Consider the following 57,671-nt stretch of genomic DNA (forward strand, 5'->3'; position numbering starts at 1 on the left):
GCGCATTGACTGCATGATAATTACCTGTGCCCAAATGCGCATAACGCTGCATTGTTTTCCCTTCGCGGCGAATAATCAATGCCATTTTGGCATGGGTTTTATAACCTACTACACCATAAACAATGACTGCGCCCGCTTCTTGCAGCCGGCTGGCTAATTGCAGATTATCCTCTTCATCAAAACGTGCACGAATTTCTATGACCGCAACGACTTCTTTACCATTACGTGCAGCATCAACCATGGCACTGACAATTTCTGAATTAGCACCAGTACGATATAAGGTTTGTTTTATTGCTAATACATTAGGATCTTTTGCTGCTTGACGTAAAACATCAACAACGGGGGTGAAGGACTCAAAAGGGTGTAAAAGTAAAATGTCATTTTTTTTGATAGCGCCCAGTAAATCCTCATTTTTAACCAGTGCTTTCGGAAAACCCGGGCTAAAAGGATCATATTGTAAGCTTGAGTGGTCTTCACTATTGCAAACACTCATTAAGCGGCCTGGGTTGACGGGACCATCAACTTGATAAAGCTCTTGCTCAGTCAGATTGAATTGCTTTAATAGAAAGTTCGTCAAAGGTTGCGGGCAATTGGCAACTACTTCTAAACGAACTGCATCACCATAGCGTCTAGACCAAAGCTCCCCTTGGAGTGCTCTTGCGAGGTCTTCGACTTCTTCTGAGTCGAGGGTGAGGTCACTGTTACGTGTTAAGCGAAACTGATAGCAGCCTTTAACGGTCATGCCAGGGAAGAGATCTTCTACATGGCTGTGAATCATTGAAGATAAAAAGACGTAGCACACTTTTCCGTTACTGAGTTCTTCTGGGAGCTTGATGAGTCGAGGCAGTGAACGGGGGGCCGGGATAATGGCCATACCAGTTTCACGCCCAAAGGCATCTTTGCCTTCTAAAGAAACAATAAAGTTGAGAATTTTATTGGCTAATCGAGGGAATGGGTGTGCTGGGTCTAGCCCGATAGGGCTGATAACAGGCAGAATTTGCTGGTTGAAGTAATCCTGTATCCAGGCTGCTTGTTTTGGCGTAAATTGAGTACGCCGCAGGAAACAGATATTTTGCTCTTCTAACTTAGGGAGTAGTACATCATTTAAAATTTGATATTGTTTATTGACCAACTCATGAGTTTTTTGGGCTATTTCAGCTAATACCTGTTGCGGTTGTTTACCATCTAGCCCCGATTTTTCTCGGGCAAAATTAATTTGTTGTTTTAGTCCGGCAACACGAATTTCAAAAAATTCGTCCATATTACTGCCAAAAATCAGCAGAAATCTTAAACGTTCAAGCAAAGGGTATGATTCATTTAAGGACTGTTCCAGAACCCGGGCATTAAATTCAAGATGGCTAAGTTCTCGATTAATGTAATAGTCGGGGTTTGATAAGTCAGTGATTTTGCTTGGCTCTTCAACAGGTTCGCTAGCAACCTCTTGAATGTCTTGACTGGCAGACAAGTTCATAATACTCCTTGCTAAGCAGTACGGACCAAATAGTCGATGGTCTGATTAATATTCATTATAGCGTCTGAAAACTTGTGTCGTTAAGTGATTCAACAACCACCACCGTGCTGGGTATCCCTACATAAAACATGATTAATGGGTAGCTGTTGTATAAGTGCTTCATGATGCTGATTACTATACCCTTGGCGCGAATTACTTTATAGCACGAAGTTCTTGGCGTTTACCGGTTTGGCTTATAATACTGTTTCATAAAGGTTGGCCAAGGGTATAGCTAAGTAAAAAAATTATGATAATTAGGCTGAGTGAATGAGTTCAGCTGCTTCTTTGGCGAAGTAGGTGAAAATTGCATCTGCACCCGCGCGCTTCATCGCGATTAAGCTTTCTAGCATGACACTATTATTATCCAACCATCCATTTGCTGCGGCAGCTTTGTGCATTGCGTACTCTCCACTCACCTGGTAGACAAAAACAGGGACCTGAAGTTCCTTTTTAACGCGATAAACAATATCTAAGTAAGGCATACCAGGCTTGACCATTACCACATCTGCACCTTCTTGCAAATCTAGCGCTACCTCTTGTAGTGCTTCATCACTGTTTGCTGGGTCCATTTGATAGGTATATTTGTTACTTTTGCCTAACGTAGCACTGGAGCCTACCGCATCTCGAAAAGGACCGTAGTAGGCTGATGCATATTTAGCAGAATAAGCCATAATACGTGTATTAATTAATCCTTCAGTTTCCAATGCTTGTCGTATGGTGCCAATACGTCCATCCATCATATCAGAGGGAGCAACCATATCAGCTCCAGCTTGAGCCTGGGCAAGAGCCTGCTTTACTAAAACCTCTACCGTGATGTCATTTAATACATAACCTGATTCGTCGATGATGCCGTCTTGGCCGTGTGTTGTATAAGGATCGAGTGCTACATCTGTAATAATGCCTAAATCAGGAAAGGCATTTTTGACTGAACGAATAGCACGTTGCATTAATCCATCAGGGTCATAGGCTGCTTTTGCATCTTCTGATTTTACAGAGGCATCTGGTGCCGGAAATAGGGCAATTGCAGGAATACCTAACGCAACAAGTGTCTTACATTCGATGATGAGTTGATCAATACTCAGACGCTCAATATTAGGCATGGAGGGAATAGGCTCTCGCTGCTGATCACCCTCTATAACAAAAATAGGATACACCAAGTCATTCGTGGATAAGCTATGTTCACGCATTAAGCGACGAGAAAAAGAATCGTAGCGCATTCTACGCATGCGTGTTCCAGGAAACTGGCGAACAACAAACTGCTTGGACATATGCAAGCTCTCCCTTTCACGGTGTATGAAATTAGCGCTCAAGTATATACCTATTTTGCAGTAGACCCCAGTGGCAGGTTTTTGCTGACGAGAAAATGGGAAAGGTTGATGCGCGTTATCTCAAGCTTTTAAATGCTGAGCTTGATAAGCAATAATTTCTTTAAATTTACATAAAAATGTCATTTTTAATTTCCCTAGTCTAGCTGGGTGAAAATAGGCTATGATCTGCCTGTAAATTAATTATTAACCAGTAGAAGTTACTATTTATTAGCCGTGGATTAGCCTATGAGGAATTTTATGTCGGTGTTTATTAGGAAGTTTTTTTTAGTATTATTTTTACCCTTCTTTAGTATGAGTGCCATGTATGTCAGTGCAGCTGGAGATGTTGAAGCCGGTAAGAATAAAGCAAAAATATGTAATGCCTGTCATGGTGAAGATGGTTATGCCAAAATACCTATTTATCCTCACTTGGCAGGCCAGAATGCTGCCTATTTGGAAAGCTCTCTAAAAGCATATCGAGCAAAACAGCGGCAAGGGGGGCAGGCGGTTGTTATGCATGCTCAAGCAGCTAACTTAAGTGATCAGGATATTGCCGATTTAGCTGCATTTTATAGTAGTCTAAAATAAATATTTATCGTCTCAGTTGTTAATTCTCCTAAAGCCTCAGAAATTCCTAAAAAGTGGCTGAGGCTTTTGTATACTCTTCGCGAATGATTTTTAGGCTTTGTTACCATCGCTCTTGACCACCAAGGATGGAGGGAATGCAGTTTATGCAGGAGCATTTAACTGCCACCCCAGTCATTTAGTTTATCTAATCTCCTGGTGCTTCATCGCTCGGTGGCCTCGCCTAAATAACCCTTCGCTGTGAGTATATACTACTTTATTTTGACACCTAAGAATGATTCGTGAGGGGTATATATTATCCTTTAGCCAAATACTTGTTTTTGGGTTTGTTGGTAGTGAATAACCCGAGGATCCATTATCTGCCGCCAAAGAGGAGGAATTAAAGCAAGTAACATCATGGCGCCATAACTTGAAGGTAATTGCGGACTTTCATCAAAGTGACGCAATATTTGGTAGCGTCTGGCGGGATGAGCATGGTGATCTGAGTGACGTTGTAAATTAAAAAGTCCTGCATTTGAGAAAATTTCACTGGCATTCCATGAATGTATTGGACTGACACGCTCATATCGACCATCAGGTAGTTGCTTGCGAACCAAGCCGTAATGCTCTACATAATTGACTATTTCTAGTGAAATGATTGCGCAGATCGAACTTACCCATATAAACATCAAACCTTGCCAACCAGCCCATAGTGCAAAGCTTGTCCATAGCAACAATGTTCCCGCACTCCACCAAAGTAATTCATTTTGCCAATGCCAGAAAGGTAACTTTTTCCTTGCTAAACGAGTGGCTTCTAATTTAAATCCTTGGATAATATTTCTGATAATTGCTTGGGGAAGAAATAAATAAATTGACTGACCAAGTTTTGCGGTTGAAGCATCATGCGGTGTTGCGACATTAACATGATGACCTCTCACATGTTCTACTTTAAAGGTTGCATAACCCACGAGCATTAGCATAAAGCCACCCAGCATACGTTCATGCTTAGTATTGCGATGTATGAGTTCATGAGAAATGTTGATAGCACCAGCAAATACCAGAAATCCTGTACTCAATGACAGTGCTAATGTGGTGCTCCAAACTTCGAACTTTGCACTATAAAGTCCTAACATCAGATAGCCAAGCTGGACACAACAAAATCCACAAATAATCACTTTATAACGATAGTCATTGAGAAGCTGTTGCTCTTGTTGCGGTGTAGGGTTTTGTTTACTACGACCAAGAACAAGGTCTACTGCGGGAAAAAGTAGATAAAAAAGTAAAAATAATAAATTCCAGGAACCACCAAGGTACCAGCCAATAAATGGAATCATAGAAACCAGGTAGGCTAAAAGAAAGTAATAGGGGGGTAACATGTAAACTGTCCTTGTTATACAGTGTTATTAAGAAAATTATTTAATTTTATTAATATTTCCTCATTGTGCGACTGAGCAGATGCTGAAGACTCTATTCAGTCATACGTCATAAAATTGTCAGACAATATAAAGTTTAGCAGGTAATTATATAAAGAGGATGTTAAGGCAGGGCCAAAGTTACTTCAGGTCTTTGTAAAAAACTTAGTCTTTAACGTTTGCTCTGTTTAGTGAAAATGTTATAAGGCAGTTAATAGGTATTTTTTTATAAAAAAGTGTAAGAAATAGGCTACTGATGAAAACGCTTCCATTTTCTTTAGAACACTTGCAACAAGGTTTTAGGCCTTTGTCATTAGAATCTCCCCTGCAACCAACAGCACAGGAGCTAGCTTACTTTAGCTATTATGGAATTGATTTTGCGAAGCAATTGCCTGATGTAGCACATTATTTTGGCTGGCTGGAATCACCTCCTTACATGGTTGCTTGTCATGTTTATAAACAGCCTAACCCGAAAGGCTGTTTTTTCTTGTTACATGGGTATTATGACCATATAGGTTTATATAAGCATGTCATTCGCTTTTTACTTGAGCAGGGGTTTGATGTATTTGCTTTTGATCTGCCTGGGCATGGATTGTCTTCAGGTTCAAGAGCATCTATTCAAATGTTCTCAGAATATGAAAGTGCGCTTTCGCGCTGTTTGCAATTTTCAGAGAATCAGTTACCTAAGCCATGGCACATAATAGGGCAAAGCACGGGAGGAGCGGTAACGATTGATTACCTGCAGCGCAATCAGTTTGATCTTAGGACGAGTCCATTTCAACATGTTGTATTATTAGCTCCCCTTGTAAGACCAAGAGCATGGCGCCAGTCGTTGTTTGCATATTTTTTACTAAAGCCTTTTATTCGACGTCTCAATAGACGTTATACTGCTAACTCTACAGATAGCTCATTTGTGGAGTTTATTCGTCATGCTGATCCCTTGCAGCCAGCTAATTTATCTGTCGAGTGGGTAGGTGCACTTCATCATTGGATTAAAGAAATTGAAAACAGCCGTAAAAGTCCTCTTACCCCTATTATTATTCAAGGAGAACAGGACTTGACAGTAGACTGGCAGCATAATTTAAAAGTACTGGATAAAATTTTTACTCAACCCAAAAAACTCATTCTGCCATCAGCTAAACATCATTTAGCTAATGAAAGTGAAACAATTCGGAAACGATACTTCAAGTTCTTGCAAGAGTGCGTAGGGGATAATCTTTGCTAAACTACTGTAATTAAATAAGGTTACTTAAAGGGATTAGTAGTAGAGTTAATCCTCGGACTGCCCATTAGAGAGTGAATATGACAGGAATAAGTCAATCTAATAGCAGTGATCAGCGCCACTTAGGGCAGGATTTGTTGCTATTCCGATTATGCGGTAAACAGCGCTATGGAATTAATGTACTAAAAATTAAAGAAATTATTCCAACGCAAAAGCTTACCCAACTTCCGCAAGCACATCCCGCCATAGTAGGTATTGCCAAGTTAAGGGGCACCCCTCTGAGTGTAATCGACTTGGCTCAGGCAATTGGGCTGACACCGCTACGTGATACTCAAGGTAAGATAAATATAATTATTGCAGAGTTTAACCGTACAATGCAGGGGTTTTTAGTGGGGGAAGTAGAGCGTATCGTCAGCTTGAGCTGGAAAGATATTTTACCGCCTCCAAAAGCTACAGGAAAAGGGAGTTATGTGACTGGGGTAACTTCTTTTGACAAAGATATGATAGAAATTATCGATGTTGAAAAAGTGTTAAATGAAGTAGTGCCAGAGCACATAGGGAGCTCACTGCTTAAATTGCAATTATTGCCGGAACAAATTGCTATCCTAAAAGATAAATTAATCATGGTTGTTGATGACTCGAGCATGGCAAGAAAGCAGATTTGTCAAACACTGGATAAACTCCCTGTTAAGTATGTTGTATCGAATGATGGGAAGGAAGCGCTGGATTTACTGCGTAACTTGCACCAACAGGGAAGGCATGTAGATATGATTATTTCTGACATTGAAATGCCTGAAATGGATGGTTACACACTTACGCGAGAGATACGCAAGGATCAAGATTTATCATCAATGTATATTTTATTACATACGTCATTATCCAGTAGCATTACTTCTGCAGCAGCTGATGCCAGTGGTGCAGATGCTGCGTTGACAAAGTTTGTCAGCGAAGAGTTATCATCGATTGTGCTGAAAGCACTCGAAGCTTCCTAAGATTCCAGTAAAAATCAAATATTTTTTCCTCACTTAAGACAGGGACTATTAATTATTTGTGATTAAGGCGTAAAAAAGAAAACAAAAAAGCCAATGTAAAATTGGCTTTAATTAAGGAGAAACGCATCATTTTTATTGTAATTGGTTAGTAGTCAGCGTCCTTACTTGTCACTAACTAGACGAGGGAGATTTAGTTTATTTAAAAATTATACTTCAATGATAGTATTGTACCGTTTTGGTAAGTTGGAGATCCTAAGTAATCATCAGCGTAGCGGTATTGAACACCGACATCAAAGTGATCAGTGATATGCCACCAACCAGAAATTGCGCCATTATAGCCTGAAGTATTAGGTGAGCCGTCATGACTTGCCATATAGTCATCATCACGCATAAAGTCGTACTCATGCCACTGAGCAACAGTGAAATTTTGACCTAATGCGGAGAAGTCTTTGCCCCAAACGACACCTAACTGATAGCCATTGTGACCATCAAAAGAACCATATTTATCACTTTGGAATGAATGGTGTATGGCTGCATGAGCTTTTAACCACAGACCATTGGAAAAGTTGAAGCTTTTACCTATACCTAAAAATGTATTGGTTTCATCGAAGTCTTTCGTGCGGAAATCAGAGACTTGACCAAATAAATGCCAGCCTTGATCGCCCAGGAAGTAACGTACATTACCTTTACCGAAAAATCGATGTTTATCTGAGTTTTTATCCCATTCTTCAAAATCGTAAAACCCGTACACTTCGCCCCAATTGAAGCCGGCACCACCTTCTATTTCAAGATAGGAGAAGTCTTCTTTTGTATTGCCTGTTTTGACTTCAGTATCGGCATCCCATTCAAGGTAGTTGATACTGACATTACCAAAGCTATAAGTCATTTCTGCATGTGCAGAGAATGTAAGGAGTGAAGCCACCACTAACGTTGTAGGAAGTATAACTTTTTGCATAACTACTACTCTTGGCATGTGTGACTGCAAGAACGCATACACTACTGGCTTTACCCTGGGTATTCAGTTGCACAGAAGGTATATGCTTTCTTTACATGTAGATATTTTTATAATGCTTACACCTATTACTTACTCCCATAGCAACACATTAATTTTTATATTCAGTATTAAGAGCCTGTTACTTTGCCAGTAGGATTAGCAAAGTAACAGGAAGTACTGCTTTATTTATACCCGTTATTATGGGTATACGTTACTTTGGGTATTATTTACTGCTTTTTATAACGTTCCACGTTACCTATAACAAGGCTTATATGTAGCCAACCATCATCCTAATTAGCTGAGTACAATAAAGCTCGATATAGGTTCTTGCTACGTAACCCCTTGGTGATGAATCTTTACCCTTCACTATGGCTATATATTCTCACTGAGGGATACGGTGTTTGGTAACACCAAACAAGTAATGAGTAATAAGTAGTTAACCTCTCTTCTGCGGGATTAATTCTAACATGAAAAAAAGATGACAATAAAACAACTAATTCGTTTTATTTTATTTTATTTGCGTGAAGTCAAAAATTCTTAGGAGACTACTCTGAAAGTGAATAAATTTGCTTGAAATAAAGGCCTGTAGACAGTTTTTGTAGAGATTAATTGATAATAAATAGCTAGTCTTATTTTGAAGGTAATATTAATTAATTTTGTATTAATTTTTAATTAAATGAAGTTATTTTTTGGTAAACTTACATAGCACAATGGATTGAGCACTTTTGTGCAGTAAAAATTGTGCTTTGACAAGCCTCCTGAAACGGAAAGCTTTTGTATGGAAACTAGGCATAATATGAGGGCAAAAAACTATTTAATATGCATTGAGCTGGTTGGTTTGTTTAATTCAGGTGATGTGTTTGTAGAAAACTAGATCTAGTTAACAGTTTGTATCACGATTATTATTAGTTATTTCTAATATATGGGCTGTCTTTTCTTAAAGGTCATTGTTGTATGATGATTGCTCTTCAGGTGGTTCGACTGATAGCGTTTAAAATTGTAAATACAAGGAGAGGAAATGAAGCGTGTTGCGGTAATTTTATCAGGATGTGGTGTCTTTGATGGGGCTGAGATTCATGAGTCGGTATTAACCTTATTACACCTTGATAAGGCTAATGTACACTATCAATGTTTTGCACCAGATATGCCTCAACAACATGTGATTAACCACGTAACAGGGGAAGTAGTTGAGGGAGAAACAAGGCATGTACTGGTTGAAGCGGCTCGAATTGCTCGAGGTGAAATAAAGTCCTTGTCAGAGCTAAGAGAAGACGACTTTGATGCATTAATTTTTCCTGGTGGGTTTGGCGCTGCAAAGAACTTGTGCTCATTTGCCGTTGATGGGCAGACCATGCAAATACAGCCTGATGTGCTTGCAGTATGTCAACGCTTTGCAAAAGCAACTAAGCCGATTGGCTTGATCTGTATTGCACCCGTCATGGCGGCTAAAATCTTTGGTGAATCAGTAAAGTGTACGATTGGTCATGATCAAGCAACTGCAGATGCTATCAATGCCATGGGGGCACAGCACGTGTCTTGCAAAGTAAACGACATTGTTATTGATGAGCAGCATAAGTTGGTAACAACACCGGCTTATATGCTTGCGCAGCGGATTGGTGAGGCATCAGCAGGTATAGAGAAGTTGGTGAGTGCTGTTTTGGAACGCTGTTAGTGGCTATTATCGATTACTGAATTTATACCATTTGCAAATAGGTATACTTCTGGGTGTGGCTTGGTAGGTTAAGGGGTATCAGATATAAAATTTTGGTATTCCTTAATCTATGCGGATATCCATGTCTACTCCATTTAACGCTTTCAAGGGTGGGAAGCAGTGAAGCAAAGTACGCAAGATGTTGAAGAGTTTTTACCTGAAATAAAAGCCGCAGTGATGTCTTTTTTTGACAAGGTTCCATTCAACAAGTTTCTGGGGATGAAGATTACTCGGGTCGAAGCAGGTTGTGTTGAAATGTATTTGCCTATGAAAGAGGAACTTATAGGTAATTACTTTATGGGAATTTTACATGGTGGAGTTATTTCTGCCATGTTGGATGTCACTGGGGGGGCGATGGCGCTGGTAGGGGCATTTCGGAAACTCGAGCACTTAAGCTTAGACGAGCGCATTAAGCGATTAGCTAAAATCAGTACAATAGATTTGCGTGTAGACTATTTGCGCCCTGGGCGAGGAAATGCTTTTTATGTCGTGGCTACTTTATTGCGTTCTGGTAATAAAGTGGCTGTAACGCGTTCAGAGTTTTATAACGACCAGCATGAGCTTTGTGCCGTGGGCACAGGTACTTACTTGTGTGGTTGATGTTTTTTAGCGCAGGATTGCCTTTATGTGCCTTCACTACAGGAGGCGCCAAAGGCAAAGCAGCTGTAACAGCGATGATGACCAAGGCGGATCTGCTTATTCATACTTTCCTGTAAGCTACTGCCTAAATCATAAACAGGATCATCATCAACTAAGGTGCAGGCATACACTCTTAGGCGACCTTTAATTTTAACCACCATTTTACTGAAGGCACACATAAATTGTCGTCGACTGGCAGAGGTGTGATAGGTCCGCATACACTGCTCTGTAATTTGAGGTGTTGTGCGCTGTACAAACGGAGGTGCAAAATCTGGAAAAGGAATTACCGGAATAGTTTGTGGTAGACCAATACTGTTTAAAAGTTTGTGATACTGATCAGTTATATCATCTGTGTTCTCCTCTCTGGGTTGCTGGCGAGCAATTGAAACATTAAAGCCCGCTTGATAAAGCTGGCGAAGACTCTTAAGCGCCATTGCAAAAGAACCTGTGCCACGATCTTTATCATGCAGTGTTGAATCGGGATAGTCGATACTTATACGAAAGCGAATGGCGTGTGGTGCGGAGCTTAACGACACAAGTTGTGAAAAGCGTTGTAAAAGAGGAGCTGTACCGTTACTTAATACTAAACAGGGGCGGTATTGGCTGGCGTACTGTAAAATCTTTATCATCTCTTTTGCAACGAAGGGTTCGCCTCCGGTAAATGAAAACTGCTGTACACCCAAGTAAAGGGCTTCATGTATAAAGGGTTTAACCTCTTTTAACTTCATGACTGCTAAACGATCATCACCCGGTTTGGAACCTTCAAGGCAAAAAGGGCAGCGGAGGTTGCAAGCCGTACCAGTATGAAACCAAAGTTCTTGCAATGAGTGGGGGGCGATATAGCCACGTGGCTGCCCATCGGCGGTTAATAGCCAGTTTGTTGAGTGTGCCTGTTTTACAGGGATATGTTGCATGTTTTTGGAGGGGGAAGGGTTCTTTAGTAAAGGTTATTATGGTTTTTAAGTTATTTCATTATTTCTTATACCCACAACAAGCCTCAAATAAATTCGTGAAGGGTATATTAATGATGTTTTTCAGTTTTTAGTATAGGCTTTATTAATGGAACTATGATAATGTAATTTATTTTAAACTTTTACGAATAATTTAAATGCACTATGACAATATCTTCTGGATTAAAAAGCATATTGAATGAACATATCTCAAACTACTTAGGTTATGCCTTTGATACAGAGTATATTGATACATTAGTAGGTGGGGATATTAATCAGGCTTTTGCCTTACGGCAAGGTGATGTCAGTTTTTTTGTAAAAATAAATCACGATGATGAAAATACTAATTTTTTAGCAGAAGCTTTAAATTTACAAGTATTAAAAGAAGCTGATTGTTTGAAAGTGCCTGCTGTTATAGCAACTGATCATGAATGTGGCTGTAATTATTTATTGCTAGAGTATATTGCGCCAGGTATCGGAAAGTGGAATGAATTTGGACGTCAGCTTGCTCAGCTACATAAAACCACGAATAAAACGCACTTTGGCTGGTCGCAAAATAACTTTATTGGTCGTACTTTACAGGTTAATCATTGGCAAGCTAACTGGTCTGAGTTTTTTGCAGAGCAAAGAATTGGGGTTCAACTTGAGTTGGCTAATCAGCAGGGGGCTGCGCTTAGTGAGGAAATAATTAACACCATTAAACTGTTATTAGCGGATCATCAGCCAGAAGCTGTGTTATTACATGGCGATCTTTGGAGTGGTAATGCAGGCTTTACAGCAGACGGTGAGCCTTATTGCTATGACCCTGCTTGTTATTATGGCGATCGCGAAACAGATATTGCTATGACTGAGTTATTTGGTGGTTTCCCCCAAGAGTTTTATACAGGTTACAATCAAGTATTCCCTTTGTCAGAAGATTATGTATTAAGGCGCCCAATTTATAACCTTTACCATTTAATGAATCATTATAATTTATTTGGTGGGCATTATTTACATCAAGTAAAGCAATCTATAAAACAGTTGATGTAGTAGCGTAGGAGTCAGTTTAGGCTTAACGGGCATCCCATGATACAGCACTGCCATCAGTACAAGCTGCTGTTGATGAGTCACTAGCTGGAAAGCGGCATCTCCGACCTGTTGATTCATATCGTAAACGGCCATCTCCCACTTGTGCCCCCCCTGCTATAGGAGAAGCAGCAATCGAATAGCTCGTGCCATCAGCAGCAAGAATAGTTAAGTTATAAAACTTAGTATCTCCATCTAGAGGAGCTTGAGTAGGAAAGTTTAGTTGACCTGCCCCTGTACCCATTGCAGTTGGGTAAGTAGAAGGTGAAGCCTCTGTATAAGCACGCTCCATGGCTTGGGACATTTGCATTAATGCGGCTTGGGCGTCTGCCCGACGAGTTCTAGTAACGTGGTCTTGATAAGAGGGGTAGGCAATAGCGGCAATAATACCAATGATGGCAATCACAATCAGCAGCTCAATCAGCGAGAAACCATTTGCTTTACTCATACATGTTTTCCTTTATTTAAAGTTATATTGTCCGGTTCGCCAAAAAGTTAGTGAGGTGGAGGGGCCATTTCTTTAGGCAGCTCCCATAGTTCATTAATTACCATTCGGTTGCTAATGCTTTTCATGCTGTAGCCAATGACCATACCAGACTTTAATGCATGAAGGGTTGCATGCTCTTGTGATAGCAAGTGTAGCTTAGCATTTTGCCAGACTGGAAAATGCTGTGCATTTAAAACCAGCTTGTTTTGTCGAGGAATATATTGATCAATAACTGCCTTATACTGAAATTCAACAGGATAATAACTAGGCAAGTCGAACGAGGGTTTGGACTCTACCTCTTCACTCTTTGATGGTGTACTTAATAGTGTTATACCACTGATTAATAAAAAAACGGTTGAAAAAAAAAGGCTTGGATACTTTTGAATCCTTGGCATGTTAATCACCTTTACTCTAGAAAAATTTGTCGCCACGATAAACGACCCGTAGCAGTTTCGCTGGTATCTGTTTTAATGATTTCAATAGACTTATCGCTTAACTGAGTCACTAGAAAATCGCCAATAAAGGATGAGTCAGAGGGGGTTGCACCTTCAAATCGTGTGCCAGAGACAACAGTATCTGTTGCAGGAACGTTATCCTTAGAGTCAAATGCACCATCATTATTAATATCAAAGATTGGCGTGAGACGGCCAACGCCACCACTGATTGGGCTGATTGCTATCTGAAAGCCACCTGGTCCTGAAGTACAGTATAAATTAGTGCTGGGAATAACGGTGTTAGTAAATAATATGCCATCTCTAATAAGTAACTGACGTACAGGGCGCTCCCCTGGAAACTCGACATCTGTTGTACTGCCTGCGGTTAACACATCAAAGTCGATATACCAACCCATGACTTTTTTCCCTGTTGTCTTATAACTGACGAGATTATCTGTGAGTGTTCGAACCACAGTTCCTTCAACCGTACCCGCAATATTGGTAAATGATTGCTCGACGAGATCACTACGTGGTACAGGATATGTGGTCTTAGAGTCTAATGTATCCCAGATACCATAAAGACTTTGTATTGCTGTTGATGAAACGTCGGAATTGAGAAACCAGCTACCGGTCCCTGCAATAATAATTAAACCAGTCCCATTTGGGTTACGGACGGCAATGGGCTGTCCTATAAAGGGCTGAACGGTACTGCTGTAAGTTGCGGTAAAAATAATTTGCTGGCTAGCACTGTCAGTCCAGTCAGTTGTCGTGGTTGACGTTAAATTAAAGCGGTAAAGGTTGCCTTGAATATCACCTACATAGATGTAGTCAACGGTACCATTGGAGTCGATATCAATAGCTCGGGGAATACCTAGACCGTTAGGCGTAGTTCCATCACTACTTTCGGCTTTCCCCTTGCCTGTTGTGATCTTGATATAGTCTGTACCGGCTGTCCAGACACCGTCCAGTCCTCCATCTAGAAAAACAACATAGAGTGCAGCATCTCCATCAGTGCTGGTGCTATTGTAGCCGTTACCAAAAATTGCAGCCCAGCGTTTTTCACCACTGCCATATTCTGTGTTTGTCATCGCAATGATGGGCCGACTAAAAGATAGGCCAAGGTCACTATCATCAGCACTGGTAAACTCCCACATCACTTGGTTGACTGCCGACAACTCGGTGCTGAAACTACTTGGGTCAGTGACATTTAAGGCAAAAAAGCCTTTACCTCCTGCACCAAGTGCACCTACCAGTACCGAAGCCCAGGCAGGAGTGCCACCATCGGTTACGGCCGTAAAGGCATCGTTAACGCTGACCTTTTCATCAACGTACATCTGGTGCACATAGTTTGGGTTGGTTAGCTCACCTAACTTGCTGAATAAAATATCTGGAATGTAGGCAAATACTTCGTCGCCAGTATTGGCATTGAAAGCATGGAGCATACCGTCGTTAGCGCCTACATATACCATCTCTGTGCGCGTAGCTTTAGCTTCGGCGAATTCAGAATATAGGCTACCTGAAGCAGTAGGGTATGGCTCTGAGTCACGACGAATAAAGTTAGGAGCGCCTACAAATGTTGGGGTTGAGTGAATGATGTCGCCCAATCTACCTGATGATGCAAGGCGCTCGCGGAATTGACCCGTATCGAAGTTTTCACCTTCTAACGCCTGGCTTCCTCGTAAATAACTGACTCGCTCATCGCCAATTACACTATCACCATCACCATAACCACTGGGAAGAGAGGTTGGTGCTGGTGACTCTAACGCTGTTTTTTGAGCAGTGGTCAGGCCACTATCATAATTAAAGGGCACACCTGTTGTATTGGCCTTATCATAGGTAAACATGATGCGTGCATTTGCGGCAATTTTTTCATCCAGCTTTGCTGCTGCAGACCAGGTAATAATGTCGCTGATGGTACCATCTGAATTAATTTTCTGAGCGACTACATCGCCATTATCAAAGCGTGGATTGTAAAAGGCTCGAAAGAGGAGGGTATTTGATTCTACGTTTTGCGTGTTAAAAGCTACAGCACTGGCCGCCCCTGATTCTGATTGTATTTTTTTAAAAACCTCACTTAAACCAGTGGCTAGTTTTTCTGGATCACCAGCACTCAAATATTCACCACGCCCGTTGTATGCTGCATGGAGTAAGTCGTCAACTTTACCTTCATTGGTGCTGGTTGATGGCCAGGTAAATGGCGTTGTAAAGTCTGATGGCATACTGGTGACGGAACCTGTTACCCCAAAGCCAACGGTATACAGATTCATGCGTTGATGCATGCTATCACCTTCAGCTAAGGTGGAGCGATCAGCATCATTGGTTGTTGCAGGAACATTATTGTCTAATGTAGTTGACAGGTCCCTTTTATAGTAATGCATCGCAACATCGGCTAATGTATTTGAGGCTGAGTCTGCAAAGGCGCCGCCATCAAATGCGTTCGTGGTATTGGCATCAGCATTACCGACTGAGGGTGCTCCTCCATTATAAAAACCATCCGTCATGAGTAAGGCATAGTTCTGCTGGCAGGTACCTATGGGGGCGGCTTGTAGGGGGCAGGCAAAAGAACCATCGGCATCAAACATATTGCCACTTAAACACTCAAAATATTTTCCAACCAACTCTAGATTTCGGCGAAGTGGCGTACCACGAGCAGGTACTGGAGAACCATATATTTTATCCAGCAAGGCCTTTTTGTTCCCAGAGCTGGAAGAGGCATTCATGGAAGCAACTTCAATACTATTACTGTCGTTATTTATAGTGGCAAAACCCACTCGGGCATTGCTTAGCTGATCAATCACAAAGCCTAACGCACCTTTAGCAACTAGGTCTCTGGAGCGGTAATAGCTAAACCAGTTGGCAAAGTTTTGCTTGGTGGCGGCATCTGCATCCTGAATGTAAAACTCCGTTTGTTCACCGTTATCAAAAAGTCCATTACTGTTACTGTCTGTCCAGGTGTAATAGCGAAAACCATCAGCCTTGCCATCACTATTTCGGTCCGAGGTATCGCGATCTGTGCCACCTGCCCAGTTGGAATTATGCCGTGTTAAGTCAATTCGTTCAGCAGGGTTGTATGGGTTATCAGGCGCATTGGTAATATCAATGTTCGTCAGAGGGTTGCCACTGATATCCAAACCAGGCCAGGGTTTGTATTCTCGGGTTGGATCAAAGTAGAGTGCATTAAAGTTACTGTTTCTAAACCGCCAAGACTGGTCATCTGCGGTATAGCAATCATTTGAGCCATCACCATAAGTATTAGAGCCAAATTCAACACCATAAAGGTAGCCAAAAATACTTTCACTACTAAAGCTACAGTCGGCTATACCATCATCGTTAGAATCACGATGCTTCACTGGCCCAACCCCAGTATTACTGCCATCGCGCTGTTGGCCTGTAAATAAACCACCGTTGGTTTGGTCAGTAGTCATTACTTCCCAATCCATACTGCCAGAGTCGTCTAATAGAATGACAATATTGGGTTCAGCACCAATGGATATCTCTAATGCATGTTCTGCAATATCAAGAACACCAGCTGTCGCTTGACTTGATACGACAGAAGCAATACATAGGCTTAACCATTTTCTTGTAAAAGTGTGTTTGCTACTCATTGCGACCCTGCCTATTATCAAGAGCGTGTTTAGATCCGTTTAGCAAAAGTGGTTTGCAGTATGACTTGTGATGTGGCTGAGGAGCCAACACCCCAAGCGGTTATTCGAAAAACTTCAGTGCCTCCTCCCCCTGTCGATTCGCCAACATTCATTAAATTGAGCGCTTCTTCTTCTGAAACCACTGCTGTGAAATGTTCAATAATATATTTGGGCTGATCGGCTAACCCTGTAATGGTGGTGGAGAGAGTGCGAAGCTTGGTAGAGGTTTTCCAATCGATAGTTTGCCAGGGTGAATCTTTAGCTGCGGCTAAAGAGTACATGCCATCATCACCATCATTATTAAAATCACTCAGCGTGACCAGAGCACTCACTACTCCTTCTCCCTCTCTTAAGGCGGCTTCTGCGGCTTGAAAAGCGGTATTGTGATCTCTTAAATTGGCACTCATTTTTTCGTCTAACGATGTTGTCATCATGGCATTGATGCCAACGATGGATAGCAGCAATAAAATGACCAGGCTGATCACTAAAACGATGCCTTGTTGTTTATTGTAACTTTTACACATTGGCGAAAAATTCTTTCTGTCTAAGTTATGGTGCTGCTGGGGGATAATGTGATGCGGTATTTGTGAGTAAGAATGAAAAGCCTTATTAGGAGTATCCATGGCGAATTAAACTCCACGATTTCTGATTTTAATGGTGGCATTAAATGTTCGGGTAATAAGGTTATTATCCTGACTTACTTCATCAACCGTATTGACACTCAAGCTGATATTTACGGCAACAACACGATTCATATCACCCACGTTGCTTGCAGCAACATAACGATTGGGTACACCAGAACTATCGAGATCTTCTCCATATAAAACGGCTAAATCTTCTACGCCCCGAATTAATTCTTCTGCGGGGTCCAGACCTTCTCGACGCCAAAGTGATAACACCTGATTACCCTGATTATTAGCAAATGCAGAGGGCGCAATATAATAAACGGCTGTCCTGAACTTATAGACAGATGCATCTTCATCATAAGTTGAGCCGTCGTTTGTTAATTCTTTTTGAGCATTTCCGGGTGTTTCAGAAGTACCTGCGTTATGAACCACATTGTATTCTGTATCATCAACAATCGTTGTAATATTGGTAACTTGAAAAATTGTCGCTTTACTACAATCGCTGACTAAAATAACTTCACCATCTTCTATGGGGACTGTAGCTTCTGACTTTAAATCCGCAGAAGGAAAGGGCATCGCTTGTGTGAGTTTGGCGCCATTATCCGATACGCGTCTAATCACAAGAATATCTGAACCTGTCTGTGGCTTTAAATCTGTTACATAGCTTTCGGGGGTTGGCTTCCATGTTGCTCCTGAGGCTTCGTAACCTGTTAAACCTGTGCTTAAGTCGAAGATATAGTCAGAAGAAGATGGGTTAAGGGTATTTAAATAATTGACATCATTAATGCTTGAAAGGCAACCCATATAGCCAGCCATTCGAATGTCTTGAGAAATAGTGTCAAAAGCAAAGCGTGCATTATCTTGCAGGGTAGAAAGCCCATTTAACATACGAAAAGTTTGTTGGTTACTGTTAAAAATACTGATAATGCCACCCATTAAAAATAACCCTAACAGCATGGCAATCATTAATTCAATGATGGTAAAGCCTTGCTGTTGTTTCATAATTGTGCCCTCGTTACAAAGCTAGTAATAATGGGTGAACCTTCTGCATCAAGACGCTCAGTCCAATTAATAGTAATGGTATATTCGTTACCGCTAACGGCTATACTGCCTTGTCCATTATTTAATAAGCCTGCAGGCTCACCTGCACAGTTGCTATCGTCGTTATGGCTGCCTAAGGAGCATTTCCAAGTAGCCAAATCATATTGTGCTAACTGAGCATTATTACAGTTGCTTGAGCTGCCTTCACAGCTATCTGCTTTTACAGGTGGTGCTGCATCCAAGGCTATAGTGTAGGTCGCTGAAGGGTTAGCTCTTATACGGTCAATGATGCTGGAACTTAAAAAGGTTGCATAACTACGATTTAAGGAATCATTATTGTTTTTTAAACTGACAGCCTGCAATCCAGCCATGCCCAGCAGGCCAATCGATAAAATAAATACGGCCACTAAAAGCTCAATCATACCGACGCCTCGTTGCGAGGCTAACTTAGTGAAAGTTCTCATGGTGTGCATCCCGCTCCTTTTATTAGACTTGTACTCCCTGAACGTAATAATTGAATCTGACGGCTGCCATCCCCTGAGCTGTGACATAAGTTAAGTGTATCTCCGGCGGTAGTAATGAAACCCCGGGAATTAAATGTGTAAGCACCATTGTCACCAACACTATTGAGCGTTGCATTATTGTCCAAGGCCTCATACTCTCGGATTAACTCACTGCTTGTTACAACAACAATACGCCAACCTGGTCCCCATTCATTGCTATTATCCGAAGCATCGAGTGCTTCTAACCTGACCGCTTGACCTCGTTTTATGGCCTCACTACGCGCAACAGCAATACTACCGACAAAGCTGTTTGAGCCTGCGGCAAGTTGGTTTTCGACAATCAATGATATAAAGCTAGGGTATGCGACGGTTGTTAAAATAACGGCAATAGCTAATCCAATCATTACTTCTATGATGGTAAATCCCTTATTGTGCATGGATCTTTGCCCTGTATTTATTATTTATTTTAAAGTTAGACCATATGAGTTCAGCTATTGGCAATTCTGATAAAGTCAAAAAATGTTTTGATAAGTGGGAAAGGGTATAAATAAAGTAATTAATAAGTGTTCGTTCAATAAGCTATCATTATATCTTTTGGCGTTTCTTTTGCATCCTTATGTCTTGCCGGGTTTAAATTGAACGAAGTGTAAATTTTTATTAAAAAGCAGCAAAAGAATAATCCTTAAACTATATGTAATAAATAAGACAGGTTGGTGTAATGAGACAATATTCTTGAGCTGTTACTTATTCGTTGTCTTCATTGTACTCAGGGCTGATGTTTTTCCAGATAAGCGTGGTCTGGATTTTTCCCGCTAAGGTCATATTCATGAAAAAGCGTTTAATAATTTTTTGTGATGGTACATGGAATAGTCCTGATCAAATTGACGAGAAAACGAAACGAATTTGTACAACAAACGTTGTTAAGCTAATGCGAGCTGTTCAGCCCATCGCTTATTCTGGGCCTGACTTTTGTATCCAAACTCCCCAAATATCCTATTATGACCCAGGCATTGGTACAGAAGGAATTGTGGAAAAATACGTTGGGGGGGCAACTGGATACGGTATTTCAGCAAATATTCTGCAAGCCTATCGCTTTTTGGCCAATAACTATCAGTCAGGGGATGAGATATTTTGCTTTGGTTTTAGCCGAGGTGCCTATACGGTGAGAGCACTATGTGGCTTTATGGGGCTTGTGGGTCTCATTTCACCAAAAGACCTTGACTTATTACCGCGTGCTTATCGTTATTACCGAATGTCTCCTGAACAGCGCTATTTATCCCCAGAGCATGAGTTTTATTTATCACTAAAAGAAAGCAGCATTGAAAACTTTTGTATACGTTTTTTAGGTGTGTGGGATAGTGTAGGTGCAATGGGAGTACCTACCCCAATGTTACAAAAGCTATCTCAGCGTTGGGTGGGTTTTTTTGATGTAAAGCTTGGCCATTATATTCAGACCGCACGACAAGCACTGGCAATAGATGAGCGACGAGGTGCATTTGCACCAGATTTATGGGTAAACACCAGTGCAGAGCTCGCACAGTATCAAGATATTCAGCAAGTATGGTTTTCTGGTGTGCACAGCAATATTGGTGGGGGCTACGAAAAAAATTATTTATCAGACCAAACATTATTATGGATGATGGGAGAAGCTGGGGACTGTGGTTTACAGTTTAACGCTGAATATGTTGCGCAAATTCTTGCTTACACACAACAAATTGAACTTCAAAGTGAGAGTGAGCAGATTATTATCCCGAATAACTATTCTCTTCCCTATAAAATGATCGATGCTCTGAGTCACCGGCGCGGGGAACGTGCTATTGGTGAGCGTCAGCGAGTTGCCAATGATTTATTGCCCGCCGTTAATGAGTCTGTTCACCCAAGTGTTGCAGAGGTGATGCGGATTAATGAGAGCTATCGCCCTGAAAACTTGTTAAAAGCGCTAGATGTAGGTGACTTAGAGTATTTATCTCATGAGCGTCGCCACTCACCTCGCATTGCCTGTTATGAGCCTGCAGAGTTGGATGTGGGTCAAGAAAAAACACAGTGCTTGATTGTTAATCAAAGCACAGGTGGTGCAGGTGTTAGTTGTAAACAGCCACTGCGTATGGGGCAGTTAATTCACCTTAGTCAAAAGTGGAAAACAATTACTGGACAGGTGGTGTGGGCAAAAGATGACTATATCGGTATTAAGTATGCGGCATAGTGAATTTGGCTACCTCTGAAAATGAGAGGCCAGAGAATTGATATAGCGTTTGCATGGCAAAAGGTTTCACCAGAAAACAGTATTTCGGAAAAGTGATTTCATCAATAACTGTATAGTTGGTGGAGTTTTGTTTGGATCAGTTCAGTGATTCAGCAAAGCTATTACTTATCAGCGAGTTGTCAGTTGTTGTGTGATGTGGCAATCAACGTTTTATCCCTCCATTGCTATTAAGGACGTAGCTGCTTGTTTGGAGCTTACGTTGGTCCTTTTTATAGCGAAAATTCGCTAAAACATTTTGTTTAATGTGATCCTTTGATGAAAAAGAAGGGGGAGAAATGGGCAGACCCATCGAATTTGACCGCAATGAAGTGTTAGAGCAGGCTTTGCAGTTATTCTGGAATACAGGATACAGCGCTACGTCTGTTGCTAACTTAGTGGAAGCAACCAAACTTAAGCCTGGCAGCTTATATGCAGCCTTTAAAAGCAAGCGAGGGTTATTTATCGCAACGCTAGATCGATATGCAGAGCGATGTATATCTGAGCTACAACGTTGTCTTTCTGCAGACCAGTCACCCTTAAATACAATTCGATATTATTTTTCGCAGTTAATATTAAAAATTGTTGAGGATGAGGAGAGTAAAGGCTGCTTCCTGATTAATACAATGTTAGAAGTTGCACCTCATGATCATGAAATACATCAGCGTGTCATGGATTATTTTAGTGATATGGAAGGCCGTTTTGCTGATAAAATTAAGCAGGCTCAAAGCTGTGGTGAAATACCAGAGAACCAGCCTGATGAAATGGCGAAATTTTTAATGACGGGTTCATGGGGGTTACGGATTATGGGTAGTACCCGACAGCCCGAATGGCAGTTACAAAAAATGGCGGATCATATGCTGTCAGTGCTAACACAGACCGCCGCTAAGCCAATGATTCATAATGATAGTCAAGGAATAATGTCTATTTGAGCTGTAAATAAGCTACATATGATATACACCTCTGACCAGGGATGGTTTTTACTCCCAAAACATTCTTCTTTTTCTTACCTTGATATTATCACTATTATTATGCTTTTCACTCATCAGCCAGTGTATCGTTAAGGGCCTCTTCCAGCGTTTCTAGTTCAGCCATATTTATCAATAACTGCTCTTCAATTTCTTCTTGCTGTTTTTTTATTGCGTGCTGTTCAGTAAGAAGCTGTTTGAGTTGTTCCTTTTTGTTATCACTATAAATATCGTTATCGTTTAGTTGAATTGTTATTGCGTCTAGTTTAGTTAATAACTGTTCTAATGCGTGCTCTTGCTGTTTAATTTTTGAAGTCAGGGGACGCAGCTGTTGGCGAATCTCTGCCTTTTTACGTCGTTGGTCTTTTTTTGATTGAGAGGCTTGCGTTGTTTGGCTGGTTCCTGAGCTTTCGGGCTGTTGAGAGGTTGGCTGCTTTTCTTGGCTTAGCCATTGAGCATAATCGTCTAGATCTCCGTCGTATTCTTTAACTTGGTTATTCGCAACAAGTAACAGTTGATCAACACAATTACGTAATAAATGTCGGTCATGAGAAACGACGACTAATGCTCCAGCAAAAGCCTGAAGAGCGACGGTTAAGGCTTGGCGCATTTCTAAATCAAGGTGGTTTGTTGGTTCATCAAGCAGCAAGAGGTTAGGTTTCTGCCAGGCAATAATCGCTAAAGCCAAACGGGCTTTCTCTCCACCAGAAAAGTGAGTAATGGGGTCAAATGCTAAGTCGCCACGAAAATCAAAGGAACCCAAAAAATTTCGTATGCTTTGCTCTGAGGCATTTGGCGACAGTCGTTGTAGGTGTAGTGCTGGACTGGCGTTATTATCTAAATACTCTAATTGGTGTTGGGCAAAATAACCTATTTTTAGGTGTTCTCCGCATATTCTTTCACCACTTGGTATGCTGAGCATTCCTGCCAAACTTTTGAGTAGCGTCGATTTTCCTGCGCCATTTGGTCCCAGTAGCCCAATAGTATCTCCAGGATGAATATTAAGCTTTACATTTTGCAAAATAGCCTGGTCAGCGTAGCCTAAAGCACAGTCATGCAACTGTAGCAGTGGGTCTGACATTTTTTCTGACGAAGGAAAAGTAAATGTAAAGGGAGAGTCCGCATGAGCAGGTGCAATGTTTTCAAGGCGCTCTAGAGCTTTAATGCGACTCTGTACTTGCTTTGCTTTTGTGGCTTTTGCGCGAAAACGGGCAATAAAGCTCTCAATATGGGCTCGTTGTGTTTGTTGTTTTTCAAACATTGATTGTTGGTGTGCTAACTGTTCACTGCGTAATACTTCGAACTGGCTGTAGTTTCCTCGGTAAGTGTTAAGTGTTTGGTGCTCAATATGAATAATTTGATGCACCACATTATCCAGAAAATCACGGTCATGAGAGATAATAATCAGTGTTCCCCGGTAGCTTTTCAGCCATTGCTCAAGCCAAAGAATGGCATCAAGGTCAAGGTGGTTGGTTGGCTCATCTAATAATAATAAATCTGATGGTTTCATGAGCGCTTGAGCTAAGTTTAGACGTATTCGCCAGCCTCCTGAGAAATTTGTCACAGGTAATTGTTCTTGCTGAGTACTGAAGCCAAGGCCATGAAGAAGTTGTGCAGCACGATGGTGTGCAGTGTAACCGTCAATTTTTTCAAGCTCGCTGTGTAGGTGAGCAATTAGGTTATTATTATGTTGCTGCTCTGCAACGGTTAATTGATGTTGGACTGAGCGCAGGTGCTGGTCACCATCAATTACATACTCTATGGCGGCTTTATCTAACGCAGTGACTTCTTGCGCCATATGAGCAATACGAAGGTTAGGGGTTATCGTAAACTCACCACTGTCTACAGTTAACTGCTGATTAAACACCGCAAATAATGACGATTTTCCACAACCATTGGCGCCTGTTATTGCTACTTTTTGACCATCATGAATGGTTGTCGTTGCATTCGTTAATAGTATTTTACTTCCACGCTGTAAACTGATGTCATGTAATCGAATCATAAATACTTTGCTATGTGATGATTGAGTATATTGCCCAGTATACCTGTCAGTAGAGAGAATTGTAGGTAGTTAAAGACTACTAAAGGTATAATTTTGATGACAAAGAGAATTATATCCTTGATAACTTATTTTGTGAGTATTTATACGAGTGGTTTAGGTTTACATGTTGAGTTCATTGATTGATAACGAATTTTGGTCATTTGCAGTCGCTTACTATACGCCAGAAAAAGAGCAAATTTTATTAGCGTTGCAGGATGATTATGGGCTGGATTGTTGCTGGTTACTGTTTTGTGTTTGGTTATCCCAAAACAATAAAGTACTTCCTCTACCTGAGGATAACCCCGTCTATCAACACATAAAGGGATGGAATAAGCAAATAATTGAGCCAATAAGGCGTGTGAGACAGCGCTTAAAAGTGCCTGTAGTAAAATATGCAATTACTCAAGGCTATAAACTTAGACAGCAGATAAAGCATTTAGAACTATGGGCAGAAAATCGCTTTATGTACTGGTTATATTGTAGTGCAGCTTGTTACATGGAAACTTCTGAAGATAAAGCATTGCTAAGGCATAACATCGATTGTTATATCAAGCACTATGCAGGATTGAGTACGATAAATAGGAAACTAAAAAAACAATTAGAGCAATGGCTGGTGTTAGTGCATTAACTCCATGCTATAGGTGGTAGTAATGTCGTTTTAAATTAAAGAAGGACTTAAGCCCTTCTTTAGTAAAACATTATTACATGTCAGTAGCAGGATCAAAGATACTTCTTGGTGCATCAGAATCCTTGTTTTCGTTAGCTTCTGGTGCAACTGGTGTACTTTCTGGTGCTTCAGAAACAGCTTCTGGAGCTTTAGTTTCTACAGGTAGCAGTTCTTGCTGGCTGGTAGATTCTACTGCAGTATCTGCTAGAGCTGCTTCTGCCAGTAAGTCTTTTGTTGGTGCTTCTACTGGTGCTGCCGCTTTAGTTGCTTTTTTAGGTGGACGGCCACGACGACCTGTCGTTGTCTTAGCTGCAGTTGTTTTTGTTTTAGTTGCTGTAGCAGTTGCCTTTTTAGGTGGACGACCGCGCTTTTTAGGTGCTGTTTTTGTCTCTGTCGTTGTTGCTGCGGTTGCAGTAGCAGTAGCTTTTTTAGGCGGACGACCACGCTTTTTCTTAGGTGCTGCAGTAGTTGCCGCTGTTGCAGTGGTTGCTGCAGTGGCTTTTTTAGGTGGACGCCCCCGACGCTTAGGCGTTGCCGCTGTAGAAGCAGTGGCAGTTGTAGCCTTTTTAGGTGGACGACCTGGACCGCGTTTCTTCGGTGTAGCCGCAGCTTTAGCTGTTGTTGCTTTAGGTGGGCGACCTGGACCGCGCTTTTTCGCAGTAGTTTCTGTTTTAGCTTTTGCCGGACGACCACGTTTACCTGGTTTTTTAGCAGTAGTTTTCGCTGCTGTTTTAGCCGCTTTTAGCTCTTTGACTGCTTGAGTTTTAGCAATTTCCGCTTCGAATTTTGCAAGTACTTTATCGCGTTTAGCGGTGTACTTGACGTCTTCTTTAAGCTCTTTAAGCTCTTCTTTAGCGGTGTTTAGCTCGTCGCGCAGTAATGCTACTTCTTCTTTAGCGACAGCTAAGTCAACTTTTGTCTTCTCTAGCTGACGCACTGTTGCGGCAGTTTTTTTGACTTTAAGTTTTGCTGAAAGTGTTGTTTGTCTAAGTTTTACTTTCTCCTGTTTTAGTCTTGCTTTTTCCACTTTGGTTTGAAGTGAAGTAATTTGCTTCTCAAGTTGAGTAAGCTCTTTCTCTTGAGCTTGAGCTAATTGCTGCTCGAGTTTTTGAATTTGCTGTTTTATATCTGAAACAGTAACAGCTACAGCTCGTCGAGCCGTTGCCTTTTTCTTGGCTGCCATTTTAATTCCTCATCTAACAGTAGAGATCAATTTAAAAGAATTATACGAAGAGAAAAATAATTATCCATATCTTAAGGATGAAAAATTAAAAATATTTACCTTATGGTGGCAAAAATAGGAAACACTTGCAAATTTTTTGTGCGTAATATTGATGCTAATAGCATTATACTTTAAGTAATAGTTGCAATATTTCCAGGTAAACACTTAATAAGACAAAATGTGAATCAGTGTAATTTTTCCACTGAGCTGCCACTTACTGAAGTATTCATCAAGAGGAAAAATATTAATGGCAAATTGACGTAATATTATCCATTCATGCAAAGGGGCTAAATTATGAAGCGTCGAGTAGTTTTTAATCAGAAAGGAGGTGTTGGGAAGTCTACAATAGCTTGTAACCTCGCTGCTATTGCTGCCAGCCAGGGTAAGCGAACACTTCTTATTGACCTCGATGGGCAGCGTAACTCCTCTCTTTATCTACTTGGAAAAAACTATAGTACATCTCTTCCTACTATAGCTGATTTCTTTCAGGAGAGTCTGACATTTCGTCTAACAGAAGCTAATCTTCGCTCATATATTACTACTACCCAGTATGCAGGACTTTCATTATTACCCTCGTCACCGCAATTGAATGAGTTGCAGCATAAGCTGGAAACCCGCCATAAGATATATAAGTTACGTGAAGCGCTTGATCGTGTTGAGCACTTATTTGATGAGGTTTATATAGATACGCCACCCGCGTTTAATTTTTATAGTTTATCAGCATTGATAGCGGCAGATAATTGTTTGATACCCTTTGACTGTGACGATTTTTCTAGGCGTGCATTGTATGACTTAATGGCTAATATTGAGGAAACTCGAGTTGATCATAATTCGGCACTAAGCATTGAAGGAATTGTGGTTAATCAGTTTCAGCCACGGGCAAAATTACCACAGGAAATGGTTAATCAATTGTTGGATGAAGATATGCCAATATTATCCCCTTATATTTCCTCTTCAATAAAAATTAGAGAGTCTCATGAGCAAGCAATACCATTGATACACTTTGAGCCTAAACATAAAGTGACTATTGAGTTTTGTGGTCTTTATGCTGGACTGTGATAGTGAATATTTAATGGAACGAAAATGCTAAAGAATTACGTCCCTGTTTTAATTGCATTGAACCCAGCATACTCGTCATTGTGCTTTAAGTAGACAACTCATCAATGCTCTATACCTTCTTTCTGGCTGATGGGGTATGATGCGGTCAACCCTAAAATTGGTTGCCTGCCGATTGGACTGGAAGTTATGCACTTGTCGGCTGAAACAGCCACAGGCGAACTTTCTAAGGCTAAAGGGCTCAAAACTGCAGTATCCTTATGGGTGCGTAGTGCTAAGGACATAATTCAACCAACTTATATGAGAAGATCATGAAATTAAAAGTATTAACAGCCGGTTTGGTGTTGGCGACAGCTTCACAGGTATTTGCAGAACCTGTTAAATTAACCAACGACAAACAGAAGCTCAGCTACAGCCTGGGTGTTATGTTTGCTCAACGGCTGAAAGCAGACTTTAAATATGATGACCTGGACTTAAATGTCATGTCTGCAGCAATGGCTAATGTATTGAAAGAAGAAAAAACTGCGATTGATGAGCAGGAAATGATCAAAATCATTCAAAAAGCTCAGCGTGAAAGCTATGAGCGTGCTCAAAAGCGTATGGAAAAAGAAGCCAAAGAAAATTTAGCGAAAGAAAAGGCATTTTTAGAAAAAAATGCTAAAGCTGATGGGATTATCAAGACTGACTCTGGCTTACAGTACAAAGTAATTACTAAAGGCGAAGGTGAAAAACCAAAGGCTGAGAGCACAGTGGTTGTTCATTATGAAGGCCGAACTTTAGATGGAAACATTTTTGATAGCTCTTATAAGCGTGGCGAACCTGCGACATTTGGTGTGAATCAGGTTATTCCGGGCTGGACTGAAGCGCTACAGCTGATGCCTCAAGGCTCTGTTTGGGAGCTTTATATCCCCTCTGAACTTGCTTATGGACCAGGTGGTATTCCAAATAAAATCAGTCCAAACTCTACACTCATCTTTAAAGTTGAGCTGAAAGAGATCAAGCAGCCTGAAAAAGTCGAAAATGCTGAAAAGAAAGAAGAGCCTAAAAAAAGTTAGAGAATATTAAGTAACTTGTGACTTAATATTACACCTTTTCAATAAAAGGTGTTTATGAGTAGTTGGCGATGACTATTCATTATCATCGCCACTACTGATTTACTCAGTGTTTACCTTACAATGTCATAAAAGCTACTGGCTTTTTTTAAGATCAGCGTAAGACATACATGAGACCATTAGAGCCAATAGCATAAAATTGATCTTGCCCAAAAGCCAATGCCTGTATAGCAACACCTGTAGGCTTCCAGGCTTGTCTGCGACTGACCTGCCAATGCTTTATCACTTTTTTTTGTTGTAAATCATGCAGTTTTATTTCGCGATTGGTTGTTCCTGTTAATAGCTTTTGCTCATTATCCGAGAAAATTGCGCTGACAAGAGTGGGACCGCGCCCCATCCATTCTGCATGGGGGTTAACATCATAAACCAGGTTGCCTGTTTTAGTGTCGCGAACCTGAGCAATACTGTTTGCTGCTGCAATAAATGCGAAACGATGATTTGCTGAAAGTGACACGGCAACGACTTTATTTCCCATATCCCAATTATGAAGCAGTTTACCTGTTACTGTATCCCATAATTTAGCTGTGTAGTCATCCGATCCAGAAAGCACCATCACTCCATCACCAGACATAGCTACTGCATTAACTCGATCAGCATGAAGATAAGTGCGCTCAACCCCCCCATTTTTAATATTAAATAAAATGGCGCGATTATCTAACAGACCTAACAAAGCATTATTGCCATCGCTGGATAATGCGATACTGGAAACATCGCCAGGGGCACGCCAAAATGCTTGAGGTTCACCTGTTAAAGATGACCATAGCACAAGGGTTTGCAAATTATCAGCAGTAGCTGCTAACTCATTATTGCCTGAAAATGCGACTGCAACGAGATAGCTGAAAACACCTTCTTGGTGGTTCCAGTTAAACCGTCGCTCATAGGCTGGCATCCGCCAAAGGCTGCCACCGTGATTAATTGAACCAATCATGGCAAGCTGGCCATCAGGGGACAGTGCACTGGCGGTGTTGCCAACGATTGCTAACTCCCAAAACTTCTCTTCTTTTTGGGTACAGCCAATCATTAGGAAGATAAGAAGGATAATGATGGGTAGTTTGGGAAAGGGGTACATAATGATTAAACAGAAGTATTATTTAAGTCATACAATTTATAGAGTATGCTGCTCTCTGACTTATATACTTAGTTGTGGCAATAGTAGTAAAAAGTCAGGATTTAAATATCACTCATAAAGGATATAAATACAGGTTAGCAGCTTTTACTTAAGTGGTGAGTCCTGACTGAAACTATCTTATTGATAGTCTCAGTCAGGGGAGGAAAGGTGCGAAATGAACTTGATTTCTATAAACGCTAGGCAGGCAGCAGTTGTCTTCTTAAAGGTTTGATAGCCAGTAATACTAAAATAATGCTGCACGTAGCATTAAACCAAGCAGGAAATAAAGCATGTTCAGGCTGTATTTGGGCAGAAATATTTATTTGAAATAAATTAACAATCAAATCTGTCATTAATCCAAAACTAATACAGCCAACGCTGATAGCAATAATGTAGCCTAAAAACGCACGGTGCCCTAGTTCCTTGCGAATGATGCCTAAGGTTCCCAGATTTGTTGCTGGTCCCGCTAATAAAAATACAAGCACTGTTCCTGGAGAAATTCCAGCAAGCAATAATGCGGCAGCCAGTGGTGTCGATGCTGTAGCACAGATATACATGGGTATGCCTGCAACGAGCATAAATAGCATAGCAAAAACGCCATGCCCCCAGTCACTGAGTGCTGAAGATGGCAGGAACGTCATGACTAGGCCTGCTATGATTAATCCGATAAGCAGCCAACCCAGCATATCATCATAGAGTTGAGTAATTGCATAGCGTACGCCTTCCCAAGTGGTTGTTTTCGCCTGAACTTGACGTGTATTCTCACTATTTCCGCAGCAACCGCCACAAGAATAGTTTGTTGCATGCTGTGTATCTTTTTCTGTCAGTTTCTCTCCGAGAATACCCGTCAATATCGCTAAAACAATGCCATAGACTGGACGAATAATAGCCATGAAGGGACCTAGCATCCCATAGCTTAGGGTCACAGAGTCAACACCATTTTCTGGCGTTGAGACTAAAAATGATAAGGTAGCTCCTTTAGAAGCCCCTTTGCGGTGCAGTTCCATCGCAACAGGCACGACGCCACAAGAGCACAAGGGGAGTGGCGCCCCAATAATAGCTGCACGAATAGTTGCTGATAGTCCTGGCTTGCCGAGCCAGCGTTGCAAATGTTGCTGTGGTAGCCAGGTTTTCATTAATCCGGCGAGTACCAAACCAAGAAGCAGCCAGGGTGATGCAGCATTGGTAAGGGCGATTAAGTTTTCTATAAATGCTGTCATGACTACGAATCCTTGGCAAAAGGGTTAGATGCGTTAAGTATTGGGCAAGATGAATCCTGATGTGCTTTTGAGCAGCTTTTCAGGAGGGTGACTAAATCATGGCGAACGCGAAGCATATCTTTGATTCGGTGCTCAATATCTTCCAGTTTTTCTTCAGCCAGTTGATGAATTTGCTGGTGATTTTTTTCGGGTGCTGACTTAAGTAAGAGAAGTTCTCTTATCTCTTTTAGGGAAAAACCTAAGCGTTTTAAACGCAAAATAAAGCTTAAACGATCAATATCGGTTGCTTTGTAAAAGCGATAGCCTGATTCCGTTCGATGAGGCTTTGGCATCAGCCCCTGCTTTTCATAATAACGGATTGCCTCTACGGTCAGGCCGCACTCTTTGGCTAGTGTGCCAATACTAAGACTCGTTTCCATAAATTGCCTCCACGCCATAAGCATAGAGCCTAAAGTATGCTTCAGAGTCAAGGCTAGATGTTTTTCAGAATGAATGCTCTGGAGAGGGTGCGAGTGGCCCTTGAAAAAAGGGGGGGACGGAGCTTTGCTATTAAAACCCCGCTATCCAAACTAGTAAAAGTATGAGCTGTACTAAAGACTATTCAGAAAGCAGCTCTTTATGTGCGTTATGAAGGACTTCAATCAGCTGGTCTTCATAAGTAAAACGTTCTTCCATTGCTTGGCCTAGCTGTGAAAGGTCTTCACGCAATTGATCTTGCTTGGATTTACAGCTGGCTTGACTGTCATATTTATCATTAAAATGTAGACATATCTCGGTTGTCTTTTGAATGAGAGGATAGAGTTGTTTAGCAACTTCAATACCCCCATCATCAAACTCTTTTCCCTCTCTTAACAATTGTTCATAGACTTCAAAATGTCCGGCAGAGACATAGTCCATCATGAGTTGGCACAGGGCCTGGAGTTTCTCGTATTTAATTTGATTTTGAGTATTTTTTTCTTTAATACCGTTGAGCCCATTGATATCGCAATATAAAACAATGAGCTCTTGTCGCTCATTTAACCATCGATCAATGATCTCTGACACTCCACCCCAGCGTTCTTTCGCATTATGACAACCTTCAAGCATTCATTTTCCCCTTATGCATACCATTCAACTATTATTTTATGTATTACACCCTTCGCGAAAGCTATTTAGCGTGTGCGACGATGCTATGTTACTACATACTTATTTACAGGTGTGATGAAGTTTGTTTTTTAACGGTAGATTAGGCCAGTGGCAGGAAAGCAGCAAGTGCAATAATTGCTTAATGGAAAGGTCATGTACTTGTTGGCAGCAATAAGAGCGAGAAAATAACCTAAAGAAAAGCCAGATATATACCCTTCACGAATGATTTCTAGGTTTTGTTATCGTCACTCCTCACCCCAATCACCGATTAATATAGGCTCATGGGACTTCGTCACTCGATGGCCGCACCTAAAAACCATTCGTATTGGGTATACTTTATACAAAGCGTTTTTAGTGGGGCTAGTCTGGTTTATTAAGACTGGCGATAGCAGCCATTGCATGACATCCCACAAGCCGCACTCCCTCCAACTGTGGTGCTCAAGAGCGCCAACTACAAACCTAGAAATATATGACGGGTGAAGGGTAGGTAGAGTGGTGCCCTTTAATTTGGGTATAGGGTTTAACGACTATATCAACGAATACACTAAATATTGTGTTTGCTTATGAAAACATACGTTTGGGACGTTGGCGGAATAATTCGATCATCGCAAAGCAAAAGAAACCAATAAATGCAACGAGTGACCAGCCAGGAATACTTAGCCCAAGAAATGTCCATTGAACTTCAGCGCAGTCACCAGTGCCTGTGAACATGACTGTTAGCAGTTCTTGCCAAGGTAGCATATCTACTAACACATCGAGTGGAGGAGCACACTCAGGGACTTGATCTGGTGGTAAGCTCTGCAGCCAGACTTGCCTACTGGCTACACCAATACCAGTCCCTGCAATTAAAGCAGTGAGTCCAGCATAAATGCGGTAACCAACGTTACCAGGGTTGTGAATAGAGGCCAGCAAGCAAATCACACCAATTGTTATCACAATAATGCGTTGAACAATACACAGTGGACAGGGCTCAAGTCCTAAACCATGCTGAAAAAACAATGCGCCTCCAATAAGGCCAGCACAGGTCAAAAATGCCAAAAAGAACAAAGGGCGAGATTGTGGTAAGCCCATGAAGAGTCTCCTGCCGAGAAAGTTAGTCAACAATCATGTACATAATATTGAATACAGTAAGTCAGTTGCATCCACAAATATACCTGTAACGATCTATAAACTACAAACGATTGACTAACGTCACTCAAGAAAAGTAACGCTAGGGACATATTTGTGTGAGCTTTCTTTTTTTAGTCTATGAGCTGCTAAAATTGTTCACTAATAACCTAAAACAGGGACGTAAAACGGTGTTTGGGGAGGGAAGCGCGTGAGACAAAGAGCTGCTTATCAGATTAGTTTGTTGGCCTTAACGGTATTGGTTTTTAGTTTTTGTTTCGCCACACTTTTGTCTGCAGATGAGGAAGTGCCTCAAGTGGCGTATCTTGATGTTAATCCTCCCATCATAGTTAATTTATCAAGTAAGACGAAACGTATGCAGTATCTAAAAGCGGATATTGCCTTCAAAATTACCGGAGATGTAGCTAAAGCAAAAGTAAGTCAGCATATTGCTGCAGTACGTGATTTATTAGTTTTGTTGCTCAGTGCTCAAAAAGTCGATGATGTTGATACGGTTGCTGGTAAAGAAAGATTGCGGAATGATGCCTTACATCAAGTGCAAGCTTTTTTTAAAGAAGAAGAAGGTGAGCCTTTAGTTGAAGATTTGTTATTTAAGAATATTGTAGTGCAGCGTTAGTTAGCGAATAACGTGATCATAAATTGCTTGTGCAGCAAGTCATAAGCCTAATAAAAGCAAATAGCTTGCCGCACATGCAAATTATTTATGTGTAATAATTAGCTAAAAAAGTCTCAAATGCTTCCTGTGGTGCAGCTTCAATTTCAGCTTGCTGTTGAAGGGATTGTTTGACCAGTACTTCCAACATTTGCTGTGTATCAGCGGCTATTGGCGTTTGTTTAAATGTTTCAGCATGTTGCTTTGACTGGATCAGTGTGAACTCGCTGAAACTGTATTGTTTTTCTGAGAGTGTGTGTAGTAATTGTCCAGATGGTGTCAATTCTGGGTTTTCTACTTTTTGTAATTCTTGCTGTAAGCTTTCCTGATGATGGTTTGCTCCATGGGCATCATCAAGCAGTGCGGCGACAGGCATCAGTGAATCAATAATTTCTTTTGCCCAATGGGTTAATAGGATGGGGTTTCCCTGTTTTTGAAGCTGCAATCCTGGCTTTCTTCCCTCTAACACCACATGTGTAAAGTTATGAGTGATGGCTTCGCATTCTGGTGTGGTGATTGTGGGGCTTTCAGCTAAAGCACAATAGGTTAAGAATACATCCATAAATGCGGCTTGTGAGGCGTTTATACCAATAGCGTCAAATGGATTTAAATCCAGGCAGCGCACCTCAATATACTCGATACCTCTTGCCTGCAAAGCACGGGCAGGGCGTTCGCCTGATTCTATAGTACGCTTGGGGCGAATGGCATTGTAATATTCATTTTCAATTTGCAGGATATTGGTATTAAGCTGCAAATAATGGCCATCTTTAGTGAGACCTATTTTCTCATAATCAGGAAAGGGGGTGCGAATTGCGTGCTCAAGGGACTCTATATATGTTGGTAATGTGTTGTAGCAAATATTTAAGCCAGACTGGGCATTGTTCTGATAGCCTAAGTCACTCATGCGCAGCGAAGTTGCGTAAGGTAAATAAACAGTATAGTCGTCAAAGTCTTGCAGCTGGTGGTTGGTATGGCTGAAAAAGGAACGACATACCGCAGGTGACGCACCAAATAAATACATTAATAACCAGCTTAAGCGCCGAAAGTTGCGAATAAGGTTTAAATAGCTGCTTGACTGTAAATCGTGCTGATTTTTTTCGTGTAAACTTGTTTGCTCATAGTCGCTAAGTAGTGACCAGACTTCTGGGGCAAGAGAAAAATTATAATGTATTCCCGCAATGGTTTGCATTGCTTTACCGTAGCGATGAGCTAAACCTTCGCGATAAATATACTTCATTTTGCCTATGTTGGATTCACCATAATAAGCAATAGGGATATTCTCATCTCCCGTTAAAATACAGGGCATACTGTTAACCCAAAGCAACTCATCTGCTAAATGCTGTTGGGTAAATCGATGCAAATCATGCTGAAAACCAAGCGTCGTATCAATGTCCGTAAAGGCGGGCGTAATAAATTCCAGTAGTGCTTCTGAATAATCTGTTGTGATATAGGGGTGTGTTAGCTTGGAACCCAACGCCAGTGGGTGAGGGGTTTGAGCTAAGAAACCGTTAGGGGAGACTCGTAAACTTTCTTTTTCAATGCCGCGCCGTGTTGCTTTGAGCAGTTGGCGGTTTACCGGCTGGCTTAACAACTTAAGCCGGTCTGCTAAGTTAGCCAAAACAACGCTTCCTTAAGCTAATCAGATGAGTGGAGAACACTATATGGGGATGAGTCATCATCACTACAAGTTACCTTATACTAAGGTATACCATCTCTATCGGGTTATGTGCGAATGTTATCAGCATTTTTGCTTTATTAAGCGGGATGTTGAGCCGAAAACAAAGGTGTATACGTTTTTTGCAAGGTATAACACCAGTCTTTAGCAAAATAACGTTGAGACAGTAATTGAGTGGGTAGAATTATAATCAGGTTGTAGCTAAAGAAGGAATCAAAAGCGAAAGGTTGGGCATGGTCTCTGGATAGCTCCAGAGACCAAGAGTGTAATTATTTCTTTTTGAGGCTTTTAGCATTAGCAAACAGATCGGCAAAAGTCCCGCCAGCAGGCTTACTTGAGGCACTGGCTGTCCGTCCTTTTTTATTACCGCCTGTTGCTTTCCTTTCTGAGCGAGGTTGATCTTTTTGTGCTTTGAAGTCTTCCGCCGTATCTGTCATGCGCATTGTCAGACCAATCCGCTTGCGAGGAATATCCACTTCCAGCACTTTCACCTTAACAATATCCCCTGCCTTAACCACATCACGAGGGTCTTTAACAAAGGTATCTGATAAAGCGGAGATATGGACCAGCCCATCCTGATGCACACCAATATCAACGAATGCCCCAAAGTTAGTGACATTGGTAACAACCCCTTCCAATGTCATATTGGGTTTGAGGTCAGCCAGTGTTTCTACTCCTTCTTTAAAGGTGGCTGTTTTAAACTCTGGGCGAGGGTCTCGTCCTGGCTTTTCAAGCTCTTTGATAATGTCTGTAACTGTTGGGATACCAAAGTGTTCATCTGTAAACCTGGCAGGGTCCAGTGTTTTCAGAAATGCATTGTCACCTATGATATTGCGTATATCACGTTGATTGATTTCAGCGATTGATTTAACAACAGGATAGGCTTCAGGGTGGACGCTAGAAGCATCTAATGGGTTATCGCCATTCATAATACGCAAGAAGCCTGCTGCTTGTTCAAAGGTTTTTTCACCCAGACGAGGCACTTTTTTCAGGTCTTTTCTGTTTTTGAAGACGCCAAACTCATTTCTAAAGCTGACAATATTGCTGGCAATTGTTTGGTTAAGTCCGGATATGCGTTGCAGTAGCTGAGAGGAGGCGGTGTTTACATCAACACCCACAGCGTTCACACAGTCTTCAACTACCGCATCCAGAGATCGTGCTAAGCGGGTTTGACTGACGTCGTGTTGGTATTGGCCCACCCCAATAGACTTAGGTTCAATTTTCACAAGCTCTGCCAGTGGATCTTGGAGCCTTCTTGCAATAGATACCGCACCACGGAATGACACATCAAGTTCTGGAAACTCTTTTGCGGCTAGTTCTGAAGCTGAATAAACAGAAGCACCTGCTTCACTCACCATAATCTTCGTTACTTTTAATGAAGGGTATTTTTTGATGAGTTCACCGGCTAGCTTGTCTGTTTCTCTTGACGCTGTGCCATTGCCGATACTGATCAGCTCAACATCGTGCTTTTGACAGAGGGCTGCCAGTATTGCGACTGATCTATCCCAGTCATTTTGTGGCGCATGAGGGAAAATGGTGGTGTGCTCAACAAGCTTACCGGTATTATCGACCACTGCGACCTTAACACCGGTTCGTAAACCTGGGTCCAGGCCAATGGTGGAACGCTGGCCTGCAGGGGCTGCGAGGAGAAGGTCTTTTAGATTATGTGCAAAAACGGCAATAGCATCTTCTTCTGAGGCTTCTCGCAGGCGGGTGAGAAGTTCACTTTCCAGTTGGCTGAGCAGTTTTACTCGCCAGGTCCAACGCACGACTTCCTGCAACCATTTATCGGCAGGACGTTGCTCGTCAGATACTCCCCAAAACTCAGCAACCATGTGTTCGCAAGGATGAGATGCCCCACGTTCTAGCTCTTCGCCCACGGCAATGACAGCTTGCAGGATACCTTCATTACGGCCTCTGAAAATAGCTAGTGCGCGATGAGAAGGTACTTTTTTGATAGGTTCACGATGGGCAAAATAGTCTTGAAATTTGGCGCCTTCAGTTTCTTTACCTGCAACAACTGTTGAAGACAGGTCGCCTTCTTCCCATAAAAACTCTCTTAGTTTTCCGAGCAATTCAGCATTTTCGCTGAAGCGTTCCATAAGAATAAATTTAGCGCCATCAAGTGCGGCTTTGACATCCGCTACACCTTGATCTGCATTAATGTATGGCTCAGCTGCTTGTTCTGGAGAGGTTTCTGGCTGATTGAAAAGTAAATCGGCAAGTGGTTCTAGCCCAGCTTCGCGTGCAATTTGTGCTTTTGTACGACGTTTAGGTTTATATGGCAGGTACAAATCTTCAAGCCGTGTTTTGGTATCTGCTTGTTTTATAGATTGTTCCAGCTCGGGGGTGAGCTTGTCTTGCTCTTTAATACTGTTCAGTATTGTGTCACGCCGCTCTTCCAGCTCCCTGAGGTAGCGCAGTCGCTCTTCCAAAGTACGTAAATCTGTATCTGAAAGACCACCTGTTACTTCTTTCCGGTAACGGGCGATAAAAGGAACAGTAGCACCACCATCAAGTAGCTCTACGGCTGCAGCAACTTGCACTTGACGAACATCGAGTTCTTCCGCAATACGCTGAAAGATAGTTTCCATGAATTACCTTTCTCTCAATTAATAAAAAACAATCCAGATTATGACACACTCAAACAGAAAGTGTCTTACTCTGCACTCACTATACAGACTAATTATCGTACATGTCTCAGCTTGCTCGATAAGCCATGAGCATTAACCTTACTAAGTGGATCAACACTGAAAAACATAGGCTTTCTAGCCAGACCTGAAGCGCTAGGTCAGGTTGGACGGCATGCCCTAGATAATTACTCAAAAGAATTATTAATAAAACAAGTGCAGTAGATAGGGTTTATCTATTTAGTGGGCAAGTGGGAAATTAAAGAGGTCGATGGATACTCCAACTTTAGTATAGTTAGAGTATCCCCTTGGCTATCGATAAATGTGAAAATAGCTAGTTAAAGCGGCTATTAGCTATCAATATGAGGACCTGCCTGGATGATTTCTTCAGGTACGTCAAACTTTTTAAAGTTATTAATAAACTGTTGTACTAAGTCCTTGGCGGCATCATCGTAAGCTTGCTTATCTTGCCAGGTGTCGCGAGGATTCAATAGTGTTGCATCGACTCCAGGAACTTGTGTGGGTACTTCAACATTAATAGTGGGTAAATGCTGAGTTGGCACTTCGGCCAGGTCACCATTTTGAATAGCATGAATGACGGCACGTGTCGTTGGAATACTAAAGCGTTTACCGCCTTTGCCATAAGCCCCACCTGTCCAGCCAGTATTAACCAGAAAGACTTTACTGCCAAATTCTTCAATACGCTTAATAAGAAGCTCAGCGTATACTCGTGCAGGTCTTGGGAAGAAGGGGGCACCAAAACAGGTTGAAAATGTGGATTTCAATCCAGCTTCACTCCCCATCTCGGTTGAACCGACCAGTGCGGTATAACCGCTTAAGAAATGATAAGCTGCAGCCTCTTTGGATAGTATCGATACAGGTGGCAGTACACCTGTCATATCACAGGTGAGAAAGATGATCGCCGTTGGCTCACCAGCACGGTTTTCATGAACACGCTTGGGCACATGTTCTAGAGGATATGCACATCGACTGTTTTCTGTCATGGAGATATCCGCATAGTCCGGCTCATTGGTATGATGATGAATGACCACATTTTCGACAATGGCGCCAAAGCGAATCGCATTCCAAATAACAGGCTCTGCTTCATGGCTAAGGTTAATGCATTTCGCGTAACAGCCGCCCTCAAAATTGAAGACACTGCCTTTAGCCCAACCGTGCTCATCGTCGCCAATTAAATAACATTGCTCATCTGCGGAGAGTGTTGTTTTACCCGTGCCGGATAAACCAAAGAAAAGGGTAGTCTCACCATTTTCCCCAACATTAGCGGAACAGTGCATAGGGAGAACATCCTTTTCAGGCAGCAGAAAGTTTTGCACAGAGAACATGGCTTTTTTCATTTCTCCGGCATAGCGCATACCCGCCAGTAGTACTTTGCGTTTGGCAAAGTTAATGATCACAACACCATCAGAGTGGGTTCCATGCTTGGCTGGATCACAAATGAAACTGGGTACATTAAGAATCTGCCAGGCTTCTTTGCCTTGAGGATTGTATGTTGATGGGCGTACAAACAGGGTTCTGCCAAATAAATTATGCCAGGCTGTTTCTGTCGTCATTTGAACAGGTAAGTAGTGTTCAAGGTCAGCACCAACATGTAAATGCTGTATAAAACGGTCTCGGCCCGCTAGACTTTGTTCTACTTCTTCCCAGAGTGTATCAAAGTTTTCTGCAGGAAATGGTCGGTTTATAGCCCCCCAATCAATAGCATCTGATGTGCTTGGTTCATCGACAATATAGCGGTCTTTGGGTGAGCGACCCGTCCTTGCTCCCGTTTCAACGACTAATGCACCATTTGATGCTAAACGGCCTTCATTGCGTATTACTGCCAACTCCACTAGTTGAGCTGAGTGGAGATCTTCAAAAACCTGAGGACCCTCGTTGCTATCAGTCATTATCAATTACCTCGCCGGCTTTTTATACCGTTTTAGTTAATTCTTTAGTCCTGTGGCTTACATGGCAACATGTTGTTTTCAGCATAGTGGCTTCACGCTAAGTAGACAAAGGTTAGTGTTGCCCTTTACGCAAACCCTATTAGGGGATTTGTTTCACTGTTAAAAAGAAGACTTATGCCTTTATTTTTAGCTTATTGCTACTTGGCTTAAGCTGTATTTTATCGGTAAAACCAATTCCATAATAAATATACCCTACGTGTTGGGTATATACCCTTCACGAATCATTTTTAGGGTTTGTTGTCAGCGCTCTTCACCCCAGTCACTTATTAATATAAGCTCCGGGGGCTTCATCGCTTGACAGCCGCCCCTAAAAACCCTACGTGTTGGGTATAGATTGCTTCAGGGTGTATGTAGAGTAGGAAAAAATCAACTTAGTATTACCTTATCTAGCCTTTCATTTCAGCATGCTCTGTGATGGGTTATTGAGTAAGTGTCAGCACGGATAAGCAATAAAACTCAGTTTTTTGTAGATGGTTAACTAAGCCTTATGATGTCACCTCAAAAAACCTACACTCAAGGCATGTAAGCAATAGTATTATGCCAAAAAAACATCGTTTGCGTTAAGGCAATTAGCAGTACATTAAGGAGCTTTATATCAATAAAAGAATTATGGCAGTGTGAGATTTGAATGTCCTTATATTTTAAAAGTCCTTATATAAAGTAATGTTTCTCGTTTGTTGAGTGTTTAACTTAGGGGAGTGTGTTAAGCAATTCTTTGCCATAAACAAAGCGTGTAAAAATGAATACTTCCAAATAATTTATAGCTGTTAAATATCCGGTTCAACTAGATCAAAAGAATCTAGTTGAGCCAGTGCGATTGTTTCTATACCTGCCGATATAACTGAGGCTGCATGTCAGTTGCAGGGTATACCGTCTCTATTAAAGCTGCATGACATACCAATTGGGTTGGCGAATAGCTTTAAGATAGCGGCGTGCGACTTTATCGTTGCGTAAAAACACGGGTGTATTTGCAGTAAGTTTAAAGCCAAACTGTCTTGGCAGCTTGGTGTAGATTGATCGAGGGGGATTGTGCGCTACGTCTTTTATTTTTTTTCCCGTTTCATAAGTGTGGTAGTAGATTTGAGTGATGCCCAGCTCTTCTCGAATAAACTGTATAGCTGCTGCCAGTGATGCTTCAGCCCAAATTTGTTGGTAGGGGGGTAAAATGGTTTCAACATAGCGAGATAACCCCTCATAGTCTCCATTAATACTATACCAAACATCGCTTGGTTTAAGATTGGGATTTCTTTTTCGCCTGGTTTTCAGACGCATATAAGCACGGTTGGCATCCCTTAACCAGTCATTTTGAACTTCTTCTATTAATGCTTCATTAGAGTCCAGGTCAAAGTCTAAGCGTACCCAAGCCATAGTATGGCGGCCTTTGGTATTGATAGGGTGCGAGTCGGATGCAAACGGACCTTCATCATCTTTATCTGGTTTTATCAGTGAGTAGTAATTATCTAAGTGCTCACCCGTAAAGTTGATTTGTAGGACTAAATTAGATTGGTTTCGAGAAGTTTGATCCCAACCTCTATCGCCATTACCCCAGCAGTCTAAGGTTAATGCAAAAATGAATGGTTTTTCTAACCAGCAACACGCCAACTGGTCTTGACTGATTTCACCTTGTCCATAAATGGATAAAGCTTCCTTGACTGATTTTTTTGTAAAAAATTGGCCAAACTGGCTTTGCTTAAGCTGATTTAACTTGCAGGTTTGGTGTTTATTTTTAGCCATTGCATAACGCAGCAGATCAAAACAATAGCGGTCCTTATGATAATAAAACAAACGCCGCTCTTCACCTAAGCAGGTAATAATCTCTTTTATATCTTTCTTTTTCATCATCAAGTGTCTTTACGATCAATGTAAAAATAGGCATACGACAAGTTGCTCCTAAATGAGGCTGGCTTATAAAACAAATCATAATGTGCACTCCTAAATGGCATTGTTTAAAACAAAAAGTTGGCTGTTTTCTCTCTGTCATCATGGTGCGTATGACAATAGAGGACAAAACTTTAGGAAGGGCTCAATGCCAAGCCGCTATTAAACAGTCTCCAGGCGTACTGGTAATGAGTAAGTGCTAATAGGGCTTGTAATGCTATAAACCAGCGATGAACAGCTGGTTATTAACTGAAAACGTACTTGGCAAGGAAACCCGTTGTGTCAATGAACATATGAGTATTTATCACTGTGGGCCTCCTTCTTTTGCAGATTAAGTGAATTGAGAGCGTTTAGGGTTAACGCGATATTTTAATTTGGTCAAAACAAAACGGGTCAAATGAGTTGTAAACAAAAACTAGTCACTGCTCATAATCTGACCAAACCAAAAGGTGGCGAAAATATATACAGATTGGCGTTCAAATGCAACTCTGATTGGGCATAAAGTTTTGGGTGTACAGCTTAGTGAGAGTATTTTGCTTTTTAAAGTGGGGATATTCACGATGCAAGTATTAACCTGCATCGTGGAGGTGGTGTTAGTGAAGTGGCGAGGATGAAGTGTTTTCGTCGTTATCAAAAAGTTGGGCTATATCTGTAGCATTATAGTGATACGCTTGATTACAGAACTGACAATTAAGCACTAACTCCCCTTGCTCTTCTAGCACACTTTCAGCCTCTTCTCGTCCGATTGAGCGCAATGCGACGGATGTTTTTTCCCGAGTGCAATTACAGTGAAATGCTACAGGCTCAGCAGGAAACAAGCGGACAGTTTCTTCGTGAAATAGTCGGTGCAGCACAATATGGGGGTCTAGTGTTAACAACTCTTCAGGTTTTACGGTTTTGGCCAGCGTTGTTATGTGCTCCCATTTAAGTTCTCGTTGCTGAGGGTCTGTTTCCTGGGTCGCTGGCAGTGCCTGAAGTAATAGCCCTGTTGCATGCTCATGGTTTGCAAATAGCCACATTTGGGTGGGTAACTGCTCTGACTGGGCAAAGTAGACACTAAAACACTCACTGAGCGTATCACCATTGAGGGGTACGATGCCTTGATAGCGCTTGCCTTGTTCTGGGTCGATGGTAATCACTAGGTGTCCTGCAGGTAGTAAGCTCTGCAGATCCATTTGCCGAATATCACCCTCCCACCGTGCTAATGCTCTAAATTCATGCTTTTCATTGCAGTCCACCATTAGTAAGCGAATAGGGCCACTGCTTTTGGCCTGCAAAGTCATCACTCCAGCGAATTTTAACGTTGTGCTTAACAAGATGGCTGCGGAGATCAACTCACCGAGTAACTGTCTGATTGGTTCTGGGTAGTTATGGGCTGCCAGAGCTTGTTGATAACTCTGCTCAAGAGAAACTATCTCGCCTCGGATATCAGTCTGCTCAAAAAGAAATCGTTGAATTTGATCATTTTCACTCATAACAGTATTGCTCAGCTCGTTTAGTGAGGGGGCGAATTATAGGCATCCTGACACTTGAAGTCATGGTCTGAGTGGAAAAATTCACAGCACTGACACAGCTATTTCGAAAAGAGTGCATTTTTAGAGGTGCCCTTAATTAGGCGCTAATACAAAAACGTTTCTCAAAGAATAAGTTTAGAAAGCCTGTGAATGACTGTCAGTACTGGTCAGCATATAAAAAAATCAATGTTGACAGTGAAAACATTCTTGGGTTATATGTTAGCGGTGTCAACATCGTTTTATTCAGTACAACCTCAAGTACTGGTTACTGCAACATCCGTTTTTATTCTCGACAACTCAGCAGGCTTAGGTATGAAACGTTCAAAATTACATCGTCCACAGCGTATTTCGCGGTTGGGCGCGGTGTTGTGGGCTATGTTGTTAGGCTGTGCCTGGCATCAGGTTTATGCGGATAATAGCCTGCAAAGAGATCTGCCAAAGACGCTTCAGCAGCCTACTCGTGTTGTGGAAACTGCCAATGTTAAACGTGAAATCCGTTTGTTACCGATTAGAACGGCTGGGCGTTTGAGTTATGCAGCAGAAACTCGACTGGCATTTAAAACCAGTGGACTGGTAAAGGCAGTGTATGTTGATGAGGGTGATACCTTTAATACTGGGGATTTATTAGCTGTATTAGACAAGGAAGAAGTCAATGCTCAAGTCAGCTCTGCGGAATCTAACGTAGTTAAAGCTAAAAGAGATTTACAACGTCTTAACCGTTTATATCAGAAGAAAGCCATTTCTTTACAACAGTTGCAGGATGCACAAACTGTATTACGGCTTGCAGAAGCTGATCTGCAAATTGCTCGGTTTAATCAACGCCATTCGGTGATCAAGGCAACTCAGCCAGGTCGGGTATTACAGCGGCTGCTTGAGCCGCATGAGTTAATCAGTGCGGGTAAGCCAGCTTTTCTTGTTGCACTGGGAAGAGATCAGTGGGTGATGGAAGTGGGGTTGGCTGACCGAGATGTGGTGAAAGTGAGTATCGGAGATACAGCCAAAGTCCTTTTTGATGCTTACCCAGAGAAAGGTTTTTCAGGTCGAGTGAGTCAAATTGCTGCTGTAGCAGATCCAAAGTCAGGTACTTTTAACGTAAAGGTTGAGTTAGACAAACCATCTGTAGTGCTCAAATCCGGGTTGATAGGGCGAATGGATATTTATCCACATACCACCAAGCCGCTTGCGTTTATTCCTGTTGCTGCCATGGTCACCGCAAACAACAATAAAGCGATGGTTTTTGCTTTTGATGAGCAAACGCACCAAGTTCAACAGCACTGGGTAGATATCTCAGCCATGCTGGGAGGAGAGCTGGCCATTAAAAAAGGACTGGATGGCGTGCAACAGGTTGTCACCCTGGGCGCTAAGTATTTAGAAAATGGAATGCATGTGCGTCTTGCTGGGGAGTAGAGGCTGGTATGAAATTAAATGGAGGCATGAAGTTACCGCAGTTTGCCGTAGTAAACCATCAGTTTACTTTGATGATTTTGTTGCTACTGGTGATATTGGGGGGGGTATCACTGGTGACGATGCCACGCTCTGAAGATCCACAAATTACCTTACCGATATCCACCATTATCGCTGTTTACCCTGGTACAGCCCCCCTGGATATGGAACAGCTCGTTGTTGACCCCATTGAAGATGCGCTTTATGCACTTGATGATGTAAAAAAGCTTAAGACGACTATTACAGATGGTGTAGTAACTACACAGATTGAGTTCCACGACATAGAAGATCCTGATGACTATTATGATGACGTTGTGCAAGCCATGTATCAGGCCAGGGAGGAGTTACCTGATGATTTGTTGCGTTTAGAGGTGCTGAAAGCCTCGCCGACTAACGTCAATATCTTCCTGGCAGCATTAACCTCAGAGCAGGCATCATTTCGAGAGTTAAGAAGGATTGCAGAGCGCTTAGAGTTAAAGTTTGAAAAGGTCTCTGGTGTTAAGCAGGCTGATGTATGGGGTATACCCAGCCAGCAAATTCAGGTGCGTGCTGATCTAGAAAAAATGCGACAGTGGGATATTTCGCTGGATACGTTACTGAGTGCACTGGAAGCTGCCAGCGTTAATATCCCAGCAGGACATGTTGATGCCGGTCAGGCACGGTTTACAGTAAGAACCAGTGGTGATTTCAAGTCACTGGAGGCCATTCAGAAGACGATTGTTCGGGGAACGGAAAAGCATGTTGTTTTTGTCAGAGATGTAGCTGAAGTGCACTTTGCTGATGATGACCCAACACACGCGATCACCCATAATGGAAAGCGATCCGTTATCGTTTCGGTAAAACAGCGTGAAAATACCAATATTTTTAATGTTCAACGAGGCTTAATAGAAACCCTAACCACTTTTCAAAAAACACTGCCAAAAACAGTAAAAACAGATGTTGTGTTTGATCAAACGGCAAGTGTTGAGCAAATGCTGTCATTGCTGCAAAACAATTTGTTGCAAGGACTTTTGTTAGTGGGCTTGATTGTTTTAGCGGTGATTGGATTAAAGCAAAGTCTGGTAATTGTACTGGCCATTCCCTGTTCCATGTTGGTGGCTATTGGCTGGGTTGATCTTACCGGATTTGGGCTGCAACAGATAACGATTGCAGGCTTGGTGATTGCATTGGGTTTATTGGTTGATAATGCCATTGTCATCACTGAAAACATTACTCGCTTATATCGACAAGGAAAAACGCCTCTGCAAGCTGCCATTGAAGGAGCAGGGCAGATGGGGTGGGCTGTGGCCAGTGGCACAATTACGACTGTACTGGCTTTTATTCCAATGCTGATGCTGGAAGGTGGAACAGGTCGCTTTATTCGCTCTTTACCTGTAACGGTTATTTTAACCTTGTTGGCTTCACTGATTATTGCTCTAACCTTCACACCCTGGCTGTCCAGCAAAATGCTGAAAAAAAGAGCTGGTTCAGGGGCGTCTGGCAATGCTGATCAGTTAGTACATGGTGCTGATCAGCCTTCCTCTAGCGCAAATGATTGCTCCCCAGAATCAGCTGAAACGAGGATTGCTTTATGGTTTTCCAGATTTACTCATCGCTGCTATGTTCCTTTTTTGCGTTTGAGTCTTCAGCATCCAGTATGGGTTCTGCTGAGTGTGGTGTTGATACTGTCCAGTAGTCTGTGGTTATTTCCCAAAGTGGGGGTTAGCCTGTTTCCAAAAGCTGAAAAGCCTCAGCTGATGATTAATATTGATACGCCAGAGGACACCAGCTTCGATACCACGGGTGACATCGCACATCAGGTTGAACAGTTATTAGCGCAACAAGATGGTGTGAAGAGTGTTACCACCAACGTTGGGCGAGGCAATCCAAAAGTTTATTACAATGTGGAGCCTAAGCGGGAGCAACCCAATCACGCTCAATTGTTTGTTCAGCTATCACCTGATATGCAAGAGAGTTTGCCCGACTTTGTTAGCTCATTGCGTCAGCAGGTAGTGGAAATTCCAGGAGCAGAAATTGCCGTAAAAGAATTTGAACAGGGACCACCATTGGATGCTCCAGTCGCTATCTGGGTGGTGGGTGATCATATTCCCACCCTGAAAAAAATGGCAAATGCGGTTGCTGATATTATGCGAAGTACGCCTGGTGTCATTAATGTGCGAAATCCTACTGGTGAATATAAAACAGATCTCAATGTTGCTATTAACCGAGATAAAGCTGGTTTGCTAGGGGTTCCAATTGTTCGAATAGATAAAACCATTAGAACAGCACTGTCAGGCTCATCTGTAGGGACGTTCAGGGATGAGTTAGGGGATGAATACTCCATTGTTGCGCGTTTAGCGGATAGCAATAAACCAACCTTAGATGACTTTGAGAGAATTACGGTGGCATCAGTTAATGGTCAGTCCATTCCTTTACGTCAGGTTGCACAACTCAATTTCACTCCAGGGCAAGCCAGTTTTCATCACTATGACTTAGAACGAACGGCCCTCGTTACAGCCGATGTGGCAAGAGGGTTTCAGGTAGTTAATGTGACCTCCGCTATTGTAGAGCAGTTACAAACAGTCGAGTGGCCAACGGATTTTTCTTTTCGGGTTGGGGGGGAAGAAGAGAGTCGGGAAGAGTCATTTGCGGGTATTACTAAGGCACTCTTAATTGCCTTGCTGGGTATATTTGCTGTGCTTGTGCTGCAGTTTAAGTCATTTGTTCAGCCTGTCATTGTCTTTGCGGCAATACCTTTGTCTATAGTGGGTGTTTTAGTGTGTTTGTTTGCATCAGGAAATAGCTTTTCTTTTATGGCATTCATTGGCTTTAGTTCACTCGTCGGGATTGTTGTGAACAACTCTATTATTCTTATTGATTATGCGAACCAACTTAGAGCCAGTGGCTTATCGGTTGCGAGTGCGGCATTAGAAGCGGGAAAGACACGTTTAATACCTATTGTGCTGACAACGTTTACAACAGTGGGTGGCCTGCTACCGTTAACATTATCAGGGAGTAGCTTATGGGCGCCTCTGGGCTGGACAATCATTGGTGGTTTGTTGTCATCAACGGTACTCACTATTGTTGTTGTTCCCGTGTTATTTAAGCTGTTAACCGCTGAGAGTAAAAAGTAATTTGAAAAAGAGTGCTACTTTTCCCGTAAAACGAGTTACAGCAGCGTTTATTATTTTGACTGTTGTTGCTGCCTTTTGCATTTTATTTCGTGATAGTTTGGCGGTGTTGATTTATCACAACGCCTTAACCTATACCCGTGATGGGGCGGGTGTGGTATTAAAGTCTGTGATGGTCAAAGGCAACCGAGTTAGTTACTTGGAAGGTGGTGATCCTGAAGGGCAAAAGGTGGTTTTTGTTCATGGGTTTGCGGCTAACAAGGATGTATGGCTGGAACTGATCAGGCTGTTGCCAGACCGTTACCACTATTTCGCGATTGACTTACCTGGGCATGGTAATACCGACTGGGATCTGGACAATTACTTAATTGAAAATCAAGTTGCTGCTTTTGAGCATATCGTTAATGAGTTAAAGCTCGACAATTTTCATTTAGTGGGTAACTCGATGGGCGGATGGATTAGCTTTGTTTACTCAGCGCAACATTCTGCAAAAGTTTTAACCCTGGGGCTGTTCAATTCTGCAGGTATCATCACGGATATGCCCAGTGAGCTTGAGGGCCTGCTGAAGCAAGGTAATAACCCACTAATTGTTGAGGCGTCAGGTGACATGACTGCTTTTTTGGCATTTGTTATGTCTATACCGCCTGAAATTCCCAGTATTATTGTTCATGCGATGGAGTTAGAGCAGATAGCCCACGCAGAACGTAACAGAAAAATTTTCAAAGATTTAAAGTCGTCAACAGAGGCTTTTTATCAAGAGGAACGGGCAGCTGAATACCTTAATCAGTTAAAAATGCCAACACTTGTCTTATGGGGCAAGGAGGATCGTGTGCTGCCTGAAGCGACGGCTCCCCATTTTCATCGCCATCTTGAAGATGTCAGTATGATAATTCTGCCAAAGGTAGGTCATGCGCCTATGATAGAAGCTGCTCACGAAACAGCTGAAGAGCTACTGGCTATTTGGCAAAGAATCCCTGAAAAAGAAGATGAGTAGCAATAACAACTCTCATAAAGAAGACAAATCCTGTTTGTCTTCAAGATCTTGAGTACTGTAATACCACACTCATTTTGCTAAGCACTTTATTTTCGTTAAGCACTTTTTTTAGCTAAGCATTATGATCTTTAAGCTTTCGAATATCGCGGCGTTGCTTTTTAGTGGGGCGTGAGTCAGGAGCAATTTGACTGGCACTATTGGCTTTGCGCTCTAAAGCCCGCTTTTCCCTTTGCTGGATGCTCTCTTCTGTTTCAGTATAAAGCTGCTGAGCTTCACTGGCACCCCGTCGTTGTTGTGATAGTGCGGTAATGATGACTGTTTTATCATCCCAGCCTTGACGAATCGTCAGCGTATCGCCAACCACTGGCTCCCTGCTGGGTTTAGTGCGGCTTCCGTTGTAGTGAACTTTGCCTCCTTCTATCGCTGCTTTGGCAAGGGCGCGGGTTTTAAAAAAACGAGCTGCCCATAGCCACTTATCAAGTCGTAATTTATCTGAGGTTGGATTTGCTTGTTTACTCAACGTTTCGCTACCTGCATTTTGAGAGTTTATGATCGTCGCTTAGCTTTCATTAGTCGTCTATGGGTAATAAAGATAGGTAGCTATCTATCCCAGTAAACTCTTCGGTGGGTTTTGGTGGTAGGCGACTGTCTGGTTGTGGTATTGCAAAAAGATGTTTAATGCCATAGTCACGTGCTGAGCGCAAAATAGGTAAACTGTCATCAATAAAAAGGGCGCGACTAGGATCAAAGTGAATATCATTGGCCAAATGTTCCCAAAAAGGTGGTTGCTCTTTAGGGTAACCATATTTGTGAGAGGTGATCATATGGTCAAAGTAATGTGCTAGGGCGATACGCTCAAGTTTTAGGGATAAACTGTCTTGGTGTGCGTTGGTTATAAGCACGACGTGCTTTTTTGACTGATGAAGTGCTGTCAGAAATGCTTCAGCAGAGGGTCTTAATGTGATTAGGTGAGCTATTTCTTGTTTAATGGCTACCATATCCAAATCGAGGGTTTTGCCCCAGTAGTCGAGGCAGTACCATTGAAGCTGGCCGCTGGTTTCGGCAAAAATAGGTTCAAGCTGCTGTTTGGCTTCATCGAGACTAATACCTTGCTTTTCAGCATACTTTGCGGGCATATACTCAAGCCAAAAGTGGTTGTCGAAATGAAGATCTAGAAGTGTACCATCCATATCTAATAAGACAGTATCGATGTCGTGCCAATTGATCATTCGTTACCTTACAGTTGTAGTATGAAGTCAAACACTGTATTTGAGTGCTTACACCTTAAGTTATAAAAAAATAAGAGTACTCTTTAGCCTAGGCCATCTAAAACCAGGGAATATGTAAAGTCTATACCCAATACGAATGGTTTTTAGGTGCGGCCATCGAGTGACGAAGTCCCATGAGCCTATATTAATAGGTGATTGGGGTGAGGAATGAAGATAACAAAACCTAGAAATCATTCGTGAAGGGTATATCTTAACGTAGTCATAAACTCATGTCCTGCAGGGATTAAAACGCCTATGTCCATGCCAAAAATTGATCGTAAAGAAGTTGTTGCAGAAACAGCCTTATTTAGAGTGGAGCAATTGCAGCTTACATTTGCGAATGGAGAGCAACGCATCTATGAGCGCCTTGGCAATCGAGGTACTGGGCGAAAAGCCGTGATGATTGTGCCGATGCTTGATCAGCATCAGGTGGTTATGATTAAAGAATATGCGGCTGGTACTGAAAACTATCAACTAACCTTACCAAAGGGACTTGTTGAAGTCGGGGAAACATTGCATGAGGGGGCGAATAGGGAGTTAAAGGAAGAGGCGGGTTATGGTGCCCAGCAGTTGCGCACAATCAGTGAGTTTACGTTGTCGCCGAACTATATGAGTCACTCGATGAGTGTTGTTCTTGCTCAAGGACTTTATCCTGAGTCCTTGCCTGGTGATGAGCCAGAACCCATGGAAAAGGAAATTATTGATTTGCGCAACCTTTATCAACTCATGCAACGTGAAGACTTTACTGAAGCAAGAGCCATTGCTGCGTTGTATTTGGTTCGTGATATTTTACAACAGGAGCTGTAGTGGATAAGTCCAAGTTAATCAGTGAGCTGAAAAGTGTATGTCAGCGAGCAGGTACTGCGATCATTGAGGTTTATCAGCATGAAGATTTTGGTATCAGGGAAAAGTTAGACCATTCACCTGTCACTGAAGCTGATATGGCATCTCATCAAATAATTGTTGAAGGCCTACAGCAACTAACGCCAGAAATTCCTGTGCTGTCAGAAGAGTCGACAGAAGTTCCCTTTAGCACACGCCATAAATGGTCAACGTTTTGGTTGGTCGATCCCCTTGATGGCACTAAAGAGTTTATTAATCGTAATGGTGAATTCACCATTAATATTGCGTTAATTGAAAATAACCGTCCTGTTTTGGGCGTTATTTTTGTACCTGTTACTAATGAAATATATTATGCCTCCGAGCAAGTTGGGGCATTTTGGGAGTCGGCTGCTGGTGAAGTAAAACCTATTCAAGTTAATTCACTACACCGGGTTGATGTTGTAAATATAATTGCCAGTCGAAGTCATATGGGAGAACGACTAAGCCCATTGTTATCGCACTTAGCAGAAATCCTTCCTGCAATTAATATTTCCCACCTTGGAAGTGCTTTAAAATTTTGTTTAGTCGCAGAAGGTAAAGCCGATTTTTATCCTCGCCTTACACCTACCAGTGAATGGGATACCGCAGCAGCGCAGGCTATTGTTGAGGTAGCAGGTGGCAGTATTGTTGATTTTAATTTTCAGCCATTAACTTACAATACACGAGAATCTTTATTGAATCCTCCATTTTTGGTTTTCGGTGACAAACAATATTCATGGCAAGAAGCCCTGATGCCTGTCTTAAAAGATATTGCTAAAACATGATACTCCTATTTGAGCACTAGAAAGTGCTCATCTACTCTTTACTAAGTAACAATTAATATTAGAATTTTTTGAACAGTCGATAATAAGTGCGTTGTTATACCCAATACGAATGGTTTTTAGGTGCGGCCATCGAGTGACGAAGTCCCATGAGCCTATATTAATAGGTGATTGGGGTGAGGAGTGAAGATAACAAAACCTAGAAATCATTCGTGAAGGGTATATTTTGAAGAAAGTATACCCTTGGTTGTGGGTGTACTAACACATTAGAAAATTATTCAGGTATTTCATTCATGGCGCTTTTACTTGATGGACAATCATGCTCAGGAATGATAGCTGGAGTGCAGGTTTTATTAAAAACTGACAAGCAGGTTTATTGCCAGGGTGAAACTGTTAATGGCAAAGTCATGGTGAAAGGGGGGGCACACCTGCAAAAGGCGCAGCAGCTTAATCTTACTTTGCAAGAATACTGGGTGGATATAAAGCCAGAAAATGGTGTATTTCAGCGTCGCGCTTTACGAAAACGTCGTGATGAGATGACCATTGCTAATCACTTTGAAATCAGGCCTCATGATGAAACAGCATTTGACTTTTCTTTTCGATTACCAGAAAACTGTCGTTTAAGTGGGCAAAATGAAGGGTGGTGTTTGTATTTTCAAGCAGATATTCCTTTAGCGCTAGATCCTGTTATGGTGTTGCACTTACCGGTTATGGCGGTGGAGCCAATTAATTATATAATACGCGCTTGTGAATTTTATTTGCAAATGGAACTATTGAGCAGTCTTTATATTCCGGTTGATGACAACAATCCCCGTGGTGGGATGCAGATGGCTTATAAATTTAGAATGCCGACAAATATGAGCGGACGTTTGGATTGTATCTTTTTGCTTATGCGGCAAGATGGGTGTCGTGGGGTTTCTGTTATTTTCCGAAAATTTATATCAGATAGTGAGTCTTGTAAGCTATTTTTGAATGATGAATCTACTGATAATAAAACGGTTCGATATGTTTTTACTTGTGAAGAACTATTTAATAGCAGTGGTATGCCAGATCTAAATAATATTGCTTCACTAGTCGCCAGCCAGATAAGACAAAATTTTCTTTAGGGTACGCTAAAAAAGTACATTTTCAGAGGTGCCCTTTAGTACTGATTTTTAATACTTTCTCTATTACTCTACGGTTGTTTCAGGCTCAATAGATGTTACCCCAAAATCTTCCAAAATCATATAAAATGCGGGTAGGACTATTAACACTAGTATGGTTGAAGCCAGTAAGCCAAAAACAATACTGGTCACCAGAGGTGTCAGGATTTGGGCCTGCATACTTGTTTCAAACAGTAATGGAATCATGCCCATTGTGGTCGTTAATGTTGTCAGAAAAATAGCTCTGAATCGATCTCGTGTAGCATTACTGGCTGCCTCGTGAATGGCAACACCCGTTTTTGCATGTAATTTTACAAACTCTACTAGTAGTATTGAGTTATTTACGACAATGCCCGCTAATGAAACAAACCCCATCAAGCTGGGCATGGATAAATCAAGCCCAAGTAAGATGTGCCCCCAAATAACACCAATGAGGGAAAGGGGAATGGCTAATAAAACGATGATAGGTTCTAGATAGTTTTTAAACTGAAAACTTAATAAGCAGAAAATCCCTAATATACCCATAGTGAAAATAGTAGCGAATGAATTGCCTGTAGTTTTGCTGTTTTTCATTTGACCTTCAAGGCCAATTTCTAAGTGTGGATAAGCGGCTTTTAATTTTGGGAAAAAATTCTTTTGTGTATCTATTAAGATTTGAGCCGTATTCGCTAGTTTATCATCCACTTCGCCATAGACTGTAACGGTTCTTTTTTTATTAATACGATTTATTTTGGCATATTCACGGGAATAGTCTATTTGAGCAATAGAGCTTAGAGGAACTGCTTCATCCGTTGTTGGATGTATAATAGACATGTAGTCAAAGTCAGTGAGTGTATTTTTTGAGGTGTCATCTAGCATGACATGAACTTCGTAATCTTCATCACCATATTGGATGCTTGCGACATTTGTGCCTTGATAAGCCCCCCTGAGTTGTTGAGCAATCATGCTAGCATTGATGCCTTTGGCGAGCGTACCCTCCTGCATTTTGATATGGATCTGTGGCATGCCAGGTCTTAAATCATCACGAATACCACTTACGCCTTCATAAGCTCCTAGCCATGTTTGCAAGGCATAAGATGCTGATGATAAGTCGCTTAAATCATTACCTTGCAAACGAATTTGTATTGCTTGTCCTCCGGGTCCTGTCGTGGGACTCTTGAACATGACAGAGATTGCATCGGGAAAAGCACCAACATTTTCTTCCCACTTGGCAGCTACCTCATTAATGGTGGCTTTACGTAACTCTACAGAAAGTAAATCAACACTAATGGTTGCCACATGACTGCCTGATTCATCAGCAACACTGTTTTCGTTATATTTAATACTATAGTTTTGCACTAAAGGTGCGATTTCCTGTTCGCTAAGTTGATTGTCTACCGTCTTTAAGCCGGCAATGACTTGAGAGACAACTTCCTCTGTTCGGGCTAAAGGTGTTCCTTGGGGTAAAAGAATTTTGGCATCAATATTATTGCCATCAATTTCTGGAAAGGCTTTAAATTTTACAAATCCAGCAGGAACAAGAGATAGTGTGATGATTAAGCACGCAAAAGTCAGCCCAATAGTGAGGTAACGATATTCAATGGAGCATTTTGCAAGAGACTCGACTTTTCCTTTCAAACGTTCAAATAAGCGATTAAATTTTGCTTTCCAATGAAAAGTAGCTGTCGTTTTGTCATGGTCTTTTTGGATGGCATGAACCAAGTGATTCGGCAAAATTATAAATGCTTCTATCAGGCTAACTGAAATAACTGTAATCAAGACAATGGGTAAGACTTTAAGTACTTGCCCAATATCACCTTTAAGAAATAAAAGACCACCAAAGATCAAAATAGTTGTAATAAAAGAAGAAAGAATACCTCGGGCAACTTTTTTAGTTCCTTCAATGGCAGCATCCAGTGGCGGAAGACCACGTTTATATTCTGCTGCGATACTCTCAGAAATGACGATGGCATCATCCATTAAAATGCCAATGGCAATTAATAAACCAACCATTGAGATCATGTTAATTGAAACATCCAACGCATGAATAAACATAAAGCTACCCATAAAGGCAACCGGTAATCCCATCGCGACCCAAAAGGTGTATCGAAAATTAAAAAATAAAAATAATGATAAGACTACCAGAATGATACCTTGCCAGCTGTTTGTGAGCACAAGCTGAATCCGATCTTTAATTATGGAAGCAAAGTCATTGGTAATAATCAGTTCAATACCATCGGGAAGGGTTTGATTTTCTGTAGCAACAAACGCTTTTACAGCATCATAAATACTTAAACTGTCATCACGCTTATTTTTTGAGATCTTTAAGATGGCTGCTGGTCTTCCATTAAACTCAATAGCTTCTTCTTTAGTCTCAAACGTGTCTGTTATAGTGGCTAGTTCACCTAAAGTCACTTCAGCACCAGAGGCACTACTGGATATGATGAGCTTACTCAATTCATCAGGTGTTTTTCGTTGATCAAAAAACTTGATTTGGTAATAGCGATTATCTGTATTTAATTCACCTGCAGGCAAATCGACGGACTGGTTACTGATAGCTTCAGCGACATCCTGAATGCTCATTCCGTATTTACGTAAATTCTCTTCTGCTATCGCTACTTTGAGTATGCGTTGCGAAAAACCTTCAATAGATACTTTGGGTATCATAGGATTTTCAACGAGCTTTGACTTGAGTGTTTCGGCAAGCTGTTTTAGCTGGGTTTTATCAATATTGGCACTGACAGCAATACTGACTACATCGCTGGTTTGATTAAGCTCTTCGATGATAGGCGACTCAGATTCTTGTGGTAGCGTATTGATAGCATCAATGGCATCACGAATATCCTGAACAAAGTCTTCAAAGTTTCCATTTTCTGTCATCTTTAATACAAAGCTACCCACATTATCTGTAGCTTCACATCGCGTTTCTTCCACAAAACTAATTGTGTCTGTGGCATCTTCAAGGGGTAGACAGATACTTTCTTCTATTTCCTTGGCATCTGCGCCTGGATAGGCGACACTCACTTGTACTTCATACTTTTCGATCGTGGGAAAGGTTTCTTTTTCCATATTGGAAATAGTCAGTAACCCAGAAACCAGCAAAAGTATCATCAATATATTGCTGGCGGTAGGGTGTTCTGCAAAATACCTAATCATGTATCCCTCTTATACAATATATTGAGCGTGTATTATTGACAAACTTATAAGACATATGATGCTGCATTATTTGAATGCGGTCTCTGCATTTGCGAGTGCAGCAACTTTTTTTTCTAACGTGGTATTTACTGTTGGCTGTAAAACCATACCATCGACGGCAGGTATTAAGTCTGTAGTAATGACTTTGTCGCCATCAACAATACCTTGTTTGATAACGCTAAGTTCGCCAATATGGTAGGCAATGATTACCGGTTTAATGGTTAAGCGGTTATTCTCTCCTACGATATATACTTTATTCTGATGGATAGCAGTACGAGGGATTACCAGGCGCTCTCTTGCAGGAGCTATGAATTCCACTTCGGTATACATTCCTTTAAGCAGTGGTGGACGTTTACCAGGAATCACTTTCTGGTAGGAGTCATCAACACCCACAATAATAGAAACTGTTCTACTGGTTTGATTAATAGACTCACCTAAGCGAACCGCTTTTCCTGGCCAATGAACGTCCTTAAATGCTCCTACTAGTCTTACTTTTGCTTCTAAGCCAAGTTTTTTGAGAACATCTTGAGTTGATGGTATTCCACCTGAAAATTTTATTTTCTCAATACCTGTCAGTAAAACGCGGGCATGGGTAATTGGAAGTTCAGCGTTTATTTCAACTCGACCTATATTGGTTGCTGTGAATAGTTTGCTACCGCGGCTGATAAACTGATCTTGCTCTACATAAACTTGACTGATTCGACCATCAAAGGGATTAGTAATAACGGTGCGCGTTAAGTTATTTTGCTGTTGCTCAATATCCTGTTGTGCTTGAATTATTTGAGCTTCTGTTACCTTGATTTGCGCTGGTAAAGTCTTTAATGTGTTTTCGAGCGTTTGCTTATTTTCTAGTAGTTTGAGGAGTGACTGTTCTTCTTCTTCGACCTGTGATTGAGAAATGCTTTTTTGCTTGAGTAATTTACGCTTTCGCTCAAGGGCTTTTAAACCTAATGTGTAGTTTTGCTCTGCGATGGTAAACAGTGACTGGGTGTTTTTTTTATCGGTTATTAATTTATCGCGTTCCGCATGATAAATAGCCAGATTTGCTTCTGCTTTGGCCAGTGATAACTGATAGTCTGAGGGATCAATTTTAATCAGTACAGTTCCTTTACTAACGCTTGCACCTTTTTTTAACTCTGGGCTAATGAAAATGATTTTTCCTTCAACTTGTGCGTTGGCATCCAAAGTTATTTCTGGACTAACCTCGCCATAACCAATTGCTCTGCCTTTTACTGGTATTGTTTTGGCAACGATATATTCAGCCAGCTTCTGAGGCTTACGGCTTTCATCTCTTTTTAATGTTTGATCTTTTTGAGTTATAAAAAATGCAATCAAAAAGCCAATTATTATAACGAGAAGTAAGCTGGTTTTTTTACGAAACCAGTGGCTTGTCATTATCAGCTCCTTTGCTAAAAATATGCTGGGGTAAACTATGGCTTATATACTCTTCGAGTGCCATTTGAGTTTCCAGTCATTTATAAGTAACGTATCATTAATGGGTATTATTATAGCTCTTCAGCCTAATAGTAGAGTTGTTAAGCTTAACCTGCATTCATATTTAATGAATATTAAAAAATACTACTAATGTGCT

General features: G+C 41.6%; 46 protein-coding genes (1 of these 46 running past the window's edge). 18 read left to right on the forward strand and 28 right to left on the reverse strand.

Annotation, left to right across the window (positions count from 1 at the left end; genetic code table 11):
* Both ppk1 and hemB read right to left on the reverse strand, forming a co-directional pair.
* A protein-coding gene (ppk1, locus tag KHS79_RS08905; RefSeq protein ID WP_051311069.1) for a polyphosphate kinase 1 crosses the window boundary here: on the reverse strand, nt 1-1,471 show its 5' portion. The gene continues 659 nt to the left of window position 1, outside the view; 1,471 of the gene's 2,130 nt are visible here — the first part of the coding sequence; its start codon is at nt 1,469-1,471; its stop codon lies off the left edge, out of view.
* A 293-nt stretch (nt 1,472-1,764) separates the two neighbouring features.
* Nucleotides 1,765-2,778 carry a porphobilinogen synthase gene (gene hemB, locus KHS79_RS08910; protein WP_094785831.1) on the reverse strand — a complete coding sequence of 338 codons (1,014 nt, stop codon included), beginning with the start codon at nt 2,776-2,778 and terminating at the stop codon, nt 1,765-1,767.
* 297 nt (nt 2,779-3,075) lie between these two features.
* Between hemB and KHS79_RS08915 the strand changes: the two genes are divergently transcribed.
* Nucleotides 3,076-3,405 carry a c-type cytochrome gene (locus KHS79_RS08915; protein ID WP_206196667.1) on the forward strand — a complete coding sequence of 110 codons (330 nt, stop codon included), beginning with the start codon at nt 3,076-3,078 and terminating at the stop codon, nt 3,403-3,405.
* A gap of 299 nt (nt 3,406-3,704) precedes the next feature.
* Here the strand turns inward: KHS79_RS08915 and KHS79_RS08920 are convergent, their stop codons facing one another.
* Nucleotides 3,705-4,757 (reverse strand): alkane 1-monooxygenase, encoded by a 1,053-nt coding sequence (locus KHS79_RS08920; protein ID WP_212718384.1) that lies wholly within the window; start codon nt 4,755-4,757, stop codon nt 3,705-3,707.
* A 292-nt stretch (nt 4,758-5,049) separates the two neighbouring features.
* Here KHS79_RS08920 and KHS79_RS08925 point away from each other — a divergent pair, with 292 nt between their 5' ends.
* Together KHS79_RS08925 and KHS79_RS08930 are read left to right on the forward strand one after the other, a co-directional pair.
* A complete protein-coding gene (locus KHS79_RS08925; RefSeq protein WP_212718386.1) occupies nt 5,050-6,018 on the forward strand; it encodes an alpha/beta hydrolase in 969 nt (322 codons plus the stop codon).
* A 77-nt stretch (nt 6,019-6,095) separates the two neighbouring features.
* A complete protein-coding gene (locus tag KHS79_RS08930) occupies nt 6,096-7,007 on the forward strand; it encodes a chemotaxis protein (protein ID WP_094785835.1) in 912 nt (303 codons plus the stop codon).
* A gap of 199 nt (nt 7,008-7,206) precedes the next feature.
* Here the strand turns inward: KHS79_RS08930 and KHS79_RS08935 are convergent, their stop codons facing one another.
* Entirely contained in the window at nt 7,207-7,962 is a 756-nt protein-coding gene (locus tag KHS79_RS08935) for an outer membrane protein OmpK (protein WP_212718388.1), read from the reverse strand.
* 1,057 nt (nt 7,963-9,019) lie between these two features.
* Here KHS79_RS08935 and elbB point away from each other — a divergent pair.
* Together elbB and KHS79_RS08945 are read left to right on the forward strand one after the other, a co-directional pair.
* Entirely contained in the window at nt 9,020-9,673 is a 654-nt protein-coding gene (gene elbB, locus KHS79_RS08940; protein ID WP_212718390.1) for an isoprenoid biosynthesis glyoxalase ElbB, read from the forward strand.
* A gap of 159 nt (nt 9,674-9,832) precedes the next feature.
* Complete coding sequence (locus tag KHS79_RS08945; protein WP_230400374.1) at nt 9,833-10,312, forward strand: thioesterase family protein; 480 nt, start codon at nt 9,833-9,835, stop codon at nt 10,310-10,312.
* Between the two features lie 23 nt (nt 10,313-10,335).
* Here the strand turns inward: KHS79_RS08945 and KHS79_RS08950 are convergent, their stop codons facing one another.
* Nucleotides 10,336-11,265: a radical SAM protein gene (locus KHS79_RS08950; RefSeq protein ID WP_212718392.1), complete on the reverse strand. Its 930-nt coding sequence runs from the start codon at nt 11,263-11,265 to the stop codon at nt 10,336-10,338.
* 201 nt (nt 11,266-11,466) lie between these two features.
* On the opposite strand from KHS79_RS08950, the gene KHS79_RS08955 reads away from it, so the two are divergent.
* The gene (locus tag KHS79_RS08955; protein WP_212718393.1) at nt 11,467-12,330 is read left to right on the forward strand and encodes a fructosamine kinase family protein; all 864 of its coding nucleotides are present in this window, start codon (nt 11,467-11,469) and stop codon (nt 12,328-12,330) included.
* Nucleotides 12,331-12,352: 22 nt separating this feature from the next.
* Here KHS79_RS08955 and KHS79_RS08960 read toward each other — a convergent pair whose 3' ends face one another.
* Genes KHS79_RS08960 through KHS79_RS08990 form a run of 7 tightly spaced genes read right to left on the reverse strand, consistent with a single transcriptional unit; the run spans nt 12,353 to nt 19,538 of the window.
* On the reverse strand, nt 12,353-12,814 hold the full coding sequence (locus KHS79_RS08960; protein WP_212718394.1) for a type IV pilin protein: 462 nt from the start codon (nt 12,812-12,814) through the stop codon (nt 12,353-12,355).
* Between the two features lie 47 nt (nt 12,815-12,861).
* Complete coding sequence (locus KHS79_RS08965; protein WP_212718395.1) at nt 12,862-13,248, reverse strand: hypothetical protein; 387 nt, start codon at nt 13,246-13,248, stop codon at nt 12,862-12,864.
* Nucleotides 13,249-13,259: 11 nt separating this feature from the next.
* Nucleotides 13,260-16,892 (reverse strand): pilus assembly protein, encoded by a 3,633-nt coding sequence (locus KHS79_RS08970; protein WP_212718396.1) that lies wholly within the window; start codon nt 16,890-16,892, stop codon nt 13,260-13,262.
* 29 nt (nt 16,893-16,921) lie between these two features.
* A complete protein-coding gene (locus KHS79_RS08975; RefSeq protein WP_212718397.1) occupies nt 16,922-17,554 on the reverse strand; it encodes a pilus assembly PilX family protein in 633 nt (210 codons plus the stop codon).
* Between the two features lie 6 nt (nt 17,555-17,560).
* Nucleotides 17,561-18,559 carry a PilW family protein gene (locus KHS79_RS08980; protein ID WP_212718460.1) on the reverse strand — a complete coding sequence of 333 codons (999 nt, stop codon included), beginning with the start codon at nt 18,557-18,559 and terminating at the stop codon, nt 17,561-17,563.
* Nucleotides 18,556-19,062, reverse strand: a complete 507-nt coding sequence (pilV, locus tag KHS79_RS08985; RefSeq protein ID WP_212718398.1) for a type IV pilus modification protein PilV — start codon at nt 19,060-19,062, stop codon at nt 18,556-18,558. Before pilV ends, KHS79_RS08980 begins: the two co-directional genes overlap by 4 nt.
* Entirely contained in the window at nt 19,059-19,538 is a 480-nt protein-coding gene (locus KHS79_RS08990) for a GspH/FimT family pseudopilin (protein ID WP_212718461.1), read from the reverse strand. The genes pilV and KHS79_RS08990 overlap by 4 nt, the downstream gene beginning before the upstream one ends.
* Before the next feature lie 389 nt (nt 19,539-19,927).
* On the opposite strand from KHS79_RS08990, the gene KHS79_RS08995 reads away from it, so the two are divergent.
* Together KHS79_RS08995 and KHS79_RS09000 are read left to right on the forward strand one after the other, a co-directional pair.
* Nucleotides 19,928-21,304 carry a phospholipase effector Tle1 domain-containing protein gene (locus tag KHS79_RS08995; protein WP_212718399.1) on the forward strand — a complete coding sequence of 459 codons (1,377 nt, stop codon included), beginning with the start codon at nt 19,928-19,930 and terminating at the stop codon, nt 21,302-21,304.
* Between the two features lie 335 nt (nt 21,305-21,639).
* Nucleotides 21,640-22,272: a TetR/AcrR family transcriptional regulator gene (locus KHS79_RS09000; RefSeq protein ID WP_212718401.1), complete on the forward strand. Its 633-nt coding sequence runs from the start codon at nt 21,640-21,642 to the stop codon at nt 22,270-22,272.
* Nucleotides 22,273-22,378: 106 nt separating this feature from the next.
* Here KHS79_RS09000 and KHS79_RS09005 read toward each other — a convergent pair whose 3' ends face one another.
* A complete protein-coding gene (locus KHS79_RS09005; RefSeq protein WP_212718403.1) occupies nt 22,379-24,310 on the reverse strand; it encodes an ATP-binding cassette domain-containing protein in 1,932 nt (643 codons plus the stop codon).
* 163 nt (nt 24,311-24,473) lie between these two features.
* Here KHS79_RS09005 and KHS79_RS09010 point away from each other — a divergent pair, with 163 nt between their 5' ends.
* A complete protein-coding gene (locus KHS79_RS09010; RefSeq protein WP_212718405.1) occupies nt 24,474-24,977 on the forward strand; it encodes a TIGR02444 family protein in 504 nt (167 codons plus the stop codon).
* A gap of 73 nt (nt 24,978-25,050) precedes the next feature.
* On the opposite strand, the gene KHS79_RS09015 is transcribed toward KHS79_RS09010, so the two are convergent.
* A complete protein-coding gene (locus KHS79_RS09015; RefSeq protein WP_212718407.1) occupies nt 25,051-26,199 on the reverse strand; it encodes a hypothetical protein in 1,149 nt (382 codons plus the stop codon).
* Nucleotides 26,200-26,532: 333 nt separating this feature from the next.
* On the opposite strand from KHS79_RS09015, the gene KHS79_RS09020 reads away from it, so the two are divergent.
* Together KHS79_RS09020 and KHS79_RS09025 are read left to right on the forward strand one after the other, a co-directional pair.
* Nucleotides 26,533-27,297 (forward strand): ParA family protein, encoded by a 765-nt coding sequence (locus KHS79_RS09020; protein WP_212718409.1) that lies wholly within the window; start codon nt 26,533-26,535, stop codon nt 27,295-27,297.
* A 308-nt stretch (nt 27,298-27,605) separates the two neighbouring features.
* Nucleotides 27,606-28,349: an FKBP-type peptidyl-prolyl cis-trans isomerase gene (locus KHS79_RS09025; RefSeq protein WP_212718410.1), complete on the forward strand. Its 744-nt coding sequence runs from the start codon at nt 27,606-27,608 to the stop codon at nt 28,347-28,349.
* 151 nt (nt 28,350-28,500) lie between these two features.
* Here the strand turns inward: KHS79_RS09025 and KHS79_RS09030 are convergent, their stop codons facing one another.
* From KHS79_RS09030 to KHS79_RS09050, 5 genes are all read right to left on the reverse strand, one after another.
* Nucleotides 28,501-29,475 (reverse strand): WD40 repeat domain-containing protein, encoded by a 975-nt coding sequence (locus KHS79_RS09030; RefSeq protein WP_212718412.1) that lies wholly within the window; start codon nt 29,473-29,475, stop codon nt 28,501-28,503.
* A gap of 236 nt (nt 29,476-29,711) precedes the next feature.
* The gene (locus KHS79_RS09035) at nt 29,712-30,734 is read right to left on the reverse strand and encodes an SO_0444 family Cu/Zn efflux transporter (RefSeq protein WP_094785856.1); all 1,023 of its coding nucleotides are present in this window, start codon (nt 30,732-30,734) and stop codon (nt 29,712-29,714) included.
* A gap of 2 nt (nt 30,735-30,736) precedes the next feature.
* On the reverse strand, nt 30,737-31,153 hold the full coding sequence (locus KHS79_RS09040) for a heavy metal-responsive transcriptional regulator (protein ID WP_165773256.1): 417 nt from the start codon (nt 31,151-31,153) through the stop codon (nt 30,737-30,739).
* A gap of 178 nt (nt 31,154-31,331) precedes the next feature.
* Nucleotides 31,332-31,820 (reverse strand): Rsd/AlgQ family anti-sigma factor, encoded by a 489-nt coding sequence (locus KHS79_RS09045; RefSeq protein ID WP_027707591.1) that lies wholly within the window; start codon nt 31,818-31,820, stop codon nt 31,332-31,334.
* A 600-nt stretch (nt 31,821-32,420) separates the two neighbouring features.
* Nucleotides 32,421-32,930, reverse strand: coding sequence for a disulfide bond formation protein B (locus KHS79_RS09050; RefSeq protein WP_027707592.1), 510 nt, complete (start codon nt 32,928-32,930; stop codon nt 32,421-32,423).
* Nucleotides 32,931-33,177: 247 nt separating this feature from the next.
* Between KHS79_RS09050 and KHS79_RS25855 the strand changes: the two genes are divergently transcribed.
* On the forward strand, nt 33,178-33,603 hold the full coding sequence (locus tag KHS79_RS25855) for a flagellar basal body-associated FliL family protein (RefSeq protein WP_051311086.1): 426 nt from the start codon (nt 33,178-33,180) through the stop codon (nt 33,601-33,603).
* 85 nt (nt 33,604-33,688) lie between these two features.
* On the opposite strand, the gene gshA is transcribed toward KHS79_RS25855, so the two are convergent.
* From gshA to hslO, 5 genes are all read right to left on the reverse strand, one after another.
* Nucleotides 33,689-35,257 carry a glutamate--cysteine ligase gene (gene gshA, locus KHS79_RS09060; RefSeq protein WP_212718414.1) on the reverse strand — a complete coding sequence of 523 codons (1,569 nt, stop codon included), beginning with the start codon at nt 35,255-35,257 and terminating at the stop codon, nt 33,689-33,691.
* Between the two features lie 326 nt (nt 35,258-35,583).
* Nucleotides 35,584-37,908 carry a Tex family protein gene (locus KHS79_RS09065; RefSeq protein WP_212718417.1) on the reverse strand — a complete coding sequence of 775 codons (2,325 nt, stop codon included), beginning with the start codon at nt 37,906-37,908 and terminating at the stop codon, nt 35,584-35,586.
* Between the two features lie 386 nt (nt 37,909-38,294).
* Nucleotides 38,295-39,854: a phosphoenolpyruvate carboxykinase gene (locus tag KHS79_RS09070; protein WP_212718419.1), complete on the reverse strand. Its 1,560-nt coding sequence runs from the start codon at nt 39,852-39,854 to the stop codon at nt 38,295-38,297.
* Between the two features lie 939 nt (nt 39,855-40,793).
* Entirely contained in the window at nt 40,794-41,756 is a 963-nt protein-coding gene (locus KHS79_RS09075) for a hypothetical protein (RefSeq protein ID WP_212718421.1), read from the reverse strand.
* Between the two features lie 629 nt (nt 41,757-42,385).
* Nucleotides 42,386-43,267: an Hsp33 family molecular chaperone HslO gene (gene hslO / locus KHS79_RS09080; protein WP_027708317.1), complete on the reverse strand. Its 882-nt coding sequence runs from the start codon at nt 43,265-43,267 to the stop codon at nt 42,386-42,388.
* Between the two features lie 189 nt (nt 43,268-43,456).
* On the opposite strand from hslO, the gene KHS79_RS09085 reads away from it, so the two are divergent.
* Genes KHS79_RS09085 through KHS79_RS09095 form a run of 3 tightly spaced genes read left to right on the forward strand, consistent with a single transcriptional unit; the run spans nt 43,457 to nt 48,853 of the window.
* Nucleotides 43,457-44,713, forward strand: coding sequence for an efflux RND transporter periplasmic adaptor subunit (locus KHS79_RS09085; RefSeq protein WP_212718423.1), 1,257 nt, complete (start codon nt 43,457-43,459; stop codon nt 44,711-44,713).
* Nucleotides 44,714-44,721: 8 nt separating this feature from the next.
* Nucleotides 44,722-47,862: an efflux RND transporter permease subunit gene (locus KHS79_RS09090; RefSeq protein ID WP_233468339.1), complete on the forward strand. Its 3,141-nt coding sequence runs from the start codon at nt 44,722-44,724 to the stop codon at nt 47,860-47,862.
* A gap of 1 nt (nt 47,863) precedes the next feature.
* The gene (locus tag KHS79_RS09095) at nt 47,864-48,853 is read left to right on the forward strand and encodes an alpha/beta fold hydrolase (RefSeq protein WP_212718425.1); all 990 of its coding nucleotides are present in this window, start codon (nt 47,864-47,866) and stop codon (nt 48,851-48,853) included.
* Between the two features lie 112 nt (nt 48,854-48,965).
* On the opposite strand, the gene hslR is transcribed toward KHS79_RS09095, so the two are convergent.
* Both hslR and yrfG read right to left on the reverse strand, forming a co-directional pair.
* A complete protein-coding gene (hslR, locus tag KHS79_RS09100) occupies nt 48,966-49,373 on the reverse strand; it encodes a ribosome-associated heat shock protein Hsp15 (protein ID WP_212718427.1) in 408 nt (135 codons plus the stop codon).
* Between the two features lie 49 nt (nt 49,374-49,422).
* Entirely contained in the window at nt 49,423-50,082 is a 660-nt protein-coding gene (gene yrfG, locus KHS79_RS09105; protein WP_212718429.1) for a GMP/IMP nucleotidase, read from the reverse strand.
* Nucleotides 50,083-50,376: 294 nt separating this feature from the next.
* Between yrfG and nudE the strand changes: the two genes are divergently transcribed.
* From nudE to KHS79_RS09120, 3 genes are all read left to right on the forward strand, one after another.
* Nucleotides 50,377-50,928, forward strand: coding sequence for an ADP compounds hydrolase NudE (gene nudE / locus KHS79_RS09110; RefSeq protein ID WP_027708321.1), 552 nt, complete (start codon nt 50,377-50,379; stop codon nt 50,926-50,928).
* Nucleotides 50,928-51,767: a 3'(2'),5'-bisphosphate nucleotidase CysQ gene (cysQ, locus tag KHS79_RS09115; protein ID WP_212718431.1), complete on the forward strand. Its 840-nt coding sequence runs from the start codon at nt 50,928-50,930 to the stop codon at nt 51,765-51,767. The genes nudE and cysQ overlap by 1 nt, the downstream gene beginning before the upstream one ends.
* A gap of 290 nt (nt 51,768-52,057) precedes the next feature.
* Complete coding sequence (locus KHS79_RS09120) at nt 52,058-52,870, forward strand: sporulation protein (protein ID WP_212718432.1); 813 nt, start codon at nt 52,058-52,060, stop codon at nt 52,868-52,870.
* Between the two features lie 63 nt (nt 52,871-52,933).
* Here the strand turns inward: KHS79_RS09120 and KHS79_RS09125 are convergent, their stop codons facing one another.
* Nucleotides 52,934-56,041 carry an efflux RND transporter permease subunit gene (locus KHS79_RS09125; RefSeq protein ID WP_212718433.1) on the reverse strand — a complete coding sequence of 1,036 codons (3,108 nt, stop codon included), beginning with the start codon at nt 56,039-56,041 and terminating at the stop codon, nt 52,934-52,936.
* 66 nt (nt 56,042-56,107) lie between these two features.
* Nucleotides 56,108-57,475, reverse strand: a complete 1,368-nt coding sequence (locus tag KHS79_RS09130; protein WP_212718434.1) for an efflux RND transporter periplasmic adaptor subunit — start codon at nt 57,473-57,475, stop codon at nt 56,108-56,110.
* Between the last annotated feature and the right edge of the window lie 196 nt (nt 57,476-57,671).

Origin of the sequence: Zooshikella ganghwensis (assembly GCF_018263875.1) — a bacterium.
GTDB lineage: Bacteria > Pseudomonadota > Gammaproteobacteria > Pseudomonadales > Zooshikellaceae > Zooshikella > Zooshikella ganghwensis.

Excerpts from the sequence above, each read along its gene's own strand:
- KHS79_RS09000 (WP_212718401.1), top strand. The coding sequence starts at position 21,640 with ATGGGCAGACCCATCGAATTTGACCGCAATGAAGTGTTAGAGCAGGCT.
- KHS79_RS09125 (WP_212718433.1), bottom strand. The coding sequence starts at position 56,041 with ATGATTAGGTATTTTGCAGAACACCCTACCGCCAGCAATATATTGATG.
- nudE (WP_027708321.1), top strand. The coding sequence starts at position 50,377 with ATGTCCATGCCAAAAATTGATCGTAAAGAAGTTGTTGCAGAAACAGCC.
- KHS79_RS09010 (WP_212718405.1), top strand. The coding sequence starts at position 24,474 with ATGTTGAGTTCATTGATTGATAACGAATTTTGGTCATTTGCAGTCGCT.
- KHS79_RS09045 (WP_027707591.1), bottom strand. The coding sequence starts at position 31,820 with ATGCTTGAAGGTTGTCATAATGCGAAAGAACGCTGGGGTGGAGTGTCA.
- KHS79_RS09090 (WP_233468339.1), top strand. The coding sequence starts at position 44,722 with ATGAAATTAAATGGAGGCATGAAGTTACCGCAGTTTGCCGTAGTAAAC.
- KHS79_RS09130 (WP_212718434.1), bottom strand. The coding sequence starts at position 57,475 with ATGACAAGCCACTGGTTTCGTAAAAAAACCAGCTTACTTCTCGTTATA.
- KHS79_RS09040 (WP_165773256.1), bottom strand. The coding sequence starts at position 31,153 with ATGGAAACGAGTCTTAGTATTGGCACACTAGCCAAAGAGTGCGGCCTG.
- KHS79_RS08955 (WP_212718393.1), top strand. The coding sequence starts at position 11,467 with ATGACAATATCTTCTGGATTAAAAAGCATATTGAATGAACATATCTCA.
- KHS79_RS09030 (WP_212718412.1), bottom strand. The coding sequence starts at position 29,475 with ATGTACCCCTTTCCCAAACTACCCATCATTATCCTTCTTATCTTCCTA.
- KHS79_RS08915 (WP_206196667.1), top strand. The coding sequence starts at position 3,076 with ATGTCGGTGTTTATTAGGAAGTTTTTTTTAGTATTATTTTTACCCTTC.
- KHS79_RS09050 (WP_027707592.1), bottom strand. The coding sequence starts at position 32,930 with ATGGGCTTACCACAATCTCGCCCTTTGTTCTTTTTGGCATTTTTGACC.
- KHS79_RS08930 (WP_094785835.1), top strand. The coding sequence starts at position 6,096 with ATGACAGGAATAAGTCAATCTAATAGCAGTGATCAGCGCCACTTAGGG.
- KHS79_RS08935 (WP_212718388.1), bottom strand. The coding sequence starts at position 7,962 with ATGCAAAAAGTTATACTTCCTACAACGTTAGTGGTGGCTTCACTCCTT.
- KHS79_RS08980 (WP_212718460.1), bottom strand. The coding sequence starts at position 18,559 with ATGAAACAACAGCAAGGCTTTACCATCATTGAATTAATGATTGCCATG.
- KHS79_RS08925 (WP_212718386.1), top strand. The coding sequence starts at position 5,050 with ATGAAAACGCTTCCATTTTCTTTAGAACACTTGCAACAAGGTTTTAGG.
- KHS79_RS09065 (WP_212718417.1), bottom strand. The coding sequence starts at position 37,908 with ATGGAAACTATCTTTCAGCGTATTGCGGAAGAACTCGATGTTCGTCAA.
- KHS79_RS08970 (WP_212718396.1), bottom strand. The coding sequence starts at position 16,892 with ATGAGTAGCAAACACACTTTTACAAGAAAATGGTTAAGCCTATGTATT.
- KHS79_RS09075 (WP_212718421.1), bottom strand. The coding sequence starts at position 41,756 with ATGATGAAAAAGAAAGATATAAAAGAGATTATTACCTGCTTAGGTGAA.
- KHS79_RS09035 (WP_094785856.1), bottom strand. The coding sequence starts at position 30,734 with ATGACAGCATTTATAGAAAACTTAATCGCCCTTACCAATGCTGCATCA.
- pilV (WP_212718398.1), bottom strand. The coding sequence starts at position 19,062 with ATGAGAACTTTCACTAAGTTAGCCTCGCAACGAGGCGTCGGTATGATT.
- hslO (WP_027708317.1), bottom strand. The coding sequence starts at position 43,267 with ATGAGTGAAAATGATCAAATTCAACGATTTCTTTTTGAGCAGACTGAT.
- KHS79_RS09020 (WP_212718409.1), top strand. The coding sequence starts at position 26,533 with ATGAAGCGTCGAGTAGTTTTTAATCAGAAAGGAGGTGTTGGGAAGTCT.
- KHS79_RS09085 (WP_212718423.1), top strand. The coding sequence starts at position 43,457 with ATGACTGTCAGTACTGGTCAGCATATAAAAAAATCAATGTTGACAGTG.
- KHS79_RS09120 (WP_212718432.1), top strand. The coding sequence starts at position 52,058 with ATGGCGCTTTTACTTGATGGACAATCATGCTCAGGAATGATAGCTGGA.
- KHS79_RS09070 (WP_212718419.1), bottom strand. The coding sequence starts at position 39,854 with ATGACTGATAGCAACGAGGGTCCTCAGGTTTTTGAAGATCTCCACTCA.
- KHS79_RS08950 (WP_212718392.1), bottom strand. The coding sequence starts at position 11,265 with ATGCAACATATCCCTGTAAAACAGGCACACTCAACAAACTGGCTATTA.
- yrfG (WP_212718429.1), bottom strand. The coding sequence starts at position 50,082 with ATGATCAATTGGCACGACATCGATACTGTCTTATTAGATATGGATGGT.
- elbB (WP_212718390.1), top strand. The coding sequence starts at position 9,020 with ATGAAGCGTGTTGCGGTAATTTTATCAGGATGTGGTGTCTTTGATGGG.
- KHS79_RS09015 (WP_212718407.1), bottom strand. The coding sequence starts at position 26,199 with ATGGCAGCCAAGAAAAAGGCAACGGCTCGACGAGCTGTAGCTGTTACT.
- KHS79_RS08990 (WP_212718461.1), bottom strand. The coding sequence starts at position 19,538 with ATGCACAATAAGGGATTTACCATCATAGAAGTAATGATTGGATTAGCT.
- KHS79_RS08995 (WP_212718399.1), top strand. The coding sequence starts at position 19,928 with ATGAAAAAGCGTTTAATAATTTTTTGTGATGGTACATGGAATAGTCCT.
- KHS79_RS08965 (WP_212718395.1), bottom strand. The coding sequence starts at position 13,248 with ATGCCAAGGATTCAAAAGTATCCAAGCCTTTTTTTTTCAACCGTTTTT.
- KHS79_RS08975 (WP_212718397.1), bottom strand. The coding sequence starts at position 17,554 with ATGGATACTCCTAATAAGGCTTTTCATTCTTACTCACAAATACCGCAT.
- KHS79_RS08960 (WP_212718394.1), bottom strand. The coding sequence starts at position 12,814 with ATGAGTAAAGCAAATGGTTTCTCGCTGATTGAGCTGCTGATTGTGATT.
- KHS79_RS08920 (WP_212718384.1), bottom strand. The coding sequence starts at position 4,757 with ATGTTACCCCCCTATTACTTTCTTTTAGCCTACCTGGTTTCTATGATT.
- hemB (WP_094785831.1), bottom strand. The coding sequence starts at position 2,778 with ATGTCCAAGCAGTTTGTTGTTCGCCAGTTTCCTGGAACACGCATGCGT.
- KHS79_RS09025 (WP_212718410.1), top strand. The coding sequence starts at position 27,606 with ATGAAATTAAAAGTATTAACAGCCGGTTTGGTGTTGGCGACAGCTTCA.
- KHS79_RS09005 (WP_212718403.1), bottom strand. The coding sequence starts at position 24,310 with ATGATTCGATTACATGACATCAGTTTACAGCGTGGAAGTAAAATACTA.